Below are 57671 nucleotides of genomic sequence, written 5' to 3'. Positions count from 1 at the left end.
TGGTCGCCGGCAGTGCGCGTGCGCAGCGCACCGACGCACCACTGGGCGCAATGCTGCAGGCACTGCGGCGCGAACGCGGCGCACGGTGGCAGCCGGCGCAGGCCCGCCTGGCTGCGCAGGCACAGCCGCTGGCGGGGGATGCCGCGTTGCAACCGGCCGCCGCGCCGCGCGACTGGAAGCGTTGGCTGCTGTGGGGTCTGTTGGTCGGTGGCGCCTTGCTGGTCGGCGGTTTCGCGGTGAGCCTGTTGCGTAGCGCATCGGCCAATCGCAACGGCTGATCGCGCCCGCTTCGCATGGCGGTTTGCCGCTGCGGCGCGAAGGTCGGACAATGGGCGTCCCCCGTGACCAAGGCAGCCGTATTGCCCGTCGTGTTCGACCAAGCATCCCGCGCCTTGCCAGCCGTCCTGGCGGCCTGGCGCGTGGTGGGTAACCGGCGCTGCGCGGTCCACATGCGGGCGCAACGAAGGCGCGATGGCGACCCACAGCCGGTTGCCGCTAAGGCAAAGCGCTCACAATGTTTGCACCGGCGCCTCTGCTGGGTGCGTCTGCATGTCCATTCCCATTCCCCCTCCCTAGACCGAACGAGCTGAGCCCATGTCCATTGTCCGCATGACCGACCTCGATCTCTCCGGCAAGCGCGTGCTGATCCGCCAGGATCTCAACGTGCCGATCGACAACGGCCAGATCACCTCCGAACAGCGCATCACCGCCTCGGTGCCCACCATCAAGCTGGCGCTGGAAAAAGGCGCGGCCGTGATGGTGACCTCGCACCTGGGCCGCCCCAAGGAAGGCAGCTGGACCGAAGAAGATTCGCTGGCGCCGGTGGCCACGCGCCTGGCCGCGTTGCTGGGCGTGGACGTGCCGCTGGTGCGCGACTGGGTCGACGGCGTGGACGTCGCGCCGGGCCAGGTGGTGCTGCTGGAAAACTGCCGCATGAATGTCGGCGAGGGCAAGGACGATGAGACGCTGGCGCGCAAGTACGCCGCGTTGTGCGACGTGTTCGTGATGGATGCCTTCGGCACCGCGCACCGTGCGCAGGCCTCCACGCATGGCGTGATCCGCTTCGCGCCGGTCGCCGCAGGCGGCCCGCTGTTGATGGCCGAACTCGACGCCCTGGCCAAGGCGCTGGACAACCCGGCCAAGCCCCTGCTGGCGATCGTGGCCGGCAGCAAGGTCTCGACCAAGTTGGAGTTGCTGTCCAACCTGGTCAACAAGGTCGACCAACTGATCGTCGGCGGCGGCATCGCCAACACCTTCATCGCCGCGGCCGGGCATGCCGTGGGCAAGTCGTTGAACGAGCCGGACTTGATCCCGACCGCCAACCAGATCGTGGCCGATGCCAAGGCGCGTGGCGCCGAGATTCCGCTGCCCACCGATGTGGTCGTTGCCAAGCAGTTCCTGCCCGATGCGCAGGCCAGCGTGAAGTCGCTGGACGCGGTCGACGCGGACGATCTGATCCTGGATATCGGCCCGCACACCGCGCAGCGCTACGCCGAGCTGATCGCCAGTGCCGGTACCGTGGTGTGGAACGGGCCGGTGGGCGTCTTCGAATTCGAGTCCTTCAGCCACGGCACCGAAACGCTGGCGCGCGCGATCGCCAGTTCCAAGGCGTTCTCGATCGCCGGCGGTGGCGACACCCTGGCCGCAGTGGACAAATACGACATCGCCCAGGACGTCACCTACATTTCCACGGGTGGCGGTGCGTTCCTGGAGTTTCTGGAAGGCAAGACCTTGCCGGCGGTGGCCGCACTCCAGGCCCGCGGTCAGTGAGTGCAGCCACGCTGTTTTTCGATCTGGACGGCACGCTGGTCGATTCGGAGCCAGGCATCGTTGCCAGCATCGTGCACGCCTTCGACGAACTCGGCCAGCCGCGTCCGTCGGCGCAGACCTTGCGCGCCTGGATCGGCCCGCCGTTGCGCGACAGCTTCACCGAGTGTTTTCCGGACGATCCGGAGTTGGTGCAGCGCGCGCTCGGGCTCTACCGCGCACGCTACGACGCGGTAGGCTGGACCGAACTCAGCGTGTTCGACGGCATCGGCGAGGTTGTCACCGGCCTGCAGCGCGCCGATCATCGTCTGGCCGTGGTGACCTCGAAGAATGAGCGCTACGCGCGGCGCATCGTCGAGCATCTGCCCTTCGGCGCGTGCTTCGAAGAGGTGATCGGTGCCAGCGAAGACGGCGAACGTCGCTTCAAGCCGGACCTCATTGCCGAAGCGCTGCGCCGTTTGCAGATCGACAAGGCCGGCTGCGTGATGATCGGTGACCGGCGCATGGATATCGATGGCGCCAATCACCACGGCATCCACAGCATTGGCGTGTTGTGGGGCTTCGGCGACGAGGGCGAATTGCGCGCCGCCGGTGCCGGTGCGCTGGCACGCACGCCGGCTGAACTGGCGGCGTTGCTTCAGTGATGGGCAGTGCGCGTCGGCCGTTGCGTTCGCTTGGTCGCCGCGCCTGCAGTTGCGGTTCGCAGCGCGCAGAACACTCTTCACCGTCGCCGGGTTAGGGTGGCGACCGTTCGCATTGCTCATGGCAGCGCGGGCGCAGGCGTACGTACTGTCCCGCACTGTCTATAAGACATGCCGGAATCGGAGGAAGGCTATGCCGCAATGCCATCCTCGGTACGTGACGTGTGTGTTAAGTTTCGCGGCTTTTACAGGGAGGCCATCATGAAAGAACGTCAACGCCGCACCAAGATCCTCGCCACCCTCGGACCGGCAACGGATGCGCCCGGTGTGCTGGATACGCTGTTCAAGGCGGGCGTCAACGTGGTGCGCCTCAACTTCAGCCATGGCGACCCCTCTGGCCAGGCCAAGCGCGCCGCCGAAGTACGTGCCGCTGCAGCCCGCGTCGGTGCCGAGGTCGGCATCCTGGCCGACTTGCCGGGCCCGAAGATCCGTATCGAACGGTTTGCCGAAGGCAAGATCAAGCTGACCATGGGCGATCGCTTCGACCTGGTGGCCGATGCCAACGCGCCGGCTGGCGACCAGACGCAGGTTGGCGTCAGCTATCTGGGGCTGCCGCAGGACGTCACCGCCGGCGACGTGCTGCTGCTCGACGATGGTCTGATGCAGTTGCAGGTGACCGATGTGCAGGGCGAGCGCATCGTCACCAAGGTGTTGAACGATGGCGTGCTGTCCGACCGCAAGGGCCTCAACAAGCAGGGCGGTGGTCTGTCGCTGGGCGCATTGACCGAGCGCGACAAGGAACTGATCGGCATCGTGGCCAAGATCGGCGTGGACTTCATTGCGGTGTCGTTCTGTCGCAATGCGCAGGACATGCACGACGCGCGTCAGATCGCCCAGCAGCACGGCTGCGATGCGCAACTGGTGTCCAAGATCGAGCGCACCGAGGCGATCGAAAACCTGGTCGAGATCGTCGAAGCCTCCGATGTGGTGATGGTGGCGCGTGGCGACCTGGGCGTTGAGATCGGTGACGCTGAATTGCCCGGCCTGCAGAAGAAGATCATTCGCGAATCGCTGGCGCAGAACAAAGTGGTGATCACTGCCACGCAGATGCTGCAGTCGATGGTCGAAAGCCCGATCCCCACCCGCGCCGAAGTACTGGACGTGGCCAACGCGGTCATCGACGGTACCGATGCGGTGATGCTCTCGGCCGAGACCGCCGCCGGCGCCTATCCGGTGCGTGCGGTGGAAGCGATGGCGCGCATCTGCCTGGGGGCCGAACACCAGTTCGAATTCGACACCGACTTCGAAGCGGCGCAACGCAACCTGCAGCGCGCCGACCAGGCGATTGCGATGGCAACCATGTTCCTGTCCGAGCACATCGGCCTGGGCGGCGTGGTGGCGTTGACCGAATCCGGCGGCACGCCGCGCTTCCTGTCGCGCTTCCGCTCCAATATGCCGATCTACGCCTTCACCCGTCACGATGGCGCGCGCCGCCAGATGGCCATGATGCGTGGCGTGTTCCCGATCAGCTTCGACAGCCGCGGCCTGACCCCGCGCGAAGCCGCACGTGCGGCGATCCGTCTGCTGGTGGAGAACGAGCGCATGGGGCCTGGCGACCGCGTGGTGTTCACCAGTGGCGAGCACATGGAAACCCACGGCGCCACCAATACGCTGCGTTTGCTGGAAGTGGGCGAAGACGGTCGCGCCACCGGGCTGGGCGAGCTCTAACGCCTGTGGACTGCATCCGGCGCATGACCTGAGCCGGAACAGAGGCGACACACGACGGCGGCCCCAGGGCCGCCGTCGTGCTGTGTGGCGACCTGGCCGCTGGACGCGCACCCGGTCGTGGCCGGATCGTTGGTCAACGGCCGGATCCGGCAGGTACCCGGTCCCCACCACATCGCACGCGCGCTGCCGCAACGGTGCTGGTCATGGCGGAACAAGACGCTGTCTACGATGTAACGCACGTCGCAGGCGCAGCGCTATTGCGACGGACGAAGCAGCGACGCGGCCAACCCTCAAAAATGCCGGCTGACTCACGCATGGCTCCATATCAACGCGCCAGCGCAGTCATTGCCAGCCATGCATCACGGCACCGCAAGCGCCGCGCCGCGCACCATGCTCAGCTTTCCCGATTCCCGATTCCCGATTCCCGATTCCCGCGATGCGAGCATCACCACACATCCTGTCACGCAGATCACGTGTAATCGGTTGCAGGCATTCCGTGAAGGAATGTGTACGACTTTCGTCGCTATACTTTCGTTCTCCCCCGCAGCTGCCACAGGAACTACATGAGCATCGAACAGCTTGCCGAAACCGCCCAGGCGATGGTCGCCCCGGGTAAGGGCATCATCGCCATCGACGAATCGACCAGTACGATCGCCAAGCGTTTTGCCAGCGTCGGCATCGAGAACATCGAAGAGAACCGTCGCGCCTACCGCGAACTGTTGCTGACCACGCCCAAGCTGAGCGACTACATCTCCGGCGCCATCCTGTTCGACGAGACCATCCGTCAGAAGACCAAGGATGGCGTGCCGTTCGCCGAGTACATGACCGCCCACGGCATCATCCCGGGCATCAAGGTCGACAAGGGCGCGCAGCCGCTGGCTGGCATGCCGGGCGAACTGGTCACCGAAGGCCTGGACGGCCTGCGTGCACGGCTGGAGGAGTACTACACGCTGGGTGCGCGCTTCGCCAAGTGGCGTGCGGTCATCAACATCGGCGAAGACATTCCGTCCGGCACCTGCATCGAGGCCAACTCGCATGCGTTGGCGCGCTACGCAGCGCTGTGCCAGGAACAAGGCCTGGTGCCGATGGTCGAGCCGGAAGTGATCATGGACGGCAGCCACGACATCGAAACCTGCTACGAAGTCACCGAAGCCACGCTGCGCTCGCTGTTCGGCGCGCTGTATGAGCAGAACGTCGTGCTGGAAGGCACCATCCTGAAGGCGTCGATGGTCATCTCCGGCAAGAGCTGCGAAGAGCAGGCCAGCATCGAAGAGGTAGCCGAGTCCACCGTGATGTGCCTGAAGTCCACCGTGCCGGCGATCCTGCCGGGCATCGTGTTCCTGTCCGGCGGCCAGACCGACGAGCAGTCCACCGCCCACCTCAACGAAATGCACCAGCTCGGCAATCTGCCCTGGCCGTTGAGCTTCTCCTACGGCCGCGCCATGCAGCAGGCCGCGCTGAAGCTGTGGGCCAAGGACATGACCGGCAACTTCGCCAAGGCGCAGCAGGTCATCTACGAGCGCGCCAAGGAAAACGGCCTGGCCGCGCTGGGTAAGTGGAAGGGTTGATCGATTGATGGCGGCTGCAAGGCCGCCGCATCGATGAAACAAACACGCCGGCAGCGATGCCGGCGTTTTTTGTTTGCCGCATCCACAGGTGCGCTTCGATGCCGCGCGAAAAACGCAAAGGGCGCCTTTCGGCGCCCTTTGCTCCAATCGGAATCGCTCAATGGCTTGCGCAATCCAGCCGGGCGATGCGGCAGGCCGCCAACGTCAATCCGATCTCAGGCCGCCGCAGTTTCCTGGGTGGCCAGCGCCTGCTGGTAGGCCTTGTAGGTCGCCTCGTTGTAGGCCACCAAGACAATGTGCTTGGGCACCTTGTGCGAGCGCTGCCAATCGCGCGTTTCGGTCACGGCGATGCGCGCTGCCTGATACAGCGGATAGCCGTAGATGCCGCAGCTGATCGCCGGGAACGCGATCGAGTGCAGCATCATCTGTTCGGCGAGTTTCAGCGATTGCCAATAGCAGTTGGCCAGCTGTTCGGGTTCGTTGTGCTTGCCGTCGCGCCACACCGGGCCGACGGTATGAAAGACATGGCGGGCCTTCAAATTGAAACCGTCGGTGATGCGGATTTCGCCGGTGGGGCAACGCACGCCCGGGCGCACCTGCGGCAACGCTTCGCAGGCTTCCAGCAAGCGCGGGCCGGCGGCACGGTGGATGGCGCCATCGACGCCACCACCGCCGAGCAGTGATTCGTTGGCGGCGTTGACGATGACGTCAACGTCGAGTTCGGTGATGTCGCCTTGCCAGACTTCGATTCTCATAGCGCGATAATTATGCGAATTGCATGATGGGCGCGTGATGGGGAGCACGCTGCGGAATCCGCACGCTATCGGCCATTCATCTCATCTGCTGCGACTGTCCGACGGGGTGGAATGTATGCCGCCCCGCGACACCTTGTCGCTGCCTCGGGGCGATCGGCAACAACCTTCGCCACGCACGAGGCGATGCATGTCGGGTCTACAACCAGCGGCGGACACGCGCGCAGTAATCGTTGTAGTGGCGGCCGAATTCGGCGCGCAGCCGCGCCTCTTCGAACGGAATGACATAGCGCTGCAGCGCAAGCCACGGCAGCGGCACCAACACAACCGCCCACAGCAAGCCGAGTTGCAGGCACAGGCCGACGTAGCTCAGCACCAAGGCCAGGTACATCGGGTTGCGGGTGACGCGATACGGGCCGTCCAGCACCAGGCGCGAGGGATGGCCGCTGGGCATGATGGTGGTGCGCCGACGCGCAAACAGCACGAAGCAGCTCACCGCCAACCCCAGGCCGAGACAGGCGATGCCGCCGCCAGCCAATTCGATCCAGGCCAGCGGCGCGGGAGGAGGGAGAGGCAGGTCCAGCGCCTCTTGCAACCACGCGCCCAGCCCCAGGGCGAGCGCAAAGTGGACCGGGGAGGTCATTTTTACCAGCCATGGCGCCCGTGCGGCACGGGTCTCGCTGTGTCCATACGGCTGGTTGCTCACACATCTCTCCCTACATTACGGCCGCCATCCTAACGTTTCCTTGACATGGGCGGGAGTGCGGGCGTCCCGACATCCGGAAAACCGGGCGGATGCTGCGCCCAGCGCGAGGCGTGCCGGGCACGTGTCACGCCTGGTCTCGGCAATACCGCGTGCGCCTTCACCTCGGGGCGGTCACGGATCGTGGGCACGACGTGGCCGCCGCGACGCCGCGTCTTTCGGCGCAAGTGCACTGTTCGGCCGGGGCCAAAAAAAGCCGCGCATTGCGCGGCTTCGGGCCTGGTCATCGACTGCGCCCGATCAGGGCAGTCCGGCCAGCCAGTCGTCGTCGGAGCCTTCGTTGATGTCGGCAAAGAGCGGGGTCGAGAAGTAGCGTTCTCCGGTGTCCGGCAGCATCGCCAGGATGACGGCGCCAGACGCGGCGCCTTCTGCCACGCGCAGCGCGGTGGCGACGGTGGCACCGCCGGAGATGCCGGTGAAGATGCCTTCTTCGGCGGCCAGGCGCCGCGCGACGGTGATGGCGTCGGTGTCTTCCACGCTCAGGACCTGGTGGGCGGCCTCGCGGTTGAGCACCTCGGGCACGAAGTCCGGCGTCCAGCCCTGAATCTTGTGCGGCTTCCAGTCCTGGCCTTGCAGCAGGGCGGCGCCAGCCGGCTCCGAGGCGGTGATGCGCACTTCCGGTCGCGCAACGCGCAGGACCTCGCCCACGCCGGTGAGGGTGCCGCCGGTGCCCCAGCCGGTGACGAAATGATCCAGCCGGTGGCCGGCGAAGTCACGCAGGATTTCGGCAGCGGTGGTGTTGCGGTGGTAGGCCGGGTTGGCCGGATTGGCGAACTGGCTGGCCAGGAACCAGCCGTGCTGTTCGGCCAGTTCCTTGGCTTTGCGCACCATGCCGCTGCCGCGCTCGGCAGCCGGGGTCAGGATGACCTTGGCGCCGTAGGCACGCATCAGCTTGCGGCGTTCGATGGAGAAGGTTTCCACCATGGTGGCGACGAATTTGTAGCCGCGCGCTGCGGCCACCATCGCCAGTGCCACGCCGGTGTTGCCGGAGGTGGCTTCGACGATGGTGTCGCCGGGCTTGAGCAGGCCGCGTTGTTCGGCGTCGAGGATGATCGCCAGCGCCAGCCGGTCCTTGACCGAGCCGCCGGGATTGAACGATTCGACCTTGACGTACAAGGTCACGTTGTCCGGGGCGAGGCGTTGGAGCTTGACCACCGGGGTGCGGCCGATGGTGTCGAGAATGTTGTCGTACAGGGCCATGGGGTCTCCGTCGGGATCAGGCTGCGTGGGCCAGTGTGGGCGTGTGGGGCGTTGCGCCGGGTGAGTACGGCGGCAAGGCGCTCAGCGGCGCGCTGCCGAACCAGTGCAGCGTCTGCGCCAGCGTCGCCACCTCGCCCAGGATCAGCAGCGCCGGGGCGGCCACGACATGCTGCCGGGCGCTGGCGGCCAGGCTGGCGAGCGTACCGGTGATTATGCGTTGCTGCGGGCGCGAGCCGTTTTCGACCAGCGCAAACGGGGTGGAGGCTGCGCGCCCGGCCTGCAGCAGGCGCTGCTGGATGGCGTCTAGGCCGGCCACGCCCATGTAGAAGGCCAGCGTCTGCCGCTCCTGGCCGAGCGCCTGCCAGTCCAGCGTGTCCAGCGAATCCTTGCAGTGCGCGGTGATCAGGCGCAGCGATTGCGCGTGGTCGCGGTGGGTGAGCGGGATGCCGGCATACGCAGCGCAGGCGATGGCTGCGGTGATGCCGGGAATCACCTGGAAGCCGATACCGTGCGCGCGCAGGAATTCCAGCTCTTCGCCGCCGCGGCCGAACACGAACGGGTCGCCGCCCTTCAGCCGCACCACGCGGCGACCGGCGCGGGCGTGGTCCAGCATCAGGGCGTGGATCTGTTCCTGCCGGGTGCTATGGCCTTGCGCCGACTTGCCCACCTCGATGAGGTGCGCGCCGTGCCGAGCCAGGCGCAGGATCTGCGGGCTGACCAGGCGGTCGTGCAGCACCACCTCGGCCTGACGCAGTGCGCGCAGCGCATGCCGGGTGAGCAGGCCGGGATCGCCGGGGCCGGCGCCGACCAGGCTCACGTTGCCGGGCGCCAGCGTGCCGATCGGGCTGCGCGGTGCGGGGGAGCGCGCAGGAGCCGTTGCCGACGCCGCAGGCGTCGCGGCGTGGGTCAGCAGCCGGTGGGCGCTGGCCGCATGGCGCAGGGCGTCGTTGAGCGCTTCCGATTCGCTGGCGGCAATAGTGAGCCACAGCGGTTGGTCGGGTTGCGCCAGCCATGCCGGGTCGAACCGACCGGCCAACCAGCGCAGCTGCCCGGCCTGCGCCCAGTGCCGCAGCTGCGCCGTGAGCTCGGGCGCGCCCACCAGCGGCAGCGCACCGGCCTGCAGCAGCTGGGCAGTGGCGCGTTCGGCATCGGCACCGCCGCCGACCACCAGGACGGCACGGCCACGCAGGTCGGCAAGCAGCGGGAACGCAGGAGTCACGGTTCGGCAGCATCCTTGAGGAAGGGCCAGACCGTAACGCCGGCTTATAGCCGTCGGAAATGACTTCATCCATCCTAAAAATAGCGTTCGGTTATAAGCTGGCCCGCAGAACTCCTCTACAGTCGAAGTCCTTGTAGCGCCTCGCGCTTTTTTGGATATAAGCCATGACGCTGACCCAACTTCGCTATCTGGTGGCCATTGCCGATGCCGAGCTGAACATCACCCTGGCCGCCGCGCGGGTGCACGCGACCCAGCCCGGCCTGTCCAAGCAGCTCAAGCAGCTGGAGGACGAACTGGGCTTTCTGCTGTTCGTGCGCAAGGGACGTAGCCTGGACGCAGTGACGCCGGCCGGTGTGGAAGTGATCGAGCGCGCGCGCGCGGTGCTGTCGGAGGCCAACAACATCCGCACCTATGCGGCCAACCAGCGCCGCGAAAGCCAGGGCCAGCTGACCCTGACCACCACCCATACCCAGGCGCGCTTCGTGCTGCCGCCGGCGGTGGCACAGATCAAGAATGCCTACCCGCAAGTGAGCGTGCATCTGCAGCAGGCCGCCGAAAGTGCGGCCCTGGATCTGCTGAGCCAGGGCGATGCGGACATCGCGGTGGTCAGCACCGCCGGTGGCGAGCCGAGCGCCGGCATCGCAGTGCCGCTGTACCGCTGGCGGCGGCTGGTGGTGGTGCCGCGGGGGCATGCACTGGATCACCCGCGCACGGCACCGGACATGCAGGCGCTGGCCGAGCATCCGCTGATCAGCTACGAATCCTCCACCCGGCCGGGCTCGTCGCTGCAGCGCGCGTTTGCGCAGGTGGGGCTGGAGCCGAGCATTGCGCTGACCGCGCTGGATGCCGATCTGATCAAGACCTATGTGCGCGCAGGGCTTGGCGTGGGATTGGTCGCGGAAATGGCGGTCAATGCCTTCGACGAGGACCTGCGCGCCTGGCCGGCGCCGGCGCCGATTGCCGAGTGCATCGCCTGGGCGGTGCTGCCGCGCGACCGCGTGCTGCGCGACTACGCGCTGGACCTGGTGCATGTGCTCGCGCCGCAAATCGACAAGCGCGACCTACGCCGCGTGCTGGACGGCAATCAGGCGCCCAACTGGCCGTTGCCGCCGACCTGGGAATCGTTGACCCAGACCATCACCAGTTGAGCGGCACGATGACCGAGCCCTTGCGCCCCGCACTGAGCAGGCTGTGGTCGTCCGAGCCGGACGGCGGCATGTCGCTGCAGCTGTCGGCCAGCATCGCCGGCCGCGAACATGAGGTGCTGACGGTGCTGGCCGACCCGCGCGACGAAGCGTTATGGGTGGCGGTGCAGGCGGGCAGCACGCGCGTGCAGATCCCGCTGGAAGTGCTGCGCAAGGCGCTGGACGTTGCGGCCGAGGATGTGCATTCGGCCGAGTGGTTCGCGCGCCAGGATGCGGATGCGTCCGACGTCTGAGGCCGGGATATGGGCGGCTAGCACAGCCCACCGGGCAGTGGTCAGGCGATGTGGACGGCGCACGGGAGGGAGCCGGAGTGGACGTGCGTGCATGCCCCTTCCAAACGCTGGCGGCTTGGCCGTGTGATCGGTGCGTTCGCGATGACCTCGGTGCTGCACTGCAGCGCAATCGCCGCAAAAAAATATCCGCAGGATCAATGGGATGCGTGCCTGCCCGGCAGCGCTGCCATGCGTGCTGTGGGTGATTTTCCCTACCCGTGTCAGGGCGATGCAGTCGGTGTCGACCGGGCGCATCAAGTTGCGCGCTGCGTTGTCGAAAACCCTTATAGCAACCATGACGCGACACTCTCGAACGTCTAGGGGTGGACGGCGCAGAGCTGGCGATGCAGGTGATCGCATTGCCGGTGTGTTTCGCGGTGTCGTCGAAGGGTTGCTAGCGCTGTCGCATCACTGTTGCGCGAGGCTGTGCACAGAGCGGCTGGCGCATCCGGGTCCCTGGGGAGAGGCCTGGCGTGCTTGGCGGCGGACCCGGGTCGGGAGCCCGGGTCCGCTTTTTTTATGTTCCGCAGCGAGCATCGGTTAAAGATGGAACAGCGCCAAGTCCTGCCCCATGCACGGCAGGCAGTGCGCGATCGGAGCCGGTGCTGGATTCTGACACCTGCGGCGAGTGGCCGGGTCTGAGCGGTCGCCACTGAGGCGCGACTTGGCGTGGCGCGGGCAGCTGCAACGTCGGCTCGATGGGATGGAGGGTTCGCGCGTTGAGGTCTGGCCACAGACCGGTGCCCCACTAGGTGAGACCCAGGCGTTCGCCGCGCAGCCCGAACACGCGGCGAGCCACACATCTCTAGGCCAACGGAATCCGCACCGAAAAACAGGTGCCGCCCTGCGGCCGCGGCCGGACGTCCACTTCACAGCCCAACGTCTCGGCAGTGCGATGCACGATCCACAGGCCGATGCCCAAACCGTCGCTGCGCGGGTCGGCCTGGCGGAACGCCTGGAAGACCTGCTCGGGTTGGTCCATGTTCAAGCCGATGCCGCTGTCGATGATCTCCACTTCCGCAAAACCGGGGCGGCGGCGGGTGCCGACCAGCACGCGGCCACGCTCGGTGTACTTGATGGCATTGCCGACCAGGTTGCCGATCAAGGTGGTCAGCAGTGTGGGGTGGCTGCGCACGCGCAGCGAGGTGTGCACATAGCGAAGGGCCAGGTACTTGTCGATGGCCGGTTGACGCCACACGCCGAGGATCGAATGCAGCACGTCTTCCAGCTGCAGTGGCTGCAGGTCCGGCATGGCGGCCTCGCTTGCGGCGGCCAGCGTGGCCAGCTCGTCCAGGCTGCGGCCGACCAGGCTGATCGCATCGCGTGCGGTCACCAAGGTCGGAATGGAATCGACGTTGGCATGCCGGCGCATCTTGTCGATGGCGTAGGCGGCGGTGCGCAGCGGGGTCTTCAGATCATGTCCGGCGATGGCCATCAGGCGGCTGCGGTAGCGATCGGATTCCTCGGCGATGGCCAGTGCGCGGCGCAATTCCAGCTGCGCCATGGTCTGGCGTGCCAATGCGCGCAGGGCTTCCACCTGCTCCTCGGTGAGTTGGCGCGGCTGCCGGTCGAGCACGCACACCGTGCCTAGCGGCAGGCCGTCGGGTGTCTTCAACAAGGCACCTGCATAGAAATGCAGCGGCGCCTCGCCGGTGACCAGCGGGTTGCGCGCGAAGCGGATGTCATGGCGCGTGTCGGGCACCACCAGCACATCGTTCTCGAGCAGCGCATGCGCGCACATCGACTTGAACAGCGGGGTTTCGCGCTCGCCCATCCCGAGCTCACTCTTGAACCACTGGCGGTCCGCATCGACCAGGCTGATCAGTGCGATCGGCGTCTGGCAAATGATCGAGGCAAGCCGGGTGATGTCATCGAAGGCCGCTTCGCGCGGGGTGTCGAGAATGCCGTAGCTGCGCAGCGCCTGCAGACGCAATGCTTCGCTGGGGGGCTTGGGTGCGCAGGGAAGCGGTTCGGCCGCTCGATCGGACAGGACGGTACTCATGCGCGCGGCTACAGGGTGGAAGCGGCAAGCATAGGGCATGCCAAGGCCGATCGTGTGCTTGCGGTCACAGAGGCGGGACGAAAGTGTGACTGCCGACCAGGACGGCGGCGCGTGGACGGGGCCGGCATGCGGTAAACGGGCCTGGGGCTGAAGCGGCAGGCCCATCCGGTTCTGGCGCGCCGGCTCCGGCGCATGCTTGGGCGCGGGTCATCCGGGGATGACCGGGACAGCCAGGTGCGACATGCGGTCGCGCATCGGCCGCGACCATCGCCCCGGCCTGCGTGGCGGCTTACACTTCGAGGCATGCTGCGCTTGTCCCGTCGCCACCGGTTGTTGCCCCTGCTTGCCTGTCTGGCGGTGGTGCTGATGCTGGTCGCTCCGCTGATCAGCCGCTGGAGCCAGGCGCAGCCGATCGAGCCGATGTGCATGGGTGCTGCGGCACTGTCTGCAGAGCGCGCGCTGCATGCCGGTCATCGAACCCAGCCGCCCGGTCTGGCTGCGGACGTGCACTCCGGCGCCGTAGTGAACATGCCGCACGCCGGCACCCATGATGCAGCGACGCATGGCGAAGCCTGCGATTACTGCGTCCTGGCCGCACGCTTGCTGCCATTGCTCATCGTGGCGTTGCTGTGCCTGCTGCAACTGCGGCCGACGCCGGCTCCGGTGTTCACCCAGGCAAGCGCACGCTCGGTCTTTCGATGGGCCGCACTCGGCGCACGTGGGCCACCATTGGGCGCATAAGGTGGCCCCTGTGCGGGCGTCCACGCAGCAAGGCCCCGTACGCGCCTGAGGTTGTCGGCGCCCCTGCCGGGCAGTGCGGACGACTCGCTTCTTATCGAGTGATGCCGATGCGCGCCGCGATGGTGGCAGCGCACGGCTGTGCGGCCGTGCAGCCACGGCGAAGGGTTGGTCATGCGTTTGCGGTTGTTGAAAACGATGTGGTATGCGCCGTCGTTGGCGCTGGTGTGGGGGCCTGCATGCGATGTGCAGGCGCAAGACGCCGCACTCACGCTGGGCAAGGTGCAGGTGAGCGAACATGCGCAGCGCAGCCCGAGCACGGCGCGCGTGCTGAGCTCGGTGGATGTGATCGGCGGCGAGCTGCTGCACGATCAACATGTGGACTACAGCTGGGAACTGCTGATGCGCGCGCCCGGGGTGCAGGTCACCCAGTTCCGCATGGGCACCGATGCGGGGCGCTTTTCGTTCCGCGGATTCAATGGCGAGGGGCGCATCAATGCGGTGAAGCTGCTGATCGACGGCATCCCCAGCAACGATAACGCCGGCGCCATGCCGTACCTGGACGCGGTGTTCCCGCAGGACATCAGCGCCATCGAGATCGTGCGCGGCACCAACGACGCGCGCTATGGCCTGAATGCCATTGCCGGCAGCGTGGACGTGCTCACCCGTACCGGCGGCAACGACGGCCGCTTGAGCGTGACGGCCGGCAGCTTCGATGCGCGCGAGGTGCAACTGAGCAAAGGTTTCGAACAGGGCGCCTGGAGCCAGAACTACGTGCTGGCCTGGCGCGACTCGGACGGGTATCGCGATCATGCCGACGCACGCAAGCGCAGCGTGGCGGGCAAGTGGTTCTACACCGACCCGGACGGCGCATTCCGCGCGGGGCTCACCACGCGGTACTACGACAACCATGCCTTGGAAGCCGGCTATCTGGATGCCGCCACCGCGCGTGCGGCGCCGCGCAGTTCGCCGGACTATGCGCAGAACGACCGAAGCGAGCGTCGTCTGCGCCAGACTGCGTTGCATGCGGACGGTGCGCTCGGTGAGCAGGCGCAATGGAGCGCCAAGGCCTACCAGAACGACTACCGCAACCAACGCTGGGTGCGGTTTTCTGCGGCCGGGCTGCAGCAGGAACGCGATACCGACGAAACCCATCGCGGGCTGCTGCTGCGTAGCAACTGGCAGCCGGACTGGGGTGCGCTGCAGGCCAACCTGGAAGCCGGGGTGGATGCGCAGTGGCAGGCCAACCAATCGCAGCGGTATCGCACGGTGGCCCGTGTGCGCGGGGCACAGCTGCGCGATTGGGACTACGACCTGCGCACGCGTGGCGCGTATGTGCAGGCGGTGCTGACCCCCATTGCGCGCCTGCAGCTGGTGCCGGGGTATCGCATCGATCGTGTCGATGGACAGCTGCACGACGTGCTGGCCGGCAGCATTGCGCCGGTCTACGACTACGGCACCATCAAGCAACCCAAGTTCAGTGCGAGCTACCGCGTGGGCGAGCAGAGCAGCGTGTATGCGAACTGGGGGCGCACCTTCCAGATCGGCAGCGGCGATGGCGCCTACCGTCGCCAGCCCGGCAACCTCGGGCCCTCGATCAACGACGGTTGGGAGACCGGCTTCAAGTTCGCGCCGTCGTCCCTGCTGGATGGGCGCCTGGCGTATTGGGAGCAGCGCGCATCCGGGGAGGTGGCGACCGTTCTCGGCGTCAATGGCGTGGTCGGCATCGGCGATGTGGCCAATGTCGGCCGTACGCTGCGGCGCGGCTGGGATGCGCAGCTCAACCTGCAGCCGGCCGAGCATTGGCGTGCATGGGTTTCGTATTCGCGGCAGAAGGCCAGCATCGTCACGCCCGATCCGAGCGCCCCGGCCACGCGTGGCAAGGAGATCGAAAACGTGCCGCACTGGTTGGCCACCGCCGGGCTGGAGTGGCAGGTCAGTTCGTCGGTGCAGGTGAGCGCCTGGGGCAACGCACAAGGCGATTACTACCTGGAACGCACCAACACGTTGGGCCGCACCGGTGGCTACGCCTTGCTCAACCTGGGCGCGCGCTGGGCGGTGGACGCGCGCAATGCGCTCAGCCTGCAGCTACGCAATGTCACCGATCGCGCGTATGTGTACGCCTGGTACGACAGCGGCAGCTCCGGTTACTCGCCCGGCGATGGGCGTGCGTTGTCGGTGTCGTGGGATTGGAGCTTCTGATGCATGCAACGATTGACCACGGTGGCGTGGACGAGTCGCGCCAAGCCAGCCGCTGGCGCTTCTATCGCGCGGTGTGGCGTTGGCATTTTTATGCCGGGCTGCTTGTGCTGCCTTTCATCATCTGGCTGGCGGTGACCGGGGCTGCGTTCCTGTACCAGGACGCCATTGACCGCAGCGTGCACCACGGGTTGAAGGTGGTGCCGGTAGGCGATGCGCGCCTGCCCGCGCAGCAGTTGGTTGCCGCTGCACAAGGGCGCTACGGCGGCCGCTTGTTTGTGTACACCACGCCCAAACGCGCCGATGCGAGCGCGGAGATCGGGTTGGTGGATGCGCACGGCGTGCGCCAGGTGGTGTATGTCGATCCGTACCGTGCGCGGGTGTTGGGCGCCTTGCCCGAGCACGGCACGCTCAGCTGGACGATCCGCCGGCTGCATAGTCTTGCGCTGGTGGGGCCATATGCCCGTGGCCTGATCGAAATGGCCGGCGGATGGGCCATCGTGCTGGTGCTCACGGGCGTGTATCTGTGGTGGCCGCGCGGGCGACGCGGCGGCGTGATCAGCGTGCGCGGCAAGCCGACACAGCGGCTGTTCTGGCGCGACCTGCACGCAGTGACCGGTGCCGGGGTTGGTGCGATCCTGCTGTTCCTGGCGCTGACCGGCATGCCGTGGTCGTGGCTGTGGGGTGCGCAGGTCAATCGCTGGGCCAATGGGCATGATTTCGGCTATCCCGCCGGGCTGCGCGTGCAGCAGCCGATGTCGCAGCAGCGCTTGGCCGACAGTGGCGAGCCGGCATGGTCGTTGCGGCAGGCGCGCCTGCCGGAATCTGTGGTGCCTGCACAGCCAACTGGCGCGGTGGATGAGCACGCGCATGGCGAGCACGCGCGTGCGTTGCAGGTGGGCGACGAGCATCCCGAGCGTTCCCGGCAGGGAGCGCTCACGACAAGCGCAGCGCATGCAGGCCATGAAGAACACGCAGGGCACCTGGCCCAGGCGGAGCACGCGGCCCAACACGCGCATTCGGCAGACAACGCGCATGCCGATCACGGCGACTCCGCTGGATTCGCTGCGCCGGGACGCGGCGCGATCGGTCTGGATGCAGCGATGGCGCGTTTCGAGGCCCGCGGCATCCAGCCGGGATATAGCGTGGCGCCGCCGCGTGGTGCGACCGGGGTCTATACCGCGTCGGTGTACCCGGCCGATCTGCAGCGGCAGCGCGTGATCCACCTGGATCAATACAGCGGTGCGGTGCTGCTGGACATGCGTTACCGCGACTACGGGCCGCTGGCCAAGCTGCTGGAATGGGGCATCAACGTGCACCTGGGGCAGCAATACGGCACTGCCAATCAGTTGATCCTGTTGTTCGCCTGCATCGCCATCGTGCTGTTGTGCGTCAGCGCGGCGGTGATGTGGTGGAAGCGCCGCCCCAGCGGGGGCCTGGGTGTACCGCCGTTGCCGGCCGACCCGCGCACGCTACGCGGCTTGATGGTGCTGCTGGTGCTGTGCGGGCTGATCTTTCCGCTGGTCGGCCTGTCGTTGTTGCTGATGTGGGCGTTCGATCGTTACTGGATGCGGCGCACGCACACCGGTGCCCCGGCGCGGTGACGGGCGCGCCGGTGCATGAGCACAGCGCGCAGTGCACCACCATTGCATCCTGGATGCAGCCTGCCCATGCAGCTGTAGCACATGCTGGTCAAGCGTCACCCGCACAGGTGCACGTGGCCGCTGCCGCTAGATATCTTCGTGGATGCCGCACTCGCGCTTCAGGCCGAAGAAACGCGTGTCTTCCTCGCGCATGCCGGGCTCCCAGCGACGGGTGGTGTGGAAATCGCCGATGGACACGTAGCCTTGTTCCCAGAGCGGGTGATACGGCAGATCGTGTGCTTGCAGGTATTGCCACACATCGCGATCGGTCCAGTCGGCGATCGGGCTGATCTTGTAGCGCTCGCCGCGCTTCTGCACGATCGGCGTCTGCGCGCGGCCGCCGGACTGGCTGCGGCGCAGGCCGGTAAACCAGGTGCCCACCTCGAGTTCGTCCAGGGCGCGCCGCATCGGTTCGACCTTGCGCAGGTTGTTGTATTGATCGATGCCGACCATGCCCTGTTCCCACAGGCGGCCGTGGCGCGCTTCCATCCAGGCGCGGCTGACCAGCGGGCGATACACCTTGAGGTTGAGCTTGAGTCGCTCGGTCAGGGCATCGGCGAAGCGGTAGGTTTCCGGAAACAGATATCCGGTGTCGATCAGGATCACCGGAATGTCGGGGCGTTGCTGACTGAGCAGATGCAAGGTGACGGCCGATTGCGCGCCGAAGCTGGACGACAAGGCCGCGTTCTGCGGGCCATGCTGCAGCGCCCAGGCCACGCGTTGGTCGGCGCGCAGCCCTTCCAGCTGCGCATTGAGCGCGTCCAGATCGTCGAACGCAGAAGAGGTAATCGATGCAGCAGGCAGCGCGGTCATGCGAGCAATTCCAGGTCGAGGCGACGGTGCGTGGGGTAGGGTGGCAACGCGATCACGCCGGCGCGATGCAGGAAATCGCCGAAGCCTTCATCGTTGGCGTGGTCGCCTTCGGAGGCATAGCGCGCCAGCAGCGGTTGCAATGCGGCCAGGATCTCCGGCTCGTTGATGTTTTCGCGATACAGCGTATTGAGGCGTTGGCCGCGGCGGTCGCCACCCAGCATCAGGTTGTAGCGCCCGGGGGCCTTGCCGACCAGCGCCATTTCGGCCAAATACGGGCGCGAGCAGCCGTTCGGGCAGCCGGACACGCGCAGCACGATCGGCGTGTCGGCCAGTCCGTGTTGTTGCAGCAGCGGCTGCAGCGCGGCGCTGAAATCGGGCAGGTAGCGTTCGGCCTCGGCCATCGCCAGGCCGCAGGTGGGCAGCGCCACGCAGGCCATTGCGCCGCGCGCCAGGGCGGTGGCGGCGCGGTTGCCGGCATCCAGCGCGTACTGCGCCACCAGCGCGTCGACGCGTGCGCGCTCGCTGGCCGGTACGCCGGCGATCACCAGGTTCTGGTTGGGCGTCATGCGGAATTCGCCGACGTTCAACTGCGCGATTGCGCGCAACCCGCTCAGATGCGCAGCGGTGTCGGTGTCGGCAATGCGGCCGGCCGGCAAGGAGAGGGTCAGGTGCCATCGCCCGTCTTCGCCTTCGACCCAGCCATAGCGGTCGCCGTTGTGGTCGAACGCGAACGGCTGCGCCGGTTGCAATGCGAAGCCGGCGCGGCGCGCGATTTCGGCCACGATGGTGTCCAGGCCGTGGTCGTCGATGGTGTATTTGAAGCGTGCGCGCTTGCGCACCGCCCGGTTGCCGAAGTCGCGCTGCGTGGTGACCACGGCCGTGGCGATATCGAGCAACTGGTCGCGGGTGACGAAGCCGATCACGTTGGCGACCCGCGGCCAGGTCTCGGCATCGCCGTGCGAGGCGCCCATGCCGCCACCGATGCTGACGTTGTAGCCCAGCAATTGCCCATCGCGCAGGATGGCGATGAAGCCCAGATCGTTGGCGAAGACGTCCACATCGTTGAGCGGCGGTGCGGCGAAACCGATCTTGAACTTGCGTGGCAGATACCGCTCGCCATAGATCGGCTCCTCCTCGCTGCCTGAGCCGGCCACACGCTCTTCGTCCAGCCAGATTTCGTAGTACGCCCGCGTGTTGGGCAGCAGGTGTTCGGAGACGCGCGCCGCATCGGCATACAGCGTGGCATGCGCCTGCGACAGCAGCGGATTTGCGGCCACCTGCACGTTGCGATTCACATCGCCGCAGGCGGCCAGCGTATCGATCAAGGTGGCATTGATGGCCTGCATGGTGGCCTTCAATTCGCGCTTGATCACGCCATGGAACTGGAAGGCCTGGCGCGTGGTGACGCGCAGCGAATGATTGGCATAGCGGGTGGCGATGCCATCCAGTGCCAGCCACTGCGTGGGCGTGATCACCCCGCCCGGCGTGCGCGTGCGGATCATGAACTGGTACGCCGGCTCCAGCTTCTGCCGCCGCCGCTCATCGCGGATGTCGCGGTCGTCCTGCTGGTAGCTGCCGTGGTACTTGATCAGGGTCTGATCGTCCTCACGCAACGCCCCGGTCACCGCATCGGCCAGGCTCTGCTGCAACGATCCACGCAGACGGCGGCTTTCGGATTTGATGTCTTCGACGGAGTGGCTCATGGGAATCGGGAATGGGGAGTGGGGAATCGTGAAATGCGGCGCAGTTGGTCGGAACACCTCGGACATGGGCTGTTCCCATTCCCGATTCTCCACTCCCGATTCCCGGCACTAATACACATCCCGCGCATAGCGCCCCTCCACCTGCAATTGGGTGAGATACGCGGCGGCGGTCTCGGCATCCAGGGCGCCGTGAGTGGCGACGATGTCGAGCAGGGCGGCGTGCACGTCCTTGCCCATGCGGGTGGCGCCGCACACATACACGTGCGCGCCGCCCTGCAGCCAGGCATGGACCTCGGCGCCACGCGCGCGCAGGCGGTGTTGCACGTAGAGCTTTTCGGCCTGGTCGCGCGAGAACGCCAGGTCCAGCGCATGCAACTCGCCGCGTTGCAGGGCCAGCTGCCATTCGGCCTGGTACAGGAAATCGGTATTGAAATGCTGGGCGCCGAAGAACAACCAGTTACGGCCCTTGGCGCCGGTTTCCGCACGCTCCTGCACGAAGCCGCGGAACGGTGCCACGCCGGTGCCCGGGCCGATCATCAGGATGTCGCGATCGGTATCTGCCGGCACGCGGAAGCGGTGGTTGGGTTCGATGTACACCGGCGCAGTGTCGCCTTCGGCAAGCGCGGCCAGAAAGCCGCTGGCCGAACCCAGATGCGCATGCCCATGCGCCTGGTAGGCGACCTCGTCCACGGCCAGATGCACCTCATCGCCCACGCGCTTGCGGCTGGAGGCGATGGAATACAGCCGCGGGGTGAGCGGACGCAGCGCGGCGAGCAGGCCGGCGTGGTCCCAATCCGCCGGCCAGCGGCGCAGCACGTCGATCACCTGATGATCGGCGAGCAGCGACGCCAGGCCGGCAGTCTGGGTGGGGGCGAGCAACGCTTGCAGTTCTTGCGCGCCTGCGCGCTCGGCATGTGCGGTGAGAAACGGCCGCGACAGCTTGGTCAGTTCGCGCTGGGTGGCGAGCCATGCATGCAAAGCCAGTGTCTGCTCGCCGACGGTGACAACGGCGTTGCCGTCCAACCGCAATGTCTGCAGCACCGCATCGACCAACGCAGGCGGATTGCGGTGGCGGATGCCCAGCGCATCGCCCGGCTCATAGCTCAGGCCACTGCCTTCCAACGAAAATTCCAGATGACGCACGCGCTTGCCGGGGACCGCGTAGACGCGAAATCCCGGGCCCTTGAAATCGCGTCCGCTGATGATCTGATTGGACAACAGCTCGGCGGCGAACGGCTGCTGCTGCGACCACACCGGCGTGGCCGGGGTGCTGCGCAGTGGCGTGACCGTGGCCGAGTGCAGGCCGCCCTTGAGTTGCTCGCGCGCATGCGTGAGCGCCTGCGCGCGCCACGGCACGGCGACGCTGTCGATGTCCAGATCGGCTTCGCCGCGCGGCTGCACGCGGCGGCCGCCCAGTTCGGCCAGGCGCTCGTCGATGCGTCGGGCGATACCGCAAAAATCGGCATAACTGGAATCGCCCAGCCCCAGCACTGCGTACTTGAGCTCGGGCAGCTTGGGCGCGCGACGGCTGGTCAGGAATTCCACCAGGCCGATCGCATCGTCTGGCGGGTCACCTTCGCCCTGGGTGCTGATCACCACATACAACAGCCGCTCACTGGCCAGCTCGCGGGTGGGGTAGGCGTCGGCGCGCAACAGGCGCACGCTCAGACCTGCGGCTTCGGCCTCGGCGGCCAGGTGCTCTGCCTGGCGACGCGCGTTGCCGGTCTGGCTGCCGTACACCACGGTCAGGCGCTGACCTTCCAGGGCGATTGCCTGTGCTTGTCCGCCCGGCAACACGGCCAGCGCGCGCGGCGGATGGCCCTGCGCCAGCCCGGCGGTGTAACCGGACAGCCACCACAGCGATGCGGTATCCAGGCCGTCGACCAACCGGTCCAGCAGCGCCTTGCGCTCGTCGGGCAAGGGGCTGGGCGGTAGCGCGGAACTGGCGGCGGTCATTCGGATCCGGGGGATTTGATGAGAGGGACGATGTTAGGGAAGCGTTGCGCCCACCAGAAAGGAATTGCCGTTATCGCGTTATGCCGGGCGCTTATTTCGCGCAGTCATCAGGGCGGCACACACTGCAGCGCCTTGCCCTACCATCGGCTGGTCTGCCCGCCGACACCCACGACATTCCGATGACCCTGCCGCCGCTGTCCCATCTCGACCGGCTCGAAGCCGAAAGCATCCACATCCTGCGCGAAGTCGCCGCCGAGTTCCGGGCTCCGGTGATGCTGTATTCGGTGGGCAAGGACAGTTCGGTGCTGCTGCACCTGCTACTCAAGGCGTTCGCGCCATCGCGGCCGCCGATTCCGCTGCTGCATATCGATACACGCTGGAAGTTCCGCGAGATGATCGCCTTCCGCGACCGCCGCGCGGCCGAGACCGGCGTGGACCTGCGCGTGCACATCAACCCCGACGGCGTTGCGCAGGACGTTGGCCCGATCAGCCACGGTGCCGCCGTGCACACCGACATCATGAAAACCCAGGGCCTGAAGCAGGCCCTGGAGCACGGCGGCTTCGATGCGGCGATCGGTGGGGCACGCCGCGACGAAGAGAAATCGCGGGCCAAGGAGCGCGTCTTTTCGTTTCGTACCGCACGCCACCGCTGGGACCCGAAGAACCAGCGCCCGGAGTTGTGGAATCTGTACAACGCGCGCACCGGTCCGGGCGAAAGCGTGCGCGTGTTTCCGCTCTCTAACTGGACCGAGCTGGACATCTGGCTGTACATCTACCGCGAGAAGATTCCGGTGGTGCCGCTGTACTTCGCCGCCCCGCGCCCGGTGGTGGAGCGCGACGGCGCCTGGATCATGGTCGACGACGCGCGCCTGCCGCTGCGCCCTGGCGAAACCCCGCAACTGCGCTCGGTGCGCTTCCGTACGCTGGGCTGCTACCCGCTCACCGGCGCCATCGACTCCGAGGCCGACACGCTGGAAGCGGTCATCGCCGAAATGCTGGTCAGCACCAGCTCCGAGCGCCAGGGCCGCATGATCGACCACGCCCCGGGCGCATCGATGGAACAGAAGAAGCTTGAGGGGTATTTCTGATGGGCAGTGAATGGGGAATGGAGAATGGGGAATCGCAACAGCGGTTGCCGGAAGACGTCACGTTGGCGGAGAACGCTTTTGCGATTCCCGATTCCCGACTCCCAATTCCCGGCACCATCGGCGCCTACCTCCAGCAACACGAATCCAAGCCGCTGCTGCGCTTCATCACCTGTGGCAGCGTGGACGACGGCAAGAGCACGCTGATCGGGCGGTTGCTCTACGACAGCAAGCGCTTGTTCGACGATCAGCTTGCCGCGCTGGAAAGCGATAGCCGACGGCATGGCACCCAGGGCGGGGGCATCGACTATGCCCTGCTGATGGACGGGCTGGCGGCCGAACGCGAGCAGGGCATCACCATCGATGTGGCCTACCGCTATTTCGATACCGACCGGCGGAAATTCATCGTGGCCGATTGCCCCGGACACGAGCAGTACACGCGCAACATGGCCACCGGCGCGTCGACTGCCGATGTGGCGGTGGTGCTGGTGGATGCACGCAAGGGCCTGCTGACGCAGACCCGCAGGCATAGCTACATCGTGTCGTTGCTGGGCATCCGGCATGTGGTGCTGGCGGTCAACAAGATGGACCTGGTGGATTACGACGCGCAGGTGTTCGCCGACATCGCAGAAGGCTACACCGCACTTGCCGCGCAGCTGGGCATCGCCCAGGTGCAGTGCATTCCGCTGTCGGCGCTGGCGGGCGAAAATCTGTCCAGCGCTTCGACGCAGATGCCGTGGTACGGCGGCCCGCATCTGCTGCAGCACCTGGACACCGTGCAGTTGGAGTCGCCGGACGCTGGTAGCGGCCTGCGCCTGCCGGTGCAATGGGTTAACCGCCCCAACGCGCAGTTCCGTGGCTATGCGGGCACGATTGCCGCCGGCCAGGTGCGTGCGGGCGATGCGGTGGTGGTCGTGCCGTCCGGGCGCCGCACGCAGGTGGCAAGCGTGCGCGATGCCAACGGCGAGGTCGACAGCGCACGCGCCGGACAGGCAGTGACGCTGACCTTGCGCGATGAGATCGACATCAGCCGTGGCGACATCATTGCCGCCGTCGACGACCCGCCGGAGGTGGCCGACCAGTTCGCCGCGCATCTGCTGTGGATGGACGATGCTGCGTTGCTGCCCGGCCGCCCGTACTGGCTCAAGATCGGCACCCGCACCGTGACCGTGAGCATCAGCGAGATCAAGCACAAGGTCGATGTGAACACGCAGGAGCGGCTGGCCGCCAAGCGCCTGGAACTCAACGAGGTGGGTTACTGCAACCTGGCACTGGACGAACCGATCGCGTTCTCGCCTTACGCGCGCAACCGCGTGCTCGGCGGATTCATCCTGATCGACCGCCAAAGCAATGCCACCGTGGCCGCCGGCACGCTGGAATTCGCGTTGCGCCGCGCCGGCAACGTGCACTGGCAGCATCTGGACGTGGATCGCAGCGCACGTGCGCGCATCAAGGGCCAAGCGCCACGCGTGCTGTGGTTTACCGGGCTGTCGGGGGCCGGCAAGTCCACGGTCGCCAACCTGGTCGACAAGCGCCTGCACGCGCTGGGCTATCACACCTTCATCCTGGACGGCGACAACGTGCGCCACGGGCTCAACCGCGACCTGGGCTTCACCGACGAAGACCGCGTGGAAAACATCCGTCGCGTGGCCGAAGTGGCCCGGCTGATGGCCGATGCCGGCCTGATCGTGCTGGTGAGTTTCATTTCGCCATTCCGTGCCGAGCGGCAGCTGGCGCGCGAACGCTTCGACCAGGGCGAGTTCGTCGAGGTCTTCGTGGACGTGCCGCTGGCCGTTGCCGAAGCGCGCGATGTGAAAGGGCTGTACCGCAAGGCGCGCGCCGGGCAGATTCCCAATTTCACCGGGATCGACTCGCCGTACGAGGCACCCCAGAACCCGGAGATCCATCTTCACGCCGATGGTGAGAATGTAGAGGCGCTGGCGCACCATGTGCTCGAATATCTGGGACTGGAACGCTAAGCGCGGCTAGTAAAACTCCTGCGCAGCCGCCAGGCGGGCGCGGCCGGTGCTCGATCGGCATGTACCACTCGTACACTCCGGTTCTGAGTGCGCCGTCCGCACCCACCTGACTGCTCGCTACGTTTTGTTAGCCGCTCTAAGGGCGGCTAACACGACAGGGCATGCGGTCGTCAGGCAAACGCGGTGCGTGTACGCAGCGGCGGTGTATGACCCCATACACGCCGTTATTGCATACCGGCGGCGCCCGTCTGGCGAATGCGCGGCCAGGTGCTGGCCGCGCTGACCAGCGCATCGTGCCAAGGACAGCAAGGGTCTTTGGTCATGGTGCAAAGCGCGCCCTTTCTGTCAATTCATGGCGGCTAGGTCGGTAAACTTTCGACGTACCCCGCCAGGATGTTCTGATGCCTGTTCTGCCCAGCGCGCGCGTTTGCGCCGCGCTCTTGTTGGCCGCTGTCCTGGCCGGTTGTAGCCGTCAGGCCAGCACGCCGGCCGCCGCCAAACCCATTCCGGTCTCGGTGCAGACGGTGGCCACCCAACCCTGGAACTCGACCGTGCAGTCGATCGCCACCGTGCGTGCGCGCGAATCGGTGGCGCTCACCGCCGCGGTCAGCGATGTGGTGGAGCAGGTGTATTTCGACAGCGGCGACGAGGTCAAGGCCGGGCAATTGCTGCTGCGTCTGCGCGGCAATTCGCAGCAGGCGGCACTGACCGCCGCACAGGCCACCTTCGAAGAGACCGACCAGTTGTACCGCCGTCAGTTGAGTCTGGTTGGCCAGCAACTGGTGGCCAAGTCCACCGTGGACACGCAGCGCGCGCTGCGCGATGCCGCACAGGCGCGCGTGCAGCAGATGCGCGCGGAAATCACCGACCGCGAAGTGCGCGCGCCGTTTTCCGGTGTGCTGGGCATCCGCCAGATCAGCCCTGGCTCGCTGATCACCTCCAGCACGGTGATCGCCACGTTGGACGATGTGGCGCGCATGTACGTGGATTTCCAGGTGCCGGAATCGCAGTTCGGCCTGGTGCAACTCGGTAATGCCGTGAGCGGCAGCGCGGCGGCGTATCCGGGCGCGCAGTTCCAGGGCGAGGTGGTGACCATCGATTCGCGGATCGATGAGACCACGCGCTCGGTGACGGTACGTGCGGATTTCCCCAACGACGATCGCCGGCTGCGTCCGGGCATGCTGCTGGATGTGCGGCTGTTCCAGCCGGCGCGGCAGGCGGTGGTGATTCCGGAAATTGCGGTGGTGCAGGTGGGGCGCGAATCGTACGTCTTCCGGGTCAAGCCCGACAGCACCGTGGAGCGCGCCGATGTGCGGCTGGGCGAGCGCCGCGACGGCAAGGTGGAAATCCTCGAAGGCATCAAGGCCGGTGAGCGCATCGTGGTCGATGGCACCGGCAAGCTGCGCCCGGGCCTGAAGGTTGCCGATCAGGCCGCGCCCGCAGCGCCACGCCCGCAGGCGGCCGCACAATGAAACTCTCCGACCTGTCGATCACCCGCCCGGTGATGGCGGTGGTGATGAGTTTGCTGCTGATCGTGCTGGGGGTGATGTCGTTCACCCGCCTCACGCTGCGCGAGTTGCCGGCCATCGACCCGCCCATCGTCTCGGTGGATGTGGAATACACCGGCGCCTCTGCCGCAGTGGTGGAAAGCCGCATCACCCAGGTGCTGGAAGACGCGCTGGCCGGCATCGAGGGTATCTCCACCATCGAGGCGCGCAGCCGTAATGGCTCCTCCGACATCAGTATCGAGTTCGTGCAATCGCGCGATGTGGAAGCGGCCGCCAACGACGTGCGCGATGCGGTCAGCCGGGTGTCCGACCGCATGCCCGACCAGGCGCGTCCACCGGAGATTTCCAAGGTCGAAGCCGACGCCGACCCCATCCTGTGGCTCAACATGAGCTCCAGCACGATGGACACGCTGCAGCTGTCCGACTACGCCGAGCGCTACGTGGTCGACCGCTTCTCCAGCCTGGATGGCGTGGCGCAGGTGCGGATCGGCGGGCGCCAGCGCTATGCGATGCGTATCTGGCTGGACCGCGACCAATTGGCGGCACGCGAACTCACCGTGGCCGATGTGGAAGCGGCGCTGCAGAACGAAAACGTCGAGCTGCCCGCCGGCAGCATCGAATCGGCGCAGCGCGATTTCACCTTGCGCGTGGAGCGCAGTTATCTCAAGCCCGAAGACTTCGCCAAGTTGCCGTTGAACAAGGGCGAGGGCGGTTACGTGGTACGGCTTGGCGATGTGGGCAGGGTGGAGCTGACCTCGGCCGAGCGGCGCGCCTATTTCCAGAGCAATGGCGTGCCCAACGTGGGGCTGGGCATCGTGCGCAACTCCACCGCCAATGCGCTGGACGTCGCGCGTGAGGCGCGCGCGCAAGCCGAAGAAGTGCAGAAGTCGCTCCCGAAGGGCACCAACATCTTCGTTGCCTTCGATACCACCACCTTCATCGATGCGGCGGTGGAGCGCGTGTATCACACGCTGGTGGAAGCGGTGGTGCTGGTGCTGGTGGTGATCTGGGTGTTTCTGGGCAGCGCGCGTGCCGCGCTGATCCCTGCGGTGACGGTACCGGTGTGCCTGATTGCCGCGTTCATTGCGCTATACGCCTTCGATTTTTCGATCAACCTGCTCACCCTGCTGGCCTTGGTGCTGTGTATCGGCCTGGTGGTGGACGACGCCATCGTGGTGGTGGAAAACATCCAGCGCCGGATCGATCTGGGCGAACCGCCGCTGGTGGCCGCCAAGCGCGGCACCGGGCAGGTGGCGTTCGCGGTGATTGCGACCACGGCCGTGCTGGTGGCGGTGTTTCTGCCGGTCGGTTTTCTGGAAGGCAATACCGGGCGGCTGTTCCGCGAATTGGCGGTGGCGCTGGCGGCGGCAGTGGCGATCTCGGCCTTCGTGGCGCTGACGCTGACGCCGATGATGTCGTCCAAGTTGTTGCGCGCGCATGGGCAGGCCAAGCCCAATCGCTTCCACCGCTGGTTCGATGGGCGCATGCAGGCGGTGTCCGGTGCGTATGGGCGCTCGCTGGAGCGGCATGTGCACCGCACCTGGATCTTTGCGCTGTTGATGCTGTTGGCGCTGGGCGCCAGCGCATGGCTGATGGGCCGCATTCCTTCCGAACTGGCGCCGGCCGAAGACCGCGGCAATTTCCAGATCATGATCGACGGCCCGGAAGGTGCCGGCTTCGATTACACGGTGGGGCAGATGCATCAGGTGGAAGATATCCTGCGCCCCTTCGTGGGGCCGGACAAACCCATCGTGCGCGCCAACCCGCGCGTGCCCGGCGGCTTTGGCAGCAGCGAGGAAATGCACACCGGCCGGGTTAGCGTGTTCTTGCAGGATTGGGAAAAGCGCTCCCGCCCCACCACCGAAGTGGCCGATGAGGTGCAGCAGAAACTCAATGTGCTCAGCGGCGTGCGTGCGCGCACGCAGGTGAGCGGCGGGCTGGTGCGTAGCCGTGGACAACCGTTCCAGCTGGTGCTGGGCGGGCCGGATTACGCGGAGATTGCGCAATGGCGCGACCGCATTTTGCAGCGCATGGAAGCCAACCCCGGTCTGGTCGGCCCCGACTCTGATTACAAGGAAACCCGCCCGCAGATGCGCGTCAATATCGACCGCCTGCGCGCGGCCGATCTGGGCGTGCCGGTCACTGCCATCGGCGGGGCGCTGGAAGCGTTGATGGGCTCGCGCCGCGTCACCACCTTCGTCGACAATGGCGAGGAATACGACGTGATGCTGCAGGCCGGGCGCGAAGGCCGCATGTCGCCGGAAGACCTCACCGCCATTCGCGTGCGTTCCAACCGTGGCGAACTGATCCCGCTGTCCAACCTGGTGACCTTGAGCGAAGTGGCCGAAGCCGGCACCTTGAATCGCTTCAATCGCCTGCGTGCGATCACCATCACCGCCGGCCTGGCCCCGGGCTACCCGCTTGGCGATGCCATCGCCTGGGCGCAGCAGGCCGCGCAGGAAGAACTTCCCGAATATGCGCAGGTGGACTGGAAAGGCGAATCGCGCGAGTACCAGCAATCGGGCAGTGCGGTGTTGCTGACCTTCGGCATGGCGCTGCTGGTGGTGTATCTGGTGCTGGCCGCGCAGTTCGAAAGCTTCGCGCACCCGTTGGTGATCATGCTCACCGTGCCGTTGGCCGTGCTGGGCGCGCTGGTGGGGCTGTGGCTGACCGGCGGCACGCTCAATCTGTTCAGTCAGATCGGCATCGTGATGCTGGTGGGGCTGGCGGCCAAGAACGGCATCCTGATCGTGGAATTCGCCAACCAGTTGCGCGACGAGGGGCGCAGTGTGCATGCGGCCATCGTGGAGTCGGCATCGGTGCGTTTGCGCCCGATCCTGATGACCTCGATTGCGACGGTGGTCGGCGCGATTCCGCTGGTGGTGGCCGGTGGGCCTGGCTCGGCCAGCCGCGCCACCATCGGCGTGGTGGTGATCTTCGGCGTCTCGCTGTCCACGTTGTTGTCGCTGTACGTGGTGCCGGCGTTCTACAGCCTGATCGCGCCGTTTACCAAGTCGCCCGAAGCGGTGGCCCGCCAGCTGGAAACCCTGGAAGCGCAGACGCCGTCGGTGGGTGGGCATGCGTGAACGCGGTCGGCAGCGCAACGGCTGCCGGCGTCCGTCGAGGCGGGGAAGGTGTCAGGCCATCGAGGTGCTGGGCCGGTATGTGCATTCGTCCATCTGAGCGGCCGGTGTCGCTGTGCTGCGCGGTACGTTGCATGCGGCCGCGATGCCGCGCGCTGCGATACGTCTCATATGGTTGTGCACGGTAGGCCGTCGCTGCGAGCCTCATAACGGTGCCTAGCCAGGACTGGCGCGCATTGTCGCCGGTCCTGTGGGCGCGGCACAGCACGGGTGCGCGCCAGTCGCCAACCAATGGCCCATGACAGTCACGGGTGGATATGGTGCACTTCGACGATTGCCATGACCGGAGTTGTCGATGCGTCGTCTTGCCTGCCTGCTTGCTCCTTCCCTTCTCGCGTTGTGCTGCGGCAACGTGCTGGCACAGTCGTCCGGCGAGCCGGTTCCCAATGGTCGTCTACCGACCTGGGCAGTACCGGAGCGCTACAGCCTCGCGCTCAAGATCGACCCGGAGCAGACGCAATTCAGCGGCCGCACCACCATTCGCGTGCAGCTCAAGCAGGCGTCCGACCATCTCTGGCTGCACGGCAAGGAGCTGAAGGTCAGCAAGGTCACCGTCAAGCCCGGTAAGGGCAAGGGCAAGGCGCTGACTGCACGCTACGTGGAAGCCGATGCGCAAACCGGCGTGGCAAGGCTGGATTTCGGCCGCACGCTCTCGCCGCAGACGCTTACCGTGGAGATCGCCTACAGCGCGCCGCTCAACCAACAGCTGCAGGGCCTGTACCAGGTGAAATACCAGGGCAAGGCGTATGCGATGACGCAGATGGAGCCGATCAGTGCGCGCTACGCGTTCCCCGGCTTCGACGAGCCGGCGTTCAAGACGCCGTTCGACATCAGCCTGACCGTGCCCAGCGATGACCAGGCGCTGGCCAACACCATCGCGACCTCGACCAAGCCGGCCGGCAAGGGCTGGAAGACGGTGACGTTCGCCCCGACCGTGCCGCTGCCGACCTATCTGGTCGCCTACGCCGCCGGCCCGTGGGACGTGGTGGATGTGGCGCCGATGCCGGCCACCCCGCAGCGCCCCAACGCCACGCCGTTGCGCGGCATTGCCGCCAAGGGCCAGGGCCCGCGCATCACCCCCGCACTGGACCAGACCCCGGCCATCATCGCCGCGCTGGAGGACTACTACGCCTTCGGTTATCCGTTCGACAAGCTCGATCTGGTCGCAGCGCCGGACTTCAGCGCCGGCGCGATGGAAAACCCGGGGTTTGTGACCTTCCGCGATTGGCTGCTGTTGTTGGACAAGGATTCGCCGGCCGAGAACGTGCAGCGTTCCTTCAACGTCAATGCGCACGAGCTGGCGCATCAGTGGACCGGCGACACCGTGACCATGGCGTGGTGGGACGACCTGTGGCTCAACGAAGCGTTCGCGACCTGGATGCAGCAGAAGATCACCATGCAGCTGCATCCGGAATACCACGCCAATCTGGACCGTATCGGCGGTGCGCAGCATGCGATGGAAAACGACAGCCTGGTGAGCGCACGCAAGATTCGCCAGCCGATCACCGGCAATGGCGATATCGAAACCGCCTTCGACGGCATCACCTACCAGAAGGGCGCGGCGGTGCTGGCGATGTTTGAAGCCTTCGTTGGCGAAGGCGTGTTCCGTCAGGGCATGCGCGCCTATATCGCCAAGCATAAGTTCGGCAACGCCACCGCCGATGACCTGGTCGATGCAATCGCAGAAGCGGCCGGCAAGGGCGATGATTTCAAGGCCGCATTCCGCAGCTTCCTCAACCAGCCGGGCGTGCCGTATCTGCAGACCCAGGTGGCGCGCGAAGGCGGCAAGACCGTGGTCAAGCTGCAGCAGCAACGCTACCTGCCGCTGGGCTCCAGCGGCTCTGCCGCGCAACAGTGGGGCGTGCCGGTGTGCGTGAAGTACGGCAAGGGCAAGAACCAGGTTGGCACCGCCTGCCAGTTGCTTGAGGGCGGCAGCGGCAGCATCGTGCTGGAAGGCGCCGGCAAGAACACCTGGGTGTTCCCGAATGCGCGTGGCGCCGGCTATTACCGTTTCTCGCTGCCCAGCAAGCAGTTGGCGGCGCTGGGCAAGCAGGTCGGCCAGCTGGACGATAACGAACAGCTCGCCTACGCCGATGCGATCAATGCGGCGTACCGTCACGGTGATGCCGACAACGCGGCCGTGCTGGCAGCGCTCGCGCAGTTGGCGCCGTCGGCATCGGCCGATGTGTCGACCGCGTTGCTGGACCGCTTCGGGTGGATCTGGCGTTACCAGGCCACCACCGAGGCCCAGCGCGGCGCATTGCGCAAGGCCGCCGAACAGGCGTACCTGCCGCGTCTGCGTGCGCTGGGCTACACGCGGCGCAGCGGTGAGTCGATCGACGACACCGCACTGCGCACGTCGCTGGCCAGTGTGTTCGCCTTGCGTCTGCAGAACGCAGAGGTCCGCAAGGCCCTGCTGGCGCAAGGCGATGCGGTGCTGGCCGGCGGCAAGGGTGCGCTGGATTTCTCCGCCGCCAACCCGGACTTGCTCGGCACCGTGCTGGCAGTGACTGTCCAGGAACGCGGCGCACCGGCAGTGCAGGCGCTGATCGATGCATTGCGCACGCATGCCGACCCGGCCCAGCGCAACGCCATGATCGCCGCACTGGGTGCGGTGCAGGACCCGGCGCTGCTGAAGCAGGTGCGCGATTTCGCGCTGACCGACGCGATCAAGGTGGGCGAGATGAAGAGCCTGCTGATGCGCGGGCACAGCGATGAGCGTTCGCATGAGTCGATGTGGGCCTGGTTCACCGCCAACTTCGACCGCATCGTGCAACGCAGTGGCTCGTTCGATGGTGGCGGGTTGCCGGCGCTGGGTGCTTCCGGTGGCTGCAGCGTGGACGAGGCCGATCGCCTGGATGCGTTCTTCAAGCCGCGCCTGGCCAAGCTCAGTGGCGCCGACCGTGGCCTGGCGCAGACCGGCGAGACCATCCGCCTGTGCGCTGCGTTGAAACAGGCGCAAACCGCCCAGCGCTGAGTTGCGGCGTGCGGCCGGTGTGCGCAGTATCGTGGGAGTCGCTGCTGCGCATGCCATGACCAACGCAATGGACCAATCGCTGATCGTGCACGGGGAAGGCTTCGTGCTGCGCCGCTGGCGCCAGGACGACCTGGATGCCTTGGTGCGGCATGCCAACGACCCGCTGGTGCCGCGCGGATTGAGCGAGCGATTCCCTCACCCATATACCCGTGCCGATGGCGAAGCGTTCCTAGCGGGTAGGGTTGTCGATTTGCGAGACCCGGTGCTGGCCATCGAGATCGATGGCCAGGCCTGCGGCACGATCGCAGTGCGCCCAGGGCAGGGCGAACGTCGCTACTCGGCCGAGCTGGGGTATTGGATCGGTCGCCCGTACTGGGGCCGCGGCTGGATGACACGCATCGTGGGCACGTATGTCGCCTGGGCGATGCAGACACGACCGCTGTATCGCGTGCAGGCCACCGTGCTCGATAGCAATCCTGCATCGGCCACGGTGTTGCTGCGCAATGGCTTCGTCGAAGAAGGCGTCAGCCGCTGTGCGCTGCTCAAGCCGGATGGGCTGCACGATTTGCGTGTGTTCGCGCGGGTGAATCCACCCGTTGCGGTTGGCGTGCCGGTGTGCGCATCCGCCCCTGCGTGATTGCATGCGCATGATGGCCAGCTGCAGGACGGGAAATGGCCGCCGCAGGAGTCTGGCAGATGCTGCTGGCCTTCGGGTCGCGTCGACGCCTCCTGCCGGGCGGCACGACGTTCAACATGCCTCAGCGCAGCCGCCATGTACGGACCATCGCGCCGGTGGCTTACCATCGGCGTCACTGCCTGTGCGGCAGCGGCCCTACCGGTGCTGCAACACGATCGACACGCAGACGGCGAAACGGCCGGAAGCAGCCGTTCCGCACTGCAAGCAACTCGAACTCCTGGATCCGACAATGACACAGCATGATGGACGCGGCGGACGGCCGCCACGCGACGGCGGCTCCGGCCCCTCGCACAACCCGTGGGGCCGCGCTGCGCCGCGCACACCTGCACCGCGCAGTGCCGCACCCCGCGCTCCAGCGCAGCACACTTCCGCTGTCACGCCACCTGCCGCTGCAGCAAGCGGCAACGCGCGTGAGGTGCGGCTGTACGGCATCAACGCCGTGCAGGCCGTGTTCAAGGCGCGCCCGCAGGCGCTGCGCAAGCTGTACCTGAGCGAGGCGCGCATTCCGCAGTTCAAGGCGCTGCTGGCCTGGTGCGTGACCCAGCGCATCGGCTATCGGGTGGTGGACGAGGCCGATCTGAGCAAGCTCGCTGCCAGTGCGCACCATGAAGGCATCGTCGCCGAGGTGCTGCGCGTCGCCCCGCAACCGTTGCAGGAATGGCTGGCAGCGTTGCCGCAGGGCCCGGTGCTGGCGCTGTGGCTGGACGGGGTGGGCAACCCGCACAACTTCGGGGCGATATTGCGCTCGTCGGCGCACTTCGGTGTGGCCGGTCTGTTGTTGCCGGCCGGCTCCACGTTGGGCCTGTCGGGCGCGGCGGCACGCGTGGCCGAAGGCGGCGCCGAAGCGGTACCGCTGGTGCAACTGCCCGACACTGCAACGGCGATGGCGCAGCTGCGCCAGGCCGGTTTTGCGATTGCCGCGACCTTGGTCGATGGTGGCCAGGACGTCTTCGCCGCCGCGCTGCCGCAGCGCCTGGTGTATGTGATGGGCGCGGAAAGCGAAGGCATGGACCGCGCCTTTGCGCGCGATTGCGATCTGCAGTTGTCGATCCGCGGCAGCGGCAAGGTGGAAAGTCTCAACGTCGCCTCGGCCACTGCGGTCTTCCAGGCCGCCTGGCACGCGCGCGTGCTCACCGGAGAACACTGATGGCGCGTTTTTGTGCGTTGTTGCTTGCGACCGGTTGCCTGTTCAGTGCCAACGCGTCTGCCGCCACGCCGGCGGCACCTCCCGAGGTGCGCACCGATCATGGTGTGGTGCGTGGCCAATGGCAGGACGACGGCAGTGCGGTCTTCCGCGCGATCCCCTTCGCTGCGCCGCCACTGGGCGCGCTGCGCTGGCGCCCGCCGCAACCGGTCGCCGCATGGACGCAGGTGCGCGACGCCACTCAGGCCGCCACGCCGTGCGTGCAGCCGGCGCTGGGCTGGAACAACGCCATGGCCAGGCGCGGCACCGAAGATTGCCTCTATGTCGAAGTGCAGACACCGCAGTTGCATCCGGCCAAGCCGCTGCCGGTGTTCGTATGGATCCACGGTGGCGCGAACGTGGCCGGCGGCGCCGACGGACATCTGCCCACCAACCTGGTGGCGCAGGGCATGCTGGTGGTGACGCTGCAATACCGGCTGGGCGCGCTGGGGTTCCTGTCGTTGCCGGAGCTGACCGATGGCGACAACGAAGCCGCCGGCAATGTCGCCTTGCTCGACCAGATCGCGGCGCTGCAATGGGTGCGCGACAACATCGCGCAGTTCGGCGGCGACCCCGCGCGAGTCACGATTGCCGGGCAGTCGGCCGGCGGCCAGGACGTGGGCTTGCTGATGCTCAGCCCGCTCGCACGTGGCCTGTTCTCGGCAGCCATCGAACAGAGCGGCACTGCCGGCTTCGGCCTGCCGGTGCGCAGCCTGGAAGACAATCGCGCGCTGGGTGTGAGCATTGCCAAACGTGCCGGCATCGACGATTCGGCCACACGGCTGGCGCAACTACGCGCGTTGCCGGCCGACCAACTGCTCAAGGCCGCGCAGGGCGTGGATGTGCCGGCCTTGGATGACGACGGCTATATCTGGCTGCAGGCGGTGGTCGACGGGCGCGTGCTGCCACGTGCGCCGGCCGAACTGCTGGCTGCCGGCGCGCAGGCAAAGGTGCCGCTGTTGATCGGTTACGTGGTGCAGGAACTGCGCTATGGCGGCGAGGACGGCGCCGAGAAGCGAGTGCGCCGCGACTATCCCGACCACGCCGAGACCATCCTGCAAACGCATCGTGCCGCTATCGCGCAGCGCGCCGCGCGGCAAGGCAATGCATCCATGCAATTGTCCACCGATCTCACCTTCCGCTGCCCGGCGCTGACCGTGGCGCAACGCCAGGCTGCGCTGGGCGTGCCGGTGTGGCATTACGTGTTCGATACGGCGGTGCCCGCTGGGCAGGTGACGCATAGCGCCGAGTTGCCATTCCTGTTCAAGAATCTGCTGATCGGCCAGCCGCCGGTGTCCCTGCAGCGCTATTGGGCCGCGTTCGTGCAGCAGGGCAATCCGAATGCCAAGGGCCTGCCGGCCTGGCCGGCATTTGCGCCGGCACAGGCGGGGCTGCAGTTCGATGCGCGTGGCGTGCAACCCATCAAGCACGCGCGTCCGGCGGTATGTGCAGGCGTGGAGTTGCCCTGATCGATCGCGCGCACCCAACGGTGCGCGCGATCGACCCAACGCAACTCGATTCAGTGTTCGCAGCCCGGCCCACCGAAATAGAAACCACCATTGTGCATTTCCGGCGACAAGCCGGTGCGGGTGACGCCGGCATCCAAGGCATACGGATAACTGTAACCGGCCATCGCCAGCGTGTAGCAGGACGGATGCTCCACGCTCAGCGATGACAGGCGCTGCACGGGATGGGTGACCATCGCCGCATCGCGGTAGAAGTGGTTGGCCTGGAATGCGGCCTGGCGATAGCCGGCCGCTGCGAACTGACCGCTCCCCATGCGTGTGCTGGCTACACCGCTGTTGGTCGAGACCTCGCCGCCTGCGCTCACGTACGCAACGCGTCCATCGGCGAGATCGCCCGAATACAGTGATGCCTTGTAGTAACCGATCCATTCGCCGTCCAGGCGCAGCCACCAGTTGCCGTCGGTATTCTTCTGGAATTCGACACCCAGCAGGGTCTGCTTGCCGCCTGCAATGCTGAATCCTGCGGCCGGCTGAGCGCCCAGGACATGTCGCGTGCTGGTCTGCACGAAATCGCTGCAATCCAGATTATGACAACCTGTAGTGACGTAACCGTCCTGGGTGGAATAAATGAAGACGATCGGCTTGTTGCCCCAGCCTGCGTCTGGCTGGATCTCCCAGCCCACTTCAAGTGTTTGCACTTGCTCGCTTGCGCTTTCACCAACGATCCATATCTGACTGATGGTTTGTTTCTCGTTGGTGGAGCGTAACGTGGGTGCCCAAAGATTGATGTCGGCTCCCGCGCCTGTGACCGATGTGCCGGCGGTATCCAGAAAGACGCTGGAGTAGTAATGCGTTACCGGCGCCGCTTCCTGCACCGCCGGCACAGCGTCAGCCTGCTTGGGAGCCATCGCGCGCGGGGTTGTGCCGCGTAGAAAGCTACGCAGATTCGCATGCTTGCTCATCTCGGCCAAGCCGATGCGTTCGAACGGCACGCTGCCGGTGTCGCAACGTTGACCCGGGTTGACCGGCGCCACCGTCCCCTTGTTACTTGAGAGGGAGGGGGGTGCCGCCGGCGTGCTGCCATCGCGCAAGGCAGGTTGCTGCGCACTTGGAATGCAATCGAACACCTTGCCGTCCTGTTGCACGCTGCGCAGCACGGTCAGACCGTTGTAACGATTGAACAGATAACGCTGCATTTCGGCGAAGGCGGTGGGATCGCTGACCTTGGCCGCAGCACCACGTGTTGCGTAACTGAGCTGCGCCTGCGCATCCAGAAACGCCTTGAAGTCGCGCGTGACCTGCGGAAATGCCCGGGATGCAGCCAGCGACGTGCCAAGCGCGTCGCGTTGGGTAGTTGCGACGCTTGCGGTGGCCGGTGTGCGAAGCAAGGGTGGCATCAGTGTATCAATGCTGCGGTCGCTGGTCGTCGAGATCGATGGCGATAGCAGCGTGGCAGCGCCGGCTGTGGGAGCCAGTGCAAAAACGCAAAGCGCAGCAATCGCGTGGCTGATCGATATCGGCCGATGAGAACGGAAGGTCATGTGTTGTCCCTTGGCGCCGGAATGAAACTGCCTGCACGCGGCGTACCATGCAGGACAGCAGCTTCAGTCCGCAGGTGCATTCCGAGTTCCGTTCGGGGCGCATGCCTGCGTTGAAGGCGTGCGCAGTCTAGCTGCGCAAAAAACAACTGGATGGGCAACAATGCATTGCGTGACATCAGGCACGAAGCAAGCGCAATGCGCTAAGCGGATGCCATGTCAATGGTCATGCACACCTTTGCGTACGGCGTTTGCTATTGCGCAAAGGTGTGCCAGTTCACTCCACTATCAGCATGGCTGCTCTTACTTTTTTTGCAGCCTCACTGCAGCGCCGCCGCCTGCAGCAAGCGCAAGCTGCAATGTGTCGTTACGTGTGAGCCTGCGTGTGTCGATGCGTACGTCGCTCGGGGTCTCTCCATCGGTATAGATGGTGGCGGTCCAGCTGCCTTCGCCCAGGAACGAGAGCGGCAGGGTCAGCGTGCGCGCCTGCTCGTTGGTCATCGCGCCCACATACCAGTCCTTGCCGCTACGCCGCGCCAGTGCGATGTGCTCGCCGATGGCGCCATCCAATGCGCGCGTCTGGTCCCAGCTTGCAGGCACATCGCGCAGGAACTGCGCGGCGGGCACGTTTTCGTATTGCTCGGGACTGTCGGCAACCACCGCAAACGGACTCTCGTAGACCACGTACATCGCCAATTGCTGCGCGCGTGTGGTCATCACCTGCGGCCCGAAGTGCTGTGGCTTGAACTCGGCCGGGTGGACATTGCGAAAGCCGCCAGGGGTGTAATCCATCGGTCCAAGCAACATGCGCGTAAACGGCAAGGTGAGGTTGTGGGTCGCGGTGATGCGTGCGCTCCACTTGTTGTACTCGGCGCCGAGCACGCCCTCTTGGGTGAGATAGTTCGGATAGGTGCGGGTCAGCCCGGTCGGGTGATACGCACCGTGCAGATCCACCAGCAACCTGTGCTCGGCGGCCTTGCTCAGCAGACGATGATAGAAGTCCACCATCTGCTGGTCGTCGCGGTCCATGAAATCGACCTTGATGCCCTTGATGCCCAGCTGTTGGTACCAGGTGAGCGCTTGGTCCATGTGCGCATCGAGCGCGCGCCAGTGCGCCCACAGCCACAGCCCCACATCGCGCTTGCGTGCGTAGTTCACCAGACCAGGCAGATCGAGTTGCTCGACCGGGCGGAGAATGTCTGCATCGGCGTTGTACTGGCCATCGCCGGTACTGCCGTAGTACCAGCCGTCGTCGATCAGCATGTATTGCAGCTTCAAATCCTGCGCATGATCGATATAGCGCTGGATGGTGGCGGTATTCATGCCCGGGTTCGCCACCCCGCTGGCCAGGCTGCCCGACCACCAATCCCACGCCGATTTGCCCGCGCGCACCCAACTCGCATCGAAGGCGGGCGGCGGGTTCAGCGCAGAAATCAAATTGGATTCGATCAGGCTCGCGGGGTTGTCGGCCAGCATGATCACCCGCCATGGCGTGGCGAAATCGCGTCCCTTCGCATCGATGCTGACCGCCACCGTGGGGTCGTCCAGGCGCGGCGAGAGTTTTGCCGACACGCCCAGGCCGCCATCGGAACGACCGGTGAGATACAAGCCGGCGTAATCGCGCAGATTCGCTTCGCCGATCGCAAGCGTGGTGCCGTTGGCGTCCGTCTGGCACACCAGCGGTAACTCGAGCAGATGATGCGCGCGCAATCTGGATGCGGCGATTGCATCGTATTCGCCCTCGTGGCTGGTTCCGAAGCGGCCCAGATTCAAGTTCCAGCAGCGGTAATCTTGGGGGAATGCAAAGCTGGTGAGTTCGTCGCGAATGCGCACCTGGCCCGCATCCGGCAAGACATAACGCAGCGCAACGCCGTCGTCATACGCACGCAATTCGATGTTGAGCCTGCGGCGTTGCGTATCGGCCAGTTGCACGCGCAGTTCTCGATAGTGGTCGCGTGCTTGGCGCGTCTTTCCCACCGTCAAGGTGAAGCGGCTGTCGTGCAGTTCGGTCGTGCTGCCTTCTAGCGTCATGTCACGGCCGAGCTTGTTGCCTCGGCCCAGATCCAGCCCGAGCGGTGCATCGTCGAGCACCAGCGTGTTGCGATACAGCACGCGATAGCTGGGCACGCCGCCGTCGCGCAGCGTGAATTCAACTTGCGTGCGTGCATCAGGCGACTGTACGCGCAAGCTCTGTGCTGCAGCGGGTGCAGCGATCAAACACAACAACGCACATGCCGCGGGGACTGCGGACTGGATCAGGTTTCGCATGATTCCCTCCTCCTGGGATTGCCAACCCTAACGCAGAAAGGTTGTTGTCGATATCCAGCTGGGGTAACGTTACCTCGCACCATGGCCGCTGAAACAGGGGCGGCAGCCACGGGCGGCATCACGGAGGTCATGACGCAGAACGTCTGCACGACGGGTTGCCGATTGCATCGAAGCGGTGTGCACCGTTGTGTGGCAGTAGAGCTTGGGAGAGGCCTCTAATGCTGATGGTTCGCAAGGCGTTCCGCCGCGGAGCGCTGTGGGTGTTGTGTGCTTGCATGGGTTGGACTGCAGTGGAGGCAGCGCCTGCCGACGATCCGCCCGGTCCGTATGACGTGCGCGTGCTTGCCGGCGGCGTTGCGCTGACCAAGAAGCTCGCCGCCCAGACGCCGTGGTTGTCTGCCGATGCGGACTGGAGCGTGGTTGGATGGGTGCGCCCATCACGGTCGATTACAGGTCCTGCATTGATTGCAGGCGTCGGCGATCCGCAAGGCGCAGGCCGCTACTTCGCGATCGATGGCGGCACACTCGGCTTTGCGCAGGGCGCCGACAATGTGCTGCGCAGTACGCAGACCTTGCGTGCAGGCAGCTGGACGCAAGTGGCCGCAGTTGCCCAGGGAGAACGCCTGACCCTGTACGCCAACGGCCGCAAGGTCGCCAGCGGTCGTGTGCAACGGACGGCCATCGCGCCGACGCTCGTCTTCGGTCCACGCCAGCAACCTGCGGCGTATACGCAACACTTCGGCGGCGATATCGCGGGCTTTACCGCGCAGGCGGGCGCGCTGGATGCACAGGCCATTGCACGGCTTGCCGCAAACGCGCCGGATCCGGCACTGCAGCGCTTCGAAGACGCATCGCCAGGCTGGCGCTTGCAGGTCAAGCAGATGGCCGGCCAGCTTGCGCCGCAGCCGGCTGCGACGTTGCCGCGCAGCAGCGCAGCGTTCTCGGCGCCGGTTGCACAGCCAGTACCGGATGCGCCTGCGCTGCAATCGCTGGATGCCGCATCCTGGCGCGTGGATGCATGGCAACTGGCCGCAGCACCGGAGCTTGGTGCAGCGACCGGCGCCACGCTGTCGCGTCGTGATGACACCACCGGCAATGCGTCGTGGCGCGTGGCGACCGTGCCCGGTACCGTGCTCACCACGCTGGTCGACCGTGGCGTGTATCCGGATCCGGACATCGGCCTGAACAATATGGCCATTCCCGAAGCGTTGAGCCGTCAGGACTGGTGGTACCGCAGCAGTTTCGATCTGCCTGCCGCCGCGCAAGGCAAGCGTCTGGAACTGCTGTTCAACGGCATCAACTATGCCGGCGAAATCTGGGTCAACGGCGCGCAGGTCGGGCGCACGCGCGGCGCATTCGCACGCGGTCGTTTCGATGTCAGCAGGCAGCTCAAGCCAGGTCGCAACGTCATTGCGGTACGGGTGTCGCCGCCACCGCATCCGGGCATTGCGCACGAACAATCGATGCGCGCAGGCGTCGGCGAAAACGGCGGCATGCAGGCCCTGGATGGGCCGACCTTTATCGCCAGCGAGGGTTGGGACTGGATTCCCGCGGTACGCGACCGTAATGCCGGTCTGTGGCAGGACGTGCAGTTGCACGCCAGCGGCCCGCTCGCACTTGGCGACATCCAGGTGCTGACCGCGCGCTTGGCGCCGGATCATCAACGCGCCGAACTGGAAATCAACGTGCCGCTGCGCAACGACACGCCTGCCGCAGTGCAGGGCAATGTGCAGCTGGCCTTCGGAGATGTGACCATCCAGCGCCAGGTCACGGTGCCGGCCGGCGGCAGTACGCTGAGGTTCACCGCGGCCGACACGCCGCAGTTGCGCCTCGTCAACCCGCGCCTGTGGTGGCCCAACGGCTACGGCGAGCCTGCGCTGTACACGCTGCAAGTGGGGGTCGATGTGGAAGGCGCGCGCTCGGATGCGCAGCAGCTGCGCTTCGGTATTCGCGAAGTAACCTACGAGCTGTCGTTATTCGACGACGATGGCGCATTGCGCCGTGTGCTGGTCGATCTCAACCAGGCCCGCCAGCGTGGCGAACGCATCGTCGATGTACGCCATGCGGCGATCCGGTCGGTACCCGGCGGCAACGCGCAGTCGCTGTATCCCGGTGCGCTGGGCTCGCCGGCAGTTCAGCAGCTGGAGGATTCCACGCTGGCCCCGCATCTGGTCATCCGCATCAACGGTGTGCGCATTGCGGTGAAGGGCGGTAACTGGGGCATGGACGATTGGCGCAAGCGCGTGTCGCGTGAGCGGCTGGAGCCGTACTTTCGCCTGCAGCGCGATGCGCACTTCAATGTGGTGCGCAACTGGGTGGGGCAGAACACCGAAGCAAACTTCTTCGAGCTGGCCGACGAATACGGCATGTTGGTGCTCAACGATTTCTGGCAGTCCACGCAGAACTACAACATGGAACCGGCCGACGCGGCGCTGTTCCTGGACAACGCGGCCGAGGTGATCAAGCGCTTCCGCAATCATCCGTCCATCGTGTTGTGGTTCGGGCGCAACGAAGGCGTGCCGGCCCCCATCCTCAACGAAGGCCTGGACAAGCTGGTCGCCGAACTCGACGGCACGCGCTGGTACACAGGAAGCTCCAACGAGATCAATTTACAAGGCAGTGGGCCGTACAACTATCGCGAGCCGGTGGCCTACTTCAACAAGCTGGCGCAGGGCTTCTCGGTGGAAGTGGGCACGCCATCGTTCTCCACGCTGGAGTCGTTCAAGGCCTCGGTGCCGGCGGTTGGCGACCAATGGCCAATCAGCGACGCCTGGGCGTACCACGATTGGCACCAGTCCGGTAATGGCGATACCAACAGTTTCATGCGCACGCTGACCGACAAACTGGGCGCGCCGACCAGCCTGGCCGATTTCGAGCGCAAGGCGCAGCTGCTCAATTACGAAACCCATCGCGCCATCTTCGAAGGCTTCAACGCGCAACTGTGGAGCAAGAACAGCGGCCGCCTGCTGTGGATGAGCCATCCGGCGTGGCCGAGCAACATGTGGCAGGTGTATAGCCACGATTACGACACCCACGCCGCGTATTACGGCGTGCGCACTGCAGCCGAGACGCTGCATGTGCAGATGAATCTGCCGGGGCACGAAGTGGTCGTGGTCAACAACGCTGCCACGCCGGTGCGTGGATTGCGTGTGCGTGCACAGGTGTACGCACACGACGGCACGCTGCTGCAACAGCGCGAACGGCCGCTGGACGCCGCGGCAGTGGCAGTGTCGGCACCCGTGCTGCAGTTGGCGCCGTTGCTGAAGGACACCAACGGGCTGGGCTTTGTGCGGCTGCAGTTGCTCGACCGCGACGCGGTGGTGCGTTCGCGCAACTTCTACTGGGTGGCGCGCGATGCGGTGGCGATGCGTGGGCTGGATGCGCTCGCAAAGGTGCCGTTGCAGCTCACCACGCAATTGCAGCAGGGCAACGAGGCCGTGCTGCGCGCCACTGTCCGCAACCGGTCGCAGCAGGTGGCCCTCAACACCAAGTTGACCCTGGTGGATGCGCAAGGCCAACGCATCCTGCCGGCCTATTACAGCGACAACTATCTGAGCCTGGTACCAGGCGAAGAGCGCGTGGTGGAAATTCGCGGGCCGTCCGCTGCCACCTTGCGCAACGCCACGCTGCAACTGCGTGGCTGGAATGCCGAACCATCGACAGGCGTCGCCAACGGGGCTCCGTAGCGACGTCTGCGTGTTGCCGCGCCGTGCCATGCACGGTGCCTCGCACTGACGCACCGTCTGGTACGTCAGCCAATACCGCATTGCCGTGCCGGCAATGCCAGTCGAAACGGTCGTGGATTTGTCATCCCTGGGAGGGGACCATGAACAAGCTGCATTCGAATACCCGCCATACCCCGTTGGCCGCCGCGCTCGCGGCTGCGCTCACCCTGCTTGCCGGCGGCGCAAGCGCGCAAGACATCGCCACCGCTCCAGGCGTCACCGAACTGGACAAGGTGATGGTCAAGGGCGTGCGCGGCGCGCAGGCCGAAGCTATCGAGAACAAGCGCAGCGCGGCGCAGATCATCGATTCGATTTCTGCCGAAGACATCGGCAAATTGCCCGACGTCACCATCACCGATTCGTTGCAGCGCGTGCCTGGCGTGCAGATCCGGCGGTCGGCCGGCGAAGGTTCGCAGCTCAATATCCGCGGCATGCCGCAGGTGCAGACCACCATGAACGGCGAGTTGTACCTGAGTGCAGGCGGCGGCGATCAATATGGTCAGCCGAACATCGGCCGCGCGCAGCCGGATTTCGTGGACATTCCACCCACGCTGTTCAGTGGCGTGGACGTGATCAAGTCGCCCACTGCCGCCGATCTGGATGGCGGCATCAGCGGCACGGTCTCATTGAAGACGCGGCGCCCATTCGATCTGCCGGAAGGCTGGACCTTCAGCGGCCAGGCCGAAGGCTCGTACGGCGACCGCGTGCAGAAAGCCAACGCGTTGTATTCGGGGTTGGCCAGTTTTCGCACCGCGCGTTGGGGCGCGTTGCTGGCGGTGTCGTATTCGGATGCCACGCTGGAAAACAAGCACCCCAGCGTATATTCCAACGGCGCACAGAAATCCACCGAACAGAACGTCGGCTTCGACTTCAACGGCGATGGACGTATCGGCAGCAATACCGACCCGGGCAACCTGCCGCGCGACTACTTCTACAACTGGGTGGCGACCGAACTGGATAACCGCAGCACCGATCGCCAGCGCACCGGCATCAATGGCTCGTTCCAGTTCAACATCAACGATTCGTGGACCGTGTTGGCGGACGCGGCCTACACCAAGCTGGAAGACCACGACACCTCGGTTGCCGCGCAGCTGCACACCGGTTGGGCGACCAATCAGTTGCAGCCGGGATCTGTGGTCGATCCCAACGGCGTGTTGGAGTACGGCAATTTTCGTTACAACCGCTTTCAGGCGCATTCGATGGCCGGGGTGGCGGATTCGGATGCGCTCAATACCAATCTGGAATTGCGTTACGACGACGGCGGCCCATTCCGTGCCTCGTTCCGCTGGGTGCATGGCGATGCGCAGCGTACCTACGACGAAGCGCGTGCCGATGCAGCAGTGACGCGCGGCGACCAGATCCCACGTGCCGGCGGCGTGACCCAGTGGGCTAACGTCAATGGCCTGCCCACCGTGGATGCATCGGTGGATTTTCGCGGCACCTACCCGGCGGTCAACCTCGCGACCGATGTGTCCAATCCAGACAATTGGCAGCTGATGTCCACCTGGGCGCAGGGCAACAAGATCGACGCCAAGATGGACGCGTTCCGCGCCGATGGCACCTTCGAGTTCGACGAGGGCGTGGTACGCGGCTTCCAGTTCGGCATTCGCTACGGTGAGCGCGATTTCAAGCTCGACACCTATCGGTATCTGTCGCCGGTGTCGTCCAGCTGTGCCGACCCGAACCGTTCGCTGTACTACTACAAGGATCCGCTGATCGTCGATACCTGCAGCGGCGTGTCCGAAGCGCGCTTGCTGCCGTTCAATGCGATTCCCGGCTACTGGGCGTATTTCAACGACTTCGATCCGCTCAAGGTCACCGGCCTGGGCAGTCAGGGCCTACCGGCGATCAACCCACAGGCGATGAAAGACCCGGTTGCTTATCTCAACAGCCTGTATCCGGGCAACGTGGCGTATCAGCAGGCAGCCGATTCCTACCAGGTCACCGAAAAAACCAGCTCGGCCTATTTCATGGCCAACCTGGAAGGCGGTACCGGCACGCGCGTGCCGTGGACGGCCAACATCGGCGCGCGCATCGTGCAGACCAAGCTGGCGATCGACCAGTACCTGAGCAGCGGCAACGTCTATATCGGCAATGTCGAATGGAACGGCGTCAGTCCCGCGATCGGCACCAACCGTCTCAATCGCCAGTACACCGATGTGCTGCCCAGCGCGAACCTGTCGCTGGACGTCACCGACGCGCAGAAGCTGCGTTTCGCCTACAACAAGGCGGTTGCGCGTCAGGACCTGCCCGATCTGGGCCGTGGTCTGGTGAGCTTCTATGCGGTCAACGGCACGCCGCCGCGTAATCCGTCGCTGCCATCGGATGCGGTGCTGTTCCTCAATGGCCGTTCGGGCAATCCGGATCTGGATCCGTACCGCGCCACCAACTACAACGCCTCGTGGGAATGGTATTTCGCCGATGCCTCGTTGATCAGCGTGGGTGCGTTTCTGATCGACGTGAAGTCGTTCCCCACCACCGTCACCAATATCGAAGCCTTGCCCGATGCCGATGGCGTCGTGCGCGCGGGCGGCCCGGTCGAGCGCATCGTCAATGGCGGCGGAGGCAAGATCAAGGGCTTTGAAATCGGCTACCAGCAGGCCTTCGATTTCCTGCCGGGCTGGCTGAGCGGCTTCGGCACCAACATCAACTACACCTTCTCCGATGCCGATACCGACAACACCGATATCGACGGCAACACGCTGCCGATCGGCGACAACTCCAAGCACCAGGCCAACGCGGTGCTGTGGTATCAGAAGGACAAGCTGCAGGCGCGCGTGGCCTACAACTGGCGCAGCAAGCGCTTCAGTCAGGTCAACAGTTCCGCATGGGGCGACGAGCTGGCGATCTGGAACGACGACGTCGGCTACCTGGACGCGTCGCTGAGCTACGACGTCAACGATCACCTGACCCTGTACGCCCAGGCCACCAACCTGACTGGCGAAAGCGAACGCCGTTACGCGCAGTGGACCAATCACTACTTCGACCAGAATATCTTCGAGCGTCGCTACTACGCGGGTCTGCGCTTGCGCTTCTGATGCCATGCACTGATGCAAGACACTGATGTACCGCACGGTGCGTCCCCGCGCCGTGCCGCACATGCGGTTGTCCTCCTTCCTCTCCAAGCGGTCGTTGCGCGTTCTTCCCGTCGCCGTTTGATACGGCGCTGCAGTACGTTCGGCGGTGACGTCGAATACCCTCCCATTCGGCTACATCGTCGGGAAGCGATGTGGCCGTTTTTTTTGCGTGATTGGGCGGGCGTCTGCGCAATCACGCCGGCAGTTGAATGCTGCAACTGTCAGTCTGATTGCTGTTGAAACGGCAGCGGTCGGCCGCGACGGCGCAGCGTGCGCATAGATTGAGGTGATGCGTCTATGCCGAACCGGGATGGTGATGGCGCGCTGTGGCGCTATGTCTTCGGCGGCCCTGCCGTCGAGCCACGCTTGACCAGCGTGTACTTCATCACCTGATGCACGCCGGGTGCGGTGTCGCCCTTGCGGCGTTGACGAACCGCGTCGGCCAGCAGTGACACAGCAGCACGACCCATCGCAGTGACCGGTTGGTGCACGGTGGTGAGTTCGGGCCAGATGGTGGTGGCCACCGGCGTATCGTCGAAGCCGGCGATGGAGACATCTTCGGGCACGCGCAAGCCCAGTCCGTGCGCGACCGCCACCGCTGCGGCCGCCATGTCGTCGTTGCTGCAGAAGATCGCCGTGGGTGGTGGCCGCTGCGCCAACAGGCTGCGTGCGGCCAGAAGACCGGAGTGATAGGTGAACAGGCCCTCGGCGATCAAGCCATCTGCGACCGACACGCCGGCAGCGTGCAGGCTGTCGAGATAGCCGTTGGCGCGCAGTGCGCTCGGGGTGTGTTTGGGGTCGCCCTTGATCAACGCAATGCGACGATGCCCGAGCTCGATCAGGTGGTCGACGATGGCGCGTGCGGCCTGGTAGTCGTCGATCCGCACCGAGCTGATTTGCGCCATCGGTGCGCCGCTGGCCACCGCCACGACCGGAATGCCGCGCGCATCGAGTTCGGCGATGGTCTGGCGCGAGTCGCATAACGGCGGTGGCAGGATCACCCCATCGACGCCGGCAGCGAGCAGGCGCTCGGTGGCCGCACGCTGGCTGCGGATGGCGCCGCACTTCTCCACCATGACCTGGCTGCCGGTGAGGCTGCTCTGCTCAAGCAGGCCGAGCATGAATTGATTGAGGTATGCGGCGCTCGGGTTGCTGTACAGCACGCCGATACGCAGCAGCCCGCTGGTCCGCAACGAGCGGCCGGCGAGGTTGGGCCGGTAGCCCAATGCCTGTACCGAGGCCTCCACGCGCGCGCGCATCGCTTCGCCCACATGCGGGTGACGGTTGATCACACGCGAAGCGGTCATCGGCGAGACGCCGGCGTGTTTGGCGACATCCAACAACGTCGCCGCATTGTTCGCACTGCGTTGGCGCTTGGCCACCATTGTGTGTGCTCATCCTGGAGTAAGAGCGAATGGGCGCGCTACCGGTTCGACGTGTGAAGCGACCACGAAAAACAACCGACCCATCACCTGACGCAGTACCAGCGGCGGCTGCCGGTCATCGCCGAATCCACCGCCTACGCACCGCTGCCGAGCAAGTGATGTGCCTCTACCCGGTACGACCCGCGGCCAGTGGCAGCCGCTTCATCGCAACTGCGCACTTGCCAGACGAACGCGCCGTTCTGCGCAAGCAGCAGCGCCAGGCATCGTGCGATTCCTGCATGCGCCTGGCGCTTGAAAACCGGCAAATCACGGCCGAATCGAGCGTTCGGCGCATGCCCCGCATCATCCTGGCCACTCACTCGCTCGGCGGTTGCACGCTCTTCGCGCGGCTGCCGAAATCGCCATCGGCTTCTGCGGCGAGATACGCGAACACGGTGTAGGCGGCCACGTTCTGCGCGAGCGCCTTGGGGTCGATCTTGTCCAGCGTGTCGTCGGCGGTGTGGTGCAGGTCGAAGTAGTCGGTGCCATCCTGCGCCAGCCACCCCCAGGCTCCACCCTTGGCGGAAATCGGCCCGACATCCGGGCCGGGGCCGCCCTTGCCCGGTTCATACGCGATGCCCAGCGGTGCCAGCACCTCGGCAATCTGCCTGGTCGCTGCACGCGAGTCGTCCGGTGCGGCCGCGCCGGTGTTGAACGCATAGATGCGTCCGGCGCCGAAGTCGCTTTCCGCGCCGATCTGATGCAGTGCCATGTCCTTGGCATCGGTGCCGTGCGCGGCGGCATACGCCTTGCCGCCGTACAGGCCTTGCTCCTCGTTGGCGAAGGCCACCACGCGGATGGTGCGCTTGGGTGGCTGCTTGAGTTGGCCGATCAGGTGGCCGGCAGCCATCGTGATCGCCACGCCGGCGCCGTCGTCGATGGCGCCGGTGCCCAGATCCCATGAATCCAGATGTCCGCCGATCACCACCACTTCCTTGGGCTTGCTGCGCCCGGTGATTTCGCCGATCACGTTGTACGAGGTGGCCGTGCCGTCCCAGCCGCAATCCAACTTCAGGCGCACGCGCGTGCTGCCCAATGCGGTGAGCCGCGCGAGCTGGTTGGCATCGGGCACCGACAGCGCTGCAGCCGGCACCGGCGTCAGGCCCTCATCGAAGCGGGTGATGCCGGTATGCGGCACGCGGTGCGAGTCGGTGCCGGCCGAGCGCATGACAAATCCAATGGCACCCTTGCGGATCGCTTCGGACGGCCCCTTGCTGCGCACGGCGCCGCCATTGCCGTAATCCTTGCCGTCGCGCGCCTTGACCATCTGGTAATCGACGAAGGCAATCTTGCCGGCCAGCGAGCCGGCTGGCGCGGCCTGCAACGCAGCCAGCGTTTCGAAACGCACCACCTCGCCCTCGACGGTGCCGCCCGGGCTGCCGCCCAATGCGGTGATGGTCAACGGCTGCGCATGCGCCCCGATCACGACAGCGTGTTCGCTGCGACGCTCCCATTTCGGAAAGGTCACCGGCTCGGTCCATACCTTGTCGAAACCCAGTGAAGCGAATTTCGCCTTGGCCCAGGCCACCGCACGTGGGTCTGCTTCGCCACCTGCAATGCGCGGGCCCACCTCGGTGGTCAACGATTGGACCACCGAAAAGCCGGTGTTGTCTGCCAGCGCCTGCTCGCGTAGCTGCGCTGCGGTACGCAATGCGCTGTCGGGGATGCTGGTCTGCGCGGCGAGTGCGGAGGAGCAGGCGAGTAGGGCAGAGATGGCAACAGCGAGACGACGCATGCAGGGCGGCTCCAACGACAAGGGGACCCCGAGCTTATCAGCGCCAGGTCCCCCGTCTGCGTGCGAAAGGTCATCCTTCTGCGCGAAGTTGCGCCACAGGATGCGCCAGTTGGTTGTGCCCGCTTACAGCGCGCCCGGCGGCTTGAGCGTGTCGTTCTTGAGCGCGTCGCGAATCTCGCGCAGCAGCAGTACTTCTTCGCTCGGGCCCTTCGGCGCGTCCGGCTTGCGATGGGTCACGCGGTTGATCAACTTGACCACCAGAAAGATCGCGAAAGCGATGATCAGGAACTGCACGACGGTGTTGATGAAATCGCCGTAGCCAATGGCAACGGCCGGGATTTCCTTGCCGGTGGCATCGACGCCGGCCGGCTTGAGTACCCACGCCAGGCGCGAAAAATCCACATTGCCGATGGCCCAACCGATCGGCGGCATGATGATTTTCTCCACCAGCGCGGTGACGATCTTGCCGAACGCCGCACCGATGACCACACCGACCGCCAGGTCGATGACATTGCCGCGCATTGCGAATTGCTTGAATTCGCTGACCATTCCCATAGTGCACTCCAACTGCGGTCGCGGACCAACTGCCGCAGCCCGATCGTAGCCGGCTCGATGTCAGCCCGCGATGATGCCGTGGCGCTCGGCGACGTTCTCCAGGCGCGCACTGAACTGGTCGCCCGGCAGCAACGGGCCGACGCCGGCCGGCGTGCCCATGAAGATCAGGTCGCCTGCGCGCAGTGCATAGAGTTTGGAAAGCTCATGCAGGATCTCCGGCACGTTCCAGATCATTTGATCCAGCAACGACTGCTGACGCACCTGGCCGTTGACCTCCAGCGACAGATTCAGCGCCTCCAACGCGCCGACTTCGCCGGCATGCACCAGCTCGCTGATCGGTGCGGAGTGATCGAAGCCCTTCGCGATATCCCACGGCAAGCCCTTGGCCTTGGCCGCGGCCTGCAGGTCGCGACGGGTCAGATCCAGGCCCACGCCGTAGCCGTAGATCAGGCGCTCGGCCTGTTCAACCGGCAACTCGCCGGCCGGCGCATCGCTGCCCAGCGCCACCACCAGTTCCACTTCATGGTGCAGTTCCTTGGTGCCGGGCGGGTAGGGAATGTGGTCGCCGTGGCCGACCACGATGGCATCGGCAGGCTTCATGAAAAAGGTCGGCTGGCCACGCTCGGCCTTGGAGGCTGGTGCGGTGGCGCCCATCTCGCGCGCATGGTCGGCAAAGTTGCGCCCCACGCAGTAGATGCGATGCACCGGAAAACTACCACCACCCACCACAGGAATGCGCGGAACATCGGCGGCGGGAATCACATCGTGGGTCATGCGCGCATCCTCAACATACGGGCAGGTGAGTCTAGCGGTTCGCCTGTGTACGACGGAACCATGACGCTTGCATCCAGTGCATGACATGGCCGATTTGGCAGCGCTGCGAGGCCTCTGAAGCGTCGACGCGTGAGTGGCAATGGGTACAACCAGACGATTGCGAACCCACTACAGAGCTGGCAGTGCGCCGCTGGCGTTCGATGCGAGCGCGGTGTGCATTGATGCGGCAGTGAGAAGACGTGCGCGCAGGGCGGTGAACTGGTGCTCGAAGCAGCACCCAATGCGCCTGTAGCCCATCAGCGCAGCGCAGCACCCGGCGACATGGCACTGCTCAACGCGCGGCAAGCCATCGCACGCCAGGTGTGGCGTGCTGGAATCAAATCATCATCGATGCAGGCATCGGCCAACCCCCGCAACTGCTGCGCAGGTCGAGACCGCGGCGCGGCAATGTAGTCAGCCAGGTGTCAGTGCGACAACGGCAACGCGGGCTTGCGCACCACGTGGTACTCGGCGTCGACCACGCGTGCCTGCTGCGGCGTGCGGCGGTTCGGCTTGCTCAACAGCTTCCAGGCGATGCCGCCCAGGATCATCGCTGCGCCAACGAACACGCTGAAGAAGATCAGCACCGCAAGGATCACCAGACCAGCCAGGCCGGCGGCAACGCGCACCAATGGGTGACGCGGCTTGCGCGGCGCAAACAGGTGATGGAAGTTGCCGAATTGGAAGAGGCGTGCGGGCATGGCGGTGGGCTGCCGGGCAGGAAACGAGCGCGCAGTATCGTTGCGGTTTCATGTCATTGAGTGAAAAGTTCGTTAATTGACACTGCAATTTGCGAAGACGATCACGTGCGGCAGGCGTTGATGACGTCTTATACGGCCAGTTGTGGCCGGTTGGCTGGGCAATGGCGTTGTCCCGCAGTCGCCGTCTGAGGCTCCCCGTATTGGCCAGGCGCGCATGCCACAATCCAGGCCCATCGCCATCGTTGCCCGGTCCCCTGCATGTCGTTGCCATCGCCCACCACGCTTGCCACGTTGACGCAGATTCCCGATGCCGGGTTTCTGGAAGTGGAAGCACTGCTGGAGAGCGGTGCCGAATCGCTGGTGCTGTATCGCGAAGGCACCCAGGTCCGTGCGTGGTTGAATATCTGCCCGCATGCCGGCCGCCGGCTGGACTGGGCGCCGGGGCAGTTCCTGAAGACCAAGGAAGGCCAGTTGGTCTGCGCCGCGCACGGTGCGGCCTTCGAACTCAGCGGTGGCGAATGCGTCAGCGGCCCATGCCGCGGCCAATCGCTGTTTGCGGTGCCGGTGCGGGTTGAAGATGAGCAGGTGCTGCTGGGGTAAGCGCCAGCAACGATTGCCGATGACGCTTTGTCGGCCGCTCGAAAAAAGCGCAACGCCGGATCAGCGCGCCGCCCACCAGAACATCAGGTTGATCACCGATACCATCACCACGATGTAGATCAGCGACAGCGGTGCGCCCACGCGCCACAACTCGCGCGGTTGATAGTTGGCCGGGCCGGCCACCATCGAGATCACCGGGTTGGACGCGGTCATCAGGTTGTTGGACGCCGACAACGCCACGATCAGCGCGAACGCGGTGGGGTTGCCGTTGGCGGCCAGCGCCAGATTGACCGCAATGGGCACCATCACGATGGTCGCGCCCACGTGGCTGATCACCAAGGAAAAAGCTGTGGTCAACAGTGCCAGGCTGATTTCCAGCGCCCACACCGGCACGCCTTCGGGCAGGCGGTCGATGGTGTGGCCGGCAACCCAGGCCGCGGTGCCGCTGCTGTCCATGGCCCAGCCCAGCGGAATTAGCCCGGCCATCATGAAGATGGTCTTCCAGTTGATCGAGGCGTAGGCCTCGTCCATGCGCAGCACGCCGCTGACCAGCATGCAGGCCACGCCGGTCATCAGTGTCAGCGCCACCGGCAGGCGCGAGGTCAGTGCGATCAGGATGGTGAAGGCGAAGATCGCCATCGCGATCTTGAACTTGTGCGGACGCTGCTCGCCTTTGGGGAAGTCGGTCACCGGCACGAAATCGCGGCTTTCCGCCGCCTGCACCAAGTCCTGCCAGATGCTGTGGAAGACCAGCATGTCGCCGGCGCGCAGCGGCACGTTGCGCACGTCTTCGCGGATGACCTGCTTGTCGCGGTTGATTGCCAACAGGCTGATGCCCGCCTGCTTGCGCAAGCGCAATTCGCCGGCGCTCTTGCCGATCAACCGCGAGTTCGGCGGAATCAACGCTTCGGAAATACCGGCCAGGCTGGGATTGAACAAATCGCCCAGGTTGCGCAGGCGCGAGGACATGCGCAGAAACTGGTTTTGCGCAAAGTCGGCCACTTCCTGGCGCGGGCCCATCGCGCCGAGCACGCTGCCGACCCAGATGCGCATATCGGCCGGCGGTGCCAGGCGGGTGTCGTTACCGGTCTTGAGCGCAAGCAGCAACGGTGCATCGTGCAAGGCTTCGGCCTCGCCCAGGGTCATGCCCACCAGCGGGCTTTCGGCGGTGACGGTCAGCTCGAACACATCGCCGTCGATGCCGTAGGTCTTGGCGAAATAGCTTTCGGTGCGCGAAGGCGTCACGCCTTCGTTGATCAGGCGTTCTTCTTCGATCAGCTTGCGGTCGCCGTAGAAGCGGAAGTACAGCAGTGCGGCGATCAGCAGCGCCACGCCGATCGGCAGCGGCGCGAACATCGTCAACGGCTCGATGCTGGCCATGCCCGAGGGCAGGTTGTTGTTGGCCGAGACCAGCAGGTCGTTGAGCAGGATCAGCGGCGAATTGCCCACCATGGTGAGCGCGCCGCCCATCACGATGGCCGCGGCGATCGGCAGCAGCATGCGCTGCAAGGTGAGCCCGGTGCGTGCGGCCAGGCGCGAGGCGACCGGCAGGTACAACGCCATCACCGAGGGGTTTTGCATGAACGAGGAGTTCAAGCCGGAGATGGCCAGCGTCATCATCATCAGGCGCTGCTCGCTGCCGTGCGAACGCCGCAACAGCCAGCTGGCCAACCGGTTCAACGCGCCGGTGCGCTCCAGCCCCGCGCCCAGAATGGTGGTGGCGATGATGCTCATCACCGCATTACCGGAAAACCCGCCGAACAATTCTTCCGGCGCCACCAGTCCGGTGACGCCCAAGACCACCAGCACGATCAATGCCACCACGTCGGCGCGAATGCGCTCGAACAGGAACATCGCCATCGTGAAACCGACCAGCCCGAGGACGAGCTTCATATCGTTGGTCAGCGTCAGCGCGGTGTCCATTGGGGGCCGGGAATGGGGAGTCGGGAATGGGGAATTGGCAGAGCGAAAATTGCGGGCGCTGTGGGTTATCCGGGCGACGCGGGCAGTTGCCCTTGCGATTCCCGATTCCCGATTCCCGAATCCCGGTCATAAAGCAAATCCCACACACCGTGCCCAAGCTTCTGGCCGCGCGTCTCGAAGTGGGTTTGCGGGCGCCAGGCCGGGCGTTCGACGTGGCCGCGCGGGCCGGCGCGATTGACCAGGCCCGGGGTGGCATCGAGCACGTCCCACATCTGTTCGGCGTAATCGGCCCAGTCGGTGGCCGCATGCAGGCGGCCGCCCTCGCGCAGCTTGCGCACCAGCAACTGCGCGAATGCCGGCTGGATCAGGCGGCGCTTGTTGTGCCGCTTCTTGTGCCATGGATCGGGGAAATAGATACGCACTTCGTCCAGCGCGCCGTCGGCGATTTCGTGTTCCAGCACTTCCACCGCGTCGTGGTGATACAGGCGCACATGGGTGCTGCCGTCTTCGTCCAGCGCGTTGAGCAGGCGGCCCACGCCAGGAGCATGCACCTCGATGCCGATGTAATCGCGGCTTGGGTCCTGCTGCGCGGCAAAGCGCAACGCGGCGCCATTACCGAAGCCGATCTCCAGCACCTTGTGCGCATCGCGTCCGAAGGTGGCAGCCAGATCGCGCGGCGCACCGGTGTAGTCCAGCCCGAACCGCGGCCACAGGTCGTCGAAGGCGCGTTGCTGCGCGGGGGTGAAACGGCCCTGGCGCAGCACGAAGCTGCGCACCTGCCGGCGGCCCTCTTCGATGGTGAAGGGCTTGGGCGGCATCTTGGCGCCGTCGCTGGTGAAAGGATCAGTCATGAATTAAGTCATCGGCAAAACGAAAGCCCCTCTCCCACCGGAGCGAGGAGGCACAGTTTGCGCGCCATGGGCGCGCGTGCCTGGGAGCGCCCGCGACGCAGGCACGGGCCAGGGCGCGGAGCGGAGGTTGGGGTGAGGGTACGGCGCGAGGTGGCGCTCGCAGCAACGCGCGATCTGGCAGCGGTCATATCCGGCACTCCGCACTGCCAATCATTGCGCCTCGGCCGCAATGTCAACGCAGACCGCCCACTCATCCAATCACACCATCCACCGGGCTCGACGCCGATGCATAGCGCTTGCGCGGAATCCGCCCGGCCAGGAACGCCTCGCGTCCGGCCTCGATCGCCTTGCGCATCGCGCTGGCCATCAGGATCGGGTCGCGCGCACCGGCAATGGCGGTGTTCATCAGTACGCCATCGCAGCCCAGCTCCATGGCAATTGCCGCATCCGAGGCGGTGCCCACCCCAGCGTCGACGATGATCGGTACCTTGGCGTTGTCGATGATTTCCAGCAGGTTGTACTTGTTCTGGATGCCCAGTCCCGAGCCGATCGGCGCGGCCAGCGGCATCACCGCCACACAGCCGATCTCTTCCAGGCGCTTGGCCAGGATCGGGTCGTCGGAGGTGTAGACCATCACCTCGAAACCATCGGCGACCAGTTGTTCGGCAGCCTTGAGCGTCTGCACCACATCCGGGTACAGCGTCTTCTCGTCGCCAAGCACTTCGAGCTTGGTGAGGTTGTGGCCGTCCAGCAGTTCGCGCGCCAACCGGCAGGTGCGTACCGCCTCTTCGGCGGTGTAGCAGCCGGCGGTGTTGGGCAGCAGCGTGTAGCGCTCCGGCGGCAGCACATCCAGCAGGCTGGGTGCGTTGGGGTCCTGGCCGATGTTCACCCGGCGAATGGCGACGGTGACGATTTCGGCTGCGGCGGCTTCGGTGGCCAGGCGGGTTTCGTCCAGGTCCTTGAACTTGCCGGTGCCGGTGAGCAGGCGCGAACGGTAGTGTTTGCCGGCGATGACCAGCGCATCAGAGGGGGCGGGATTCGTCATGCGCCAATTATCACCGATCGGACGCGGATGCGCCGGCTTGCGCGGCGCATCAGCCGCCGCCCAGCGCGTGCACGATTTCCACCACATCGCCCTCGCGTAATGCGTGATCTGCATGCCGTCCGCGCGGCACGATTTCGCCATTGACCTCTACCGCGACGCGGCGTTGTGCTAGGCCTTCCTGCTCCAGCAGGGTGGCCAGCGGCAAATTGTCCGGAAGCGTGCGCGGGGTGCCGTTGAGTTGGATGTTCATGTCATCATTGTTGCATCGCGTGCCGCTCCGGCGCGCGTTTTTGCGTTATGCGGCAATGCAGCGTGAGCGCGGGCGGCCAGGGTGAAACCATGTGCCATTCGCCAGCGTACGTATGCACGCCGGTCCGGTCCCACTCACTTCAAGCAGGCATTCCGATGGCTTCCACACTTCGCCCGATCCGCTCCCTGATGGCTATGGCCATCGCTATTGCGGCCGCCCCGGCCATGGCCGAGTCGGCCTTCGACCAGACCGTGTTCTTCGGCGACAGCCTCACCGACAGCGGGTATTACAACCCGCTGCTGCCGGCCGCTTCGCGCGCGGTCACCGGCAAGTTCACCACCAACCCGGGTTGGGTGTGGGCCGAATATGTCGGCGACCATTTCGGCACCAATGCCGCGCCCAACGGGAACGGCCAGACCGGCGACAACTACGCTGCCGGCGGTGCGCGCATCCAGGCCAGCTCGGTCAGCGCACTCGGCGCTGCGCCGTCGGTGACCAGCCAGATCAACACCTATCTCACCGCCAACGGCGGCCGTGCCAACCCCAATGCGCTGTACACCGTATGGGGCGGCGCCAACGACCTGCTCGCCGCGTCCCTCGCTCCGGCCCAGGCCCAGGCCATCATCGGCAGCGCAGTCACCGCCCAGGTCGGTGCCGTGGCCACCTTGCAGAATGCCGGTGCGCGTTACGTCATGGTGCCGACCATTCCGGACGTCGGCCTCACCCCGCGCTTCCGCGCCGGCGGCGCCGTGGGAATGGCGCAGGGCACCGCTGCGGCCACGGCCTATAACACCGCCTTGTTCAATGGCCTGCAGTCCGCTGGCCTGCGCGTGATTCCGGTCGACACCTTCCACATGCTGCAGGAAATCGTCGCCAACCCGGGCACCTATGGTTTCAGCAATGTCACCAGCACCGCCTGCAACCCGGCCGTGCCGCTGCCGGCCTGTAACCCGACCAGC

42 protein-coding genes and 1 other RNA gene (2 of these 43 running past the window's edge) are annotated in these 57671 nt (G+C 65.7%); 24 read left to right on the top strand and 19 right to left on the bottom strand.

The features are described from left to right. From J7396_RS09485 to J7396_RS09465, 5 genes are all read left to right on the top strand, one after another. Nucleotides 1-278 carry the 3' portion of a DUF3999 domain-containing protein gene (locus J7396_RS09485; protein ID WP_029820163.1) on the top strand. 1081 nt of this gene lie to the left of the window's left edge, so only the last 278 of its 1359 coding nucleotides appear in the window; the start codon falls outside the window, past its left edge; the stop codon is at nt 276-278. 316 nt (nt 279-594) lie between these two features. Continuing rightward, on the top strand, nt 595-1770 hold the full coding sequence (locus tag J7396_RS09480; RefSeq protein ID WP_008574672.1) for a phosphoglycerate kinase: 1176 nt from the start codon (nt 595-597) through the stop codon (nt 1768-1770). Next, nucleotides 1767-2411 carry an HAD family hydrolase gene (locus tag J7396_RS09475; protein ID WP_209261354.1) on the top strand — a complete coding sequence of 215 codons (645 nt, stop codon included), beginning with the start codon at nt 1767-1769 and terminating at the stop codon, nt 2409-2411. Before J7396_RS09480 ends, J7396_RS09475 begins: the two co-directional genes overlap by 4 nt. Before the next feature lie 258 nt (nt 2412-2669). After that, complete coding sequence (gene pyk / locus J7396_RS09470) at nt 2670-4136, top strand: pyruvate kinase (RefSeq protein WP_011348424.1); 1467 nt, start codon at nt 2670-2672, stop codon at nt 4134-4136. A 563-nt stretch (nt 4137-4699) separates the two neighbouring features. Next, nucleotides 4700-5704, top strand: coding sequence for a class I fructose-bisphosphate aldolase (locus J7396_RS09465; RefSeq protein WP_003487259.1), 1005 nt, complete (start codon nt 4700-4702; stop codon nt 5702-5704). Between the two features lie 215 nt (nt 5705-5919). On the opposite strand, the gene J7396_RS09460 is transcribed toward J7396_RS09465, so the two are convergent. The 4 genes from J7396_RS09460 to cobA all read right to left on the bottom strand — a co-directional run bounded on the left by J7396_RS09460 (nt 5920) and on the right by cobA (nt 9638). After that, nucleotides 5920-6459, bottom strand: coding sequence for an O-acetyl-ADP-ribose deacetylase (locus tag J7396_RS09460; protein ID WP_008574675.1), 540 nt, complete (start codon nt 6457-6459; stop codon nt 5920-5922). Nucleotides 6460-6655: 196 nt separating this feature from the next. Next, the gene (locus J7396_RS09455) at nt 6656-7162 is read right to left on the bottom strand and encodes an isoprenylcysteine carboxylmethyltransferase family protein (RefSeq protein WP_065627662.1); all 507 of its coding nucleotides are present in this window, start codon (nt 7160-7162) and stop codon (nt 6656-6658) included. Between the two features lie 297 nt (nt 7163-7459). Beyond that, nucleotides 7460-8419 carry a cysteine synthase A gene (gene cysK, locus J7396_RS09450; protein WP_011348421.1) on the bottom strand — a complete coding sequence of 320 codons (960 nt, stop codon included), beginning with the start codon at nt 8417-8419 and terminating at the stop codon, nt 7460-7462. 16 nt (nt 8420-8435) lie between these two features. Continuing rightward, on the bottom strand, nt 8436-9638 hold the full coding sequence (cobA, locus tag J7396_RS09445) for a uroporphyrinogen-III C-methyltransferase (RefSeq protein WP_014090928.1): 1203 nt from the start codon (nt 9636-9638) through the stop codon (nt 8436-8438). 164 nt (nt 9639-9802) lie between these two features. Here cobA and J7396_RS09440 point away from each other — a divergent pair, with 164 nt between their 5' ends. From J7396_RS09440 to J7396_RS09430, 3 genes are all read left to right on the top strand, one after another. Then, a complete protein-coding gene (locus J7396_RS09440; protein WP_008574681.1) occupies nt 9803-10786 on the top strand; it encodes a LysR family transcriptional regulator in 984 nt (327 codons plus the stop codon). Nucleotides 10787-10794: 8 nt separating this feature from the next. Next, the gene (locus J7396_RS09435; RefSeq protein WP_031424117.1) at nt 10795-11076 is read left to right on the top strand and encodes a hypothetical protein; all 282 of its coding nucleotides are present in this window, start codon (nt 10795-10797) and stop codon (nt 11074-11076) included. Nucleotides 11077-11163: 87 nt separating this feature from the next. Beyond that, complete coding sequence (locus J7396_RS09430) at nt 11164-11436, top strand: hypothetical protein (RefSeq protein WP_136732892.1); 273 nt, start codon at nt 11164-11166, stop codon at nt 11434-11436. Between the two features lie 484 nt (nt 11437-11920). Here J7396_RS09430 and J7396_RS09425 read toward each other — a convergent pair whose 3' ends face one another. Then, on the bottom strand, nt 11921-13117 hold the full coding sequence (locus tag J7396_RS09425; RefSeq protein WP_209261353.1) for a GAF domain-containing sensor histidine kinase: 1197 nt from the start codon (nt 13115-13117) through the stop codon (nt 11921-11923). Nucleotides 13118-13420: 303 nt separating this feature from the next. On the opposite strand from J7396_RS09425, the gene J7396_RS09420 reads away from it, so the two are divergent. The 3 genes from J7396_RS09420 (at nt 13421) to J7396_RS09410 (ending at nt 17658) form a co-directional block, all read left to right on the top strand. After that, complete coding sequence (locus J7396_RS09420; RefSeq protein WP_029820159.1) at nt 13421-13858, top strand: DUF2946 family protein; 438 nt, start codon at nt 13421-13423, stop codon at nt 13856-13858. Between the two features lie 195 nt (nt 13859-14053). After that, the gene (locus J7396_RS09415) at nt 14054-16057 is read left to right on the top strand and encodes a TonB-dependent receptor (protein ID WP_209261419.1); all 2004 of its coding nucleotides are present in this window, start codon (nt 14054-14056) and stop codon (nt 16055-16057) included. Then, complete coding sequence (locus tag J7396_RS09410; protein ID WP_209261352.1) at nt 16057-17658, top strand: PepSY domain-containing protein; 1602 nt, start codon at nt 16057-16059, stop codon at nt 17656-17658. Before J7396_RS09415 ends, J7396_RS09410 begins: the two co-directional genes overlap by 1 nt. Before the next feature lie 126 nt (nt 17659-17784). Here the strand turns inward: J7396_RS09410 and J7396_RS09405 are convergent, their stop codons facing one another. From J7396_RS09405 to J7396_RS09395, 3 genes are all read right to left on the bottom strand, one after another. Further along, a complete protein-coding gene (locus J7396_RS09405) occupies nt 17785-18510 on the bottom strand; it encodes a phosphoadenylyl-sulfate reductase (RefSeq protein ID WP_031424105.1) in 726 nt (241 codons plus the stop codon). Next, a complete protein-coding gene (gene cysI, locus J7396_RS09400) occupies nt 18507-20213 on the bottom strand; it encodes an assimilatory sulfite reductase (NADPH) hemoprotein subunit (RefSeq protein ID WP_209261351.1) in 1707 nt (568 codons plus the stop codon). The genes J7396_RS09405 and cysI overlap by 4 nt, the downstream gene beginning before the upstream one ends. Before the next feature lie 108 nt (nt 20214-20321). Continuing rightward, nucleotides 20322-22169: an assimilatory sulfite reductase (NADPH) flavoprotein subunit gene (locus tag J7396_RS09395; protein WP_209261350.1), complete on the bottom strand. Its 1848-nt coding sequence runs from the start codon at nt 22167-22169 to the stop codon at nt 20322-20324. Nucleotides 22170-22348: 179 nt separating this feature from the next. Between J7396_RS09395 and cysD the strand changes: the two genes are divergently transcribed. From cysD to J7396_RS09350, 9 genes are all read left to right on the top strand, one after another. Continuing rightward, entirely contained in the window at nt 22349-23257 is a 909-nt protein-coding gene (gene cysD, locus J7396_RS09390) for a sulfate adenylyltransferase subunit CysD (RefSeq protein ID WP_031424099.1), read from the top strand. Nucleotides 23258-23319: 62 nt separating this feature from the next. Then, the gene (gene cysN / locus J7396_RS09385; protein WP_206516384.1) at nt 23320-25233 is read left to right on the top strand and encodes a sulfate adenylyltransferase subunit CysN; all 1914 of its coding nucleotides are present in this window, start codon (nt 23320-23322) and stop codon (nt 25231-25233) included. A 59-nt stretch (nt 25234-25292) separates the two neighbouring features. Then, a non-coding RNA gene (locus J7396_RS09380) (sX9 sRNA) lies at nt 25293-25366 on the top strand. Between the two features lie 268 nt (nt 25367-25634). Beyond that, complete coding sequence (locus J7396_RS09375) at nt 25635-26705, top strand: efflux RND transporter periplasmic adaptor subunit (RefSeq protein WP_029820154.1); 1071 nt, start codon at nt 25635-25637, stop codon at nt 26703-26705. Next, entirely contained in the window at nt 26702-29827 is a 3126-nt protein-coding gene (locus J7396_RS09370; protein ID WP_122272408.1) for an efflux RND transporter permease subunit, read from the top strand. Before J7396_RS09375 ends, J7396_RS09370 begins: the two co-directional genes overlap by 4 nt. Before the next feature lie 352 nt (nt 29828-30179). After that, entirely contained in the window at nt 30180-32861 is a 2682-nt protein-coding gene (locus J7396_RS09365; protein WP_209261349.1) for a M1 family metallopeptidase, read from the top strand. A 67-nt stretch (nt 32862-32928) separates the two neighbouring features. Then, nucleotides 32929-33498, top strand: a complete 570-nt coding sequence (locus J7396_RS09360) for a GNAT family N-acetyltransferase (protein ID WP_209261418.1) — start codon at nt 32929-32931, stop codon at nt 33496-33498. A 289-nt stretch (nt 33499-33787) separates the two neighbouring features. Continuing rightward, nucleotides 33788-34705: a TrmH family RNA methyltransferase gene (locus tag J7396_RS09355; protein WP_014090912.1), complete on the top strand. Its 918-nt coding sequence runs from the start codon at nt 33788-33790 to the stop codon at nt 34703-34705. Continuing rightward, complete coding sequence (locus tag J7396_RS09350; RefSeq protein WP_209261348.1) at nt 34705-36210, top strand: carboxylesterase family protein; 1506 nt, start codon at nt 34705-34707, stop codon at nt 36208-36210. The genes J7396_RS09355 and J7396_RS09350 overlap by 1 nt, the downstream gene beginning before the upstream one ends. A gap of 50 nt (nt 36211-36260) precedes the next feature. On the opposite strand, the gene J7396_RS09345 is transcribed toward J7396_RS09350, so the two are convergent. Both J7396_RS09345 and J7396_RS09340 read right to left on the bottom strand, forming a co-directional pair. Continuing rightward, complete coding sequence (locus J7396_RS09345; RefSeq protein WP_244669583.1) at nt 36261-37604, bottom strand: neprosin family prolyl endopeptidase; 1344 nt, start codon at nt 37602-37604, stop codon at nt 36261-36263. Between the two features lie 444 nt (nt 37605-38048). Continuing rightward, entirely contained in the window at nt 38049-40013 is a 1965-nt protein-coding gene (locus J7396_RS09340; RefSeq protein ID WP_209261346.1) for a glycoside hydrolase family 97 protein, read from the bottom strand. A gap of 218 nt (nt 40014-40231) precedes the next feature. On the opposite strand from J7396_RS09340, the gene J7396_RS09335 reads away from it, so the two are divergent. Then, nucleotides 40232-43699, top strand: a complete 3468-nt coding sequence (locus J7396_RS09335; protein ID WP_209261345.1) for a LamG-like jellyroll fold domain-containing protein — start codon at nt 40232-40234, stop codon at nt 43697-43699. 140 nt (nt 43700-43839) lie between these two features. Further along, nucleotides 43840-46776, top strand: a complete 2937-nt coding sequence (locus J7396_RS09330) for a TonB-dependent receptor (protein ID WP_209261344.1) — start codon at nt 43840-43842, stop codon at nt 46774-46776. Nucleotides 46777-47147: 371 nt separating this feature from the next. Here the strand turns inward: J7396_RS09330 and J7396_RS09325 are convergent, their stop codons facing one another. From J7396_RS09325 to J7396_RS09305, 5 genes are all read right to left on the bottom strand, one after another. Beyond that, on the bottom strand, nt 47148-48200 hold the full coding sequence (locus J7396_RS09325; protein WP_008576822.1) for a LacI family DNA-binding transcriptional regulator: 1053 nt from the start codon (nt 48198-48200) through the stop codon (nt 47148-47150). A 355-nt stretch (nt 48201-48555) separates the two neighbouring features. Further along, nucleotides 48556-49974, bottom strand: coding sequence for a M28 family peptidase (locus J7396_RS09320; RefSeq protein WP_209261343.1), 1419 nt, complete (start codon nt 49972-49974; stop codon nt 48556-48558). 123 nt (nt 49975-50097) lie between these two features. After that, nucleotides 50098-50529 (bottom strand): large-conductance mechanosensitive channel protein MscL, encoded by a 432-nt coding sequence (gene mscL / locus J7396_RS09315; protein ID WP_003487203.1) that lies wholly within the window; start codon nt 50527-50529, stop codon nt 50098-50100. A 60-nt stretch (nt 50530-50589) separates the two neighbouring features. Then, nucleotides 50590-51303: a fumarylacetoacetate hydrolase family protein gene (locus J7396_RS09310; RefSeq protein WP_008576826.1), complete on the bottom strand. Its 714-nt coding sequence runs from the start codon at nt 51301-51303 to the stop codon at nt 50590-50592. Between the two features lie 464 nt (nt 51304-51767). Beyond that, nucleotides 51768-52043: a hypothetical protein gene (locus tag J7396_RS09305; RefSeq protein ID WP_057681802.1), complete on the bottom strand. Its 276-nt coding sequence runs from the start codon at nt 52041-52043 to the stop codon at nt 51768-51770. Nucleotides 52044-52301: 258 nt separating this feature from the next. Between J7396_RS09305 and J7396_RS09300 the strand changes: the two genes are divergently transcribed. Further along, a complete protein-coding gene (locus J7396_RS09300; protein WP_209261342.1) occupies nt 52302-52643 on the top strand; it encodes a Rieske (2Fe-2S) protein in 342 nt (113 codons plus the stop codon). Between the two features lie 60 nt (nt 52644-52703). Here J7396_RS09300 and J7396_RS09295 read toward each other — a convergent pair whose 3' ends face one another. From J7396_RS09295 to thiS, 4 genes are all read right to left on the bottom strand, one after another. Next, nucleotides 52704-54566 carry an SLC13 family permease gene (locus J7396_RS09295; RefSeq protein WP_209261341.1) on the bottom strand — a complete coding sequence of 621 codons (1863 nt, stop codon included), beginning with the start codon at nt 54564-54566 and terminating at the stop codon, nt 52704-52706. Between the two features lie 65 nt (nt 54567-54631). Continuing rightward, nucleotides 54632-55417 (bottom strand): tRNA (guanosine(46)-N7)-methyltransferase TrmB, encoded by a 786-nt coding sequence (trmB, locus tag J7396_RS09290; protein ID WP_008576835.1) that lies wholly within the window; start codon nt 55415-55417, stop codon nt 54632-54634. 250 nt (nt 55418-55667) lie between these two features. Beyond that, nucleotides 55668-56462: a thiazole synthase gene (locus J7396_RS09285; protein ID WP_011348384.1), complete on the bottom strand. Its 795-nt coding sequence runs from the start codon at nt 56460-56462 to the stop codon at nt 55668-55670. 49 nt (nt 56463-56511) lie between these two features. Beyond that, on the bottom strand, nt 56512-56712 hold the full coding sequence (thiS, locus tag J7396_RS09280) for a sulfur carrier protein ThiS (RefSeq protein ID WP_008576838.1): 201 nt from the start codon (nt 56710-56712) through the stop codon (nt 56512-56514). A 188-nt stretch (nt 56713-56900) separates the two neighbouring features. Between thiS and J7396_RS09275 the strand changes: the two genes are divergently transcribed. After that, nucleotides 56901-57671, top strand: partial view of an autotransporter domain-containing esterase gene (locus J7396_RS09275; protein WP_014090904.1) — the 5' end (the start) only. The gene runs 1014 nt beyond the window's last position; the window shows 771 of its 1785 coding nt (coding positions 1-771); the start codon lies at nt 56901-56903; its stop codon lies off the right edge, out of view.

Origin of the sequence: Xanthomonas sp. A1809 (assembly GCF_017746015.1) — a bacterium.
Lineage (GTDB): Bacteria > Pseudomonadota > Gammaproteobacteria > Xanthomonadales > Xanthomonadaceae > Xanthomonas > Xanthomonas euvesicatoria.
Note: the sequence above shows the minus strand (reverse complement) of the source record. Positions and strands in the feature narration are given on the sequence as shown.

What these genes read in the sequence shown, in the direction of transcription:
- J7396_RS09310 (WP_008576826.1), bottom strand. Translation starts at nt 51,303, where the DNA reads ATGACCCACGATGTGATTCCCGCCGCCGATGTTCCGCGCATTCCTGTG.
- pyk (WP_011348424.1), top strand. Translation starts at nt 2,670, where the DNA reads ATGAAAGAACGTCAACGCCGCACCAAGATCCTCGCCACCCTCGGACCG.
- J7396_RS09360 (WP_209261418.1), top strand. Translation starts at nt 32,929, where the DNA reads ATGGACCAATCGCTGATCGTGCACGGGGAAGGCTTCGTGCTGCGCCGC.
- J7396_RS09370 (WP_122272408.1), top strand. Translation starts at nt 26,702, where the DNA reads ATGAAACTCTCCGACCTGTCGATCACCCGCCCGGTGATGGCGGTGGTG.
- J7396_RS09405 (WP_031424105.1), bottom strand. Translation starts at nt 18,510, where the DNA reads ATGACCGCGCTGCCTGCTGCATCGATTACCTCTTCTGCGTTCGACGAT.
- cysI (WP_209261351.1), bottom strand. Translation starts at nt 20,213, where the DNA reads ATGAGCCACTCCGTCGAAGACATCAAATCCGAAAGCCGCCGTCTGCGT.
- mscL (WP_003487203.1), bottom strand. Translation starts at nt 50,529, where the DNA reads ATGGGAATGGTCAGCGAATTCAAGCAATTCGCAATGCGCGGCAATGTC.
- J7396_RS09410 (WP_209261352.1), top strand. Translation starts at nt 16,057, where the DNA reads ATGCATGCAACGATTGACCACGGTGGCGTGGACGAGTCGCGCCAAGCC.
- J7396_RS09355 (WP_014090912.1), top strand. Translation starts at nt 33,788, where the DNA reads ATGACACAGCATGATGGACGCGGCGGACGGCCGCCACGCGACGGCGGC.
- cysK (WP_011348421.1), bottom strand. Translation starts at nt 8,419, where the DNA reads ATGGCCCTGTACGACAACATTCTCGACACCATCGGCCGCACCCCGGTG.
- J7396_RS09305 (WP_057681802.1), bottom strand. Translation starts at nt 52,043, where the DNA reads ATGCCCGCACGCCTCTTCCAATTCGGCAACTTCCATCACCTGTTTGCG.
- J7396_RS09340 (WP_209261346.1), bottom strand. Translation starts at nt 40,013, where the DNA reads ATGCGAAACCTGATCCAGTCCGCAGTCCCCGCGGCATGTGCGTTGTTG.
- J7396_RS09440 (WP_008574681.1), top strand. Translation starts at nt 9,803, where the DNA reads ATGACGCTGACCCAACTTCGCTATCTGGTGGCCATTGCCGATGCCGAG.
- J7396_RS09300 (WP_209261342.1), top strand. Translation starts at nt 52,302, where the DNA reads ATGTCGTTGCCATCGCCCACCACGCTTGCCACGTTGACGCAGATTCCC.
- J7396_RS09460 (WP_008574675.1), bottom strand. Translation starts at nt 6,459, where the DNA reads ATGAGAATCGAAGTCTGGCAAGGCGACATCACCGAACTCGACGTTGAC.
- J7396_RS09350 (WP_209261348.1), top strand. Translation starts at nt 34,705, where the DNA reads ATGGCGCGTTTTTGTGCGTTGTTGCTTGCGACCGGTTGCCTGTTCAGT.
- J7396_RS09415 (WP_209261419.1), top strand. Translation starts at nt 14,054, where the DNA reads ATGTGGTATGCGCCGTCGTTGGCGCTGGTGTGGGGGCCTGCATGCGAT.
- thiS (WP_008576838.1), bottom strand. Translation starts at nt 56,712, where the DNA reads ATGAACATCCAACTCAACGGCACCCCGCGCACGCTTCCGGACAATTTG.
- J7396_RS09465 (WP_003487259.1), top strand. Translation starts at nt 4,700, where the DNA reads ATGAGCATCGAACAGCTTGCCGAAACCGCCCAGGCGATGGTCGCCCCG.
- J7396_RS09365 (WP_209261349.1), top strand. Translation starts at nt 30,180, where the DNA reads ATGCGTCGTCTTGCCTGCCTGCTTGCTCCTTCCCTTCTCGCGTTGTGC.
- J7396_RS09435 (WP_031424117.1), top strand. Translation starts at nt 10,795, where the DNA reads ATGACCGAGCCCTTGCGCCCCGCACTGAGCAGGCTGTGGTCGTCCGAG.
- J7396_RS09425 (WP_209261353.1), bottom strand. Translation starts at nt 13,117, where the DNA reads ATGAGTACCGTCCTGTCCGATCGAGCGGCCGAACCGCTTCCCTGCGCA.
- J7396_RS09395 (WP_209261350.1), bottom strand. Translation starts at nt 22,169, where the DNA reads ATGACCGCCGCCAGTTCCGCGCTACCGCCCAGCCCCTTGCCCGACGAG.
- J7396_RS09375 (WP_029820154.1), top strand. Translation starts at nt 25,635, where the DNA reads ATGCCTGTTCTGCCCAGCGCGCGCGTTTGCGCCGCGCTCTTGTTGGCC.
- trmB (WP_008576835.1), bottom strand. Translation starts at nt 55,417, where the DNA reads ATGACTGATCCTTTCACCAGCGACGGCGCCAAGATGCCGCCCAAGCCC.
- J7396_RS09295 (WP_209261341.1), bottom strand. Translation starts at nt 54,566, where the DNA reads ATGGACACCGCGCTGACGCTGACCAACGATATGAAGCTCGTCCTCGGG.
- J7396_RS09345 (WP_244669583.1), bottom strand. Translation starts at nt 37,604, where the DNA reads ATGCCACCCTTGCTTCGCACACCGGCCACCGCAAGCGTCGCAACTACC.
- J7396_RS09335 (WP_209261345.1), top strand. Translation starts at nt 40,232, where the DNA reads ATGCTGATGGTTCGCAAGGCGTTCCGCCGCGGAGCGCTGTGGGTGTTG.
- cysD (WP_031424099.1), top strand. Translation starts at nt 22,349, where the DNA reads ATGACCCTGCCGCCGCTGTCCCATCTCGACCGGCTCGAAGCCGAAAGC.
- J7396_RS09320 (WP_209261343.1), bottom strand. Translation starts at nt 49,974, where the DNA reads ATGCGTCGTCTCGCTGTTGCCATCTCTGCCCTACTCGCCTGCTCCTCC.
- J7396_RS09325 (WP_008576822.1), bottom strand. Translation starts at nt 48,200, where the DNA reads ATGGTGGCCAAGCGCCAACGCAGTGCGAACAATGCGGCGACGTTGTTG.
- J7396_RS09285 (WP_011348384.1), bottom strand. Translation starts at nt 56,462, where the DNA reads ATGACGAATCCCGCCCCCTCTGATGCGCTGGTCATCGCCGGCAAACAC.
- J7396_RS09420 (WP_029820159.1), top strand. Translation starts at nt 13,421, where the DNA reads ATGCTGCGCTTGTCCCGTCGCCACCGGTTGTTGCCCCTGCTTGCCTGT.
- J7396_RS09480 (WP_008574672.1), top strand. Translation starts at nt 595, where the DNA reads ATGTCCATTGTCCGCATGACCGACCTCGATCTCTCCGGCAAGCGCGTG.
- J7396_RS09330 (WP_209261344.1), top strand. Translation starts at nt 43,840, where the DNA reads ATGAACAAGCTGCATTCGAATACCCGCCATACCCCGTTGGCCGCCGCG.